Below are 55709 nucleotides of genomic sequence, written 5' to 3'. Positions count from 1 at the left end.
GTGCCGGGCGGCGAGGAAGCGGGCGGCGCCGTAGGCGGCGGTGCCGGCGCCCTGCTCGGGGTGGGCCCGGATGTTGTCCAGCCCGCGCTCCAGGCCGGTCTGGACGAAGGCGGGGGTGTGGCGGCAGCCGGTGGCGACGCTGCGGTCCCACCCGGTCAGGGTGGAAGAGTCCACGGCCCCGCGGGCGGGGGTGGACTCTTCCCTCTCCACCAGGGCGAGGACGGCCGGCGGCAGCGCCGTGATCGGACCGGTGCCGGGGCCCAGCCAGCGGGCGTAGGACATGAGCGACTTGATGTCGACGCCGGGCCGGACCTTGTTCGCGGAGCGCATGGCGCCGGAGTAGATCCAGTGCTCCCCGCGCGTCGTGGCCACGGTCGTGGTGGCCGGGAGCGTGGCCCGGGCCCAGTCGACGGCGTCGGGGTTGTCGAGGTCGACGACGGTGACGTTGGCGCCGCCGGGGTGGTAGCCGATGGCGCGTGCGCGAAGCCAGGCCAGGCCCCACTGACGGGAGGCGAGCACGTGGGGGTTGGTGGTGGCGGCGGCCCAGCCGTGGCACGGCCGGGGGCACACGCACGGCCCCGGGGTCTTCATGTTCGGCCGTCCGCCGCACGCCAGGCCCTTGCAGGCCCGGCAGAGGCCGAAGGGCCGCTTGTCGCCGAGCAGGGGCAGGACCGGGAGTCCCTGCTCGGCGAGGCCGAGGGCGGTGGTGGGGAGGCTGTTCACGCGGCCACCGCCGCGCGGTCTCGCCGGATCTGGTGCGCATGAGTCATGCTGGATGTCTCCAGTTCGTTGGTAGCGGTCTGGAACGAGGGCGGCCCCGGCTTTGGCGAGACGGGGGCCGCCCTTTCCCTGCCACGGAAATGAGGCGGCAGGGTGTCAGAGGGGTTGGTTACAGTCGCGGCATGACGACGACCGTTGATCTTGTGCCGGGCCTGATCACGACACGTGAAGCCATCGCCGCGACCTACGGCTGTGGGACGTTCCAGGGCATCGAGCCCGCTGATGAGGCGGGCAAGGTGTTCGTGTACTCCGACCCGTCCGCGGGCGAGGAATACGGCTACACCTTCGACGGCCGGGCGGAAGACGATGAGTTTGGTCCGCTGTACCTGTACACGGGTGCCGGCGCGAACGGAGACCAGAAGCCTTCCGGCCGCAACGGGTCGCTGCTGAGCCACGTCGAGAAGAACCGCGAGGTGCATCTGTTCGTCGCGCACGGCAAGGTGCCGGGCGGCGGGGCGATGCAGCAGCGCTACATCGGCGAGATGGTGCTGGACCCCATCAAGCCCTATGACGTTCGGCGCGGACCCGGCAAGGACGGCGTGATGCGCAACGTGCTGGTCTTCCGGTTCCGGCCCGCCGAAGGAACGACGCCGGCGTGGAAGGAGGCTGACAACCTGCCGGCCGCCGTGAAGACGACCGTCGAGGTGACCGACCCCGCGGTGACGGTGCCGGCAACTGTCGTGCTGCCGCAGCAGACCGGAGTGAAGGTCAAGAAGACTGAGCAGCACGGCACCCCGGAGACGGTCGCCGACATTCCTGCTGGGCAGCGGAAGGTGCTACGCCGCGAAGGCGAGCTGGTGAAGGCATTCGCGGCGCACTTGGCCGCGAAGGGGCACGAGACCCACAGCTTCCAGATCACCATTGCCGGCGAGCCCGGGGCGCTGACCCCTGACCTGTACGACACTACGGACCACGTGCTGTACGAAGCCAAGGGGCAGACGAGCCGGGCCAACGTCCGGATGGCGATCGGACAGTTGGCCGACTACCGTCGGCACATCCCCGGGCGCAAGACCCTGCGGGTTGCCGTCCTACTGCCCAGCGAACCCACCGCAGACGTGAAGGACCTGCTCGGCGAGGAGTCCGTGGAGCTGGTCTATCAGACTGACGATGGCGGCTTTGCCGGCTGGCCACTCGCCTACAGCCAGCCCTAAGGCGCCGCCGCCATCCCGACAACTACAGGTTGCTGATGGCGGTGATGAGGTCGGTGGTGAGCTGGTTGATGGGTTTGGCGGCGCCGGTCGCGGCGAGGAAGAACCCGAACCCGGCGGCGGTGAACGCGGAGCCGTAGCCGAGTTCCTTGGAGCGCAGGAGGAAGAACAGGACGAGTCCGAAGACGGCGACAAGCGAGACCGTGACGGCCATGGCGGGGTGTCTCCCTGGAGGGTGGGAATGCCCCGGATCCGGGGCTTCGCGGGGTCCCGGGAGGGGGCGCCGGTCCCCCTTTACCGGCCTTACCTTGCAGGTCAGAGGCCCTTACCGCCCCCATGACCGGGGTAAAGGGCCCCCTCTACTTCGAGTCCCCTGCCGGATGCTGCGGAAGCGGTCACACGGGGGTGGGTGATCTTGGGGTGGGTAGAGGGGGACCCCTCTACCGGCCGGCCGACAGGAGGATCTCGGCGGGCACGGCGGCCTCGATGTCGCGGCGCTGGTAGCCCGCGCCGTTGGAGCCGCTGATCTTGACCTGCTTGCTGGTCCGCTTCACCCCGGCGGCCTCCAGCGCGGAGGCGAGGGCCTCGGCGTTGTAGTCGCCGTAGGTGTCCTCGTCGATGTTGACGAGTCCGGCGAGCAGGTCGGTGGTGAACATGCGCGGGGAGTGCCGCATGACTTCCAGGACGTCGGAGACGATCGGCGGGACGGTGATGCCGGCCGCGTCGGCGGCGGCGGTGACGTCTCCGGCGGCGTCGCCGGTGAGTTGTCCGGTTTCCTCGCGCAGGGCCCGGCCCTTGCGACACATCTGCGCGAACGTGGGGCCGTCGAGGTAGTCGGCCCGCACCGTCACGTACGACGCGGGGCCGGTGACCAGGACGCCGACGCCCTTGTGGTCCTCGGACAGGACGGACGCGTCGGCTCCCTGGGCGGCCTTGCCCTTGCCGAGGACCATGTCGGAGCTGGTGCGGTCGACGACCTGGGTGGAGTAGCGGATGGTGATGATCTCCCGCAGCTTGGCGGGGACGGACTCGGCGTCGGGCCGTTGACTCGCGAAGTTGGAGATGAACCCGGCGGCCGGGCCGCGGCGGGCGATGCGGCACAGGTCGTTGATGACCTGCTCGCGGTCCTCGCGTTCCATGGCGGTGAAGTACTCCTGGAGTTCGTCGATGGTGACGAAGATGACCGGGAGGTTGTAGCGGGCGACGATCTCCGGGGTGAGCTTGCCCTCCGGGCACACCGACGTCGGCAGGTCCCGCAGCAGCGCGAAGCGGCGTTCCATCTCCCCGAGTAGCTCGGCGAGCATGGCCTTGAGGGCTTCGATGGCGTCGTCCTCGGCGCCCATGACGAGGCGGTGGGCGACGGCCTTCATGGGCATCCAGTCGGCGCCGCCCTTGCCGTCGGCGACGTAGTGCCGCACGTACGGGTCGAGGAGGCCGGCGGCGGTCAGGAGGCGCTGGGTGAAGGTCTTGCCCCGGCGGGGCAGGCCGCCGAAGAACATCGACTGCCACATGACTGGGACGCTGATGCGGATGCCGCGGGCGTCCTGACCGAAGGGGACCGGCTCCCAGATGGAGAACCGCTCGGCCTTCTCCAGCGGTGACGGGTTGGGGGTGCCGAGGTAGGGGTCGTCGTCGGCGACCCACATGGAGACCCGGCCGGCGTTGCCGCCGTTGGCGGCGCGGACGCGGGACATGATGACCTGGATCTCGTCCACGCCGAGTTCCTGGGCGATGACCTCGCGCTTGGCGAGCACGTCGGAGGCGGTCTTGCCGCCGCCGCGGGGCATGTCGAAGATCACCGACCAGCCGCGGCCGTCGCGGACGGGGCCCATCGTGCACGACACGCGCGGAAGGTCCTTCTCGTCCTTGCCGCCACCGCTTTTGAGGAGGCCGGCGGCCCTAAGCGCGTCGTTGAGCTGCTGCGCGGACATGTCCACCCGGATCGGCGGCGCCGCCTGGTCCAGCAGCCGCGTCTCCTCACCCCGCCCCAGGTGGGCGAGGGGGATGGTGACGGCGGCGCCGATCCCGGTCTGAAGGAGGGGGTCGGCGAGCATGATGCCGGTCGCGGCGGTGGCGACGCCGACGGCGGCGATCCCGAACCGCCACTGGCGGGTGCGGGTCCGCTCGGCGTAGGCGGCCTGGTGACGGGCCGCGAGCTCGATGTCCTCCGGGCGGACCTTGAGCTGGGCCTTGAGCGCTTTGACGGTCGCAGACTGCTCCTGCGCGGAGAGTGTCGGCCAGATGCCGACGACGGCGCGGTAGAAGCCGCGGGCGGCCAGCAGCACGGTCTTGAACAGGTACTTCGGGGTGCGGACGGCGTGGTAGCGGGCGTGCCACCAACCGAGTCGGCACAGGGCGGTGGTGTTCTCGCGCAGCGACTTCACCGACCGCGCCCACACCGGCAGGATCGGCCCGTCGGGCACGGTCAGCCAGTCCGCGAGCGGGTTGCCCGGCAGGTCGATCACGTCCACGCCCGTACCCTCGGCCGACTCGGGGGCGGCCGGTTCGGCGGGGGCGGTGGTGGGCTTGGTGAGGTCTATGGGCGGGGTGTCGGTGCGGGCGGCCCGGTGGTCGTCGAGGCTGACCACCGTCGCCTCCGGCAGAGGCTCGGTCATGATGGGGGTTCTCCTGCTGCTCGTAAGAGTGGGAGGGAGGGCCCGGGGCGGCCGGTGTGCTTGGCGGCTGTCGGCCGCCCCGGGGCGCGGCTACTTCTTGCCGCGGGCGTTCTTCTCGGCGCGGTCGCGGGCGCGGTCGAGGAGGCGGTCGACCTTCTTCTCCAGGTCGGCCTGGTAGACGGTTTCGCCGGCGATGCCGCGCTTGCACATGCGGGCGATGTACCAGGCGAACTGCGCCTTCTCCCCGGTGGTGAGGGGCGGGTGGTCGGGGTCGTAGTCGGTGTTCGGCTTGGCGGCCATGAGGGTTCCCTCCGGGTGGTGGTGGGTCAGCGGCGGGCGAAGGGGTTGAGGCCGAAGCCGCAGCGGGGGGTGGGGCAGATGCGCGGGTTGGGCTTGGGGGCGGGCTTGAAGCACTTCGGGCAGTGGGTGAAGTCGAAGAAGCGACGACGGGTGAACACCACGGACTCCTAGGTGGGTGGTGGGCGCGGGACTGTCCCGGCTCCCCTTCCACCCCCGACCGGTCCGGGCCGGGGGTGGGCGGGCAACCGTCAGTCAATGGCCTTGAGCTCGTGGGTGTGGCACAGGACCGGGGCGATCCAGATGCTGATCCGGTCGACCGTCCACCGGCCCTCGGTCAGCGGCCCCGGGGGGACCTCGTCCAGGACCCGGCCGGTCTTGCCCACGGCCCGCGGGTCGTCCTCGCAGGCGATGATCAGGACTTTCTGTCCGCCTCGGAACATGGCTACTTCCCCTTCCGGGTCCGGCGGGCCTTGCCGATGGCCTTGGCGGCCTGCTGCCCGTCCGGGCCGCCGATCGAGCGGACGACGGTGACAACGCCCCAGGCCAGGACGGCGGCGAGGAACGCGAGCAGCGCCAGGTTCGCCGCGATCGCCGTCAGGGCGCCGACGAGCAGGGGGCCGAAGTAGACGCCGGCGGCGACCGTGCCGGCGCCGATCCCGGAGCCGAGCGCGATCCGCTGAACGGTCCGGTCCGGCGGGGCCTGGTGGATGTGCTGGTGGATGACCTGCGGCGCGGCACCCGACTGGACCGGTGCGGGGAGCTGGTCGGCGTAGGTGTAGGTGCCGTCCGGGAGGCGGACGACGGGGGCGGGCTCGGGAAGGTTGCTCACGGTCGGGGCTCCTTCGGAAGTCAGATGGCCAGCGCGAGGGCGGCGAGGGCGAGGGCGAGGATGTGGGCGGTCTGGTCGACATGCGCGGCACCGCTGTGAGCGGCCCACGCGGTCTGGCGCATCCGGGTCATCCACCAGCGCACCGGCCACCGGCGGTCGATGAACGCATGCGTCGACCCGATCCACACCAGAGCCGCCACGGCGGCCGGGGTGGAGACGGTGACGTCGAGGGCGGTGGCGCCGGCGGTGAGGGCGAGGCCGCAGGCGGCGATGTGGGTGGCGGCGTGGGTCAGGTTCGCCCGCCACCCGCGCCCGCCGGGGTCGGCCTTGTGGGCGGCCTGGTGGTCGGTCTGGAACGGGTAGTCGGCCAGCAGGTGACCGAGGTAGAGCAGCACGAACACGGTCGCGAACACGTGGGTTCTCCCAGGTCAGGAGTGGCCGCTAGAGTCACGGGCCATGGGGGATCAGGGAAGTCGTACGAAGCCGTGCAAGTGGTGCCGACAGCCGGTGGTGTACCGGTCGTGGTGGCGCTCACGCCGGTACTGCAACCGGTGGCACCAGACCCGGAAATGGATCTCCCGGATCCTGGAACTGTTCGGCGAAGCCGCCAGCGCCTGACCCCCGCCGGTCAGGCGGCGAGTCCAGTGGGGGCGTCCGCGCAGGGGACGCACATGCCGAGCGAGAGCGGGATGCGGTATCCGGCGTCCCGCCCGCACTCCGGGCACACCCGCCGCGCGGCGTTCGCCTTGGCCAGGGCCGCCCGCTTCGCGGGGGTCATCGGCCGGACGGGGACAGCGGTGTCGACGCGGTAGAGGTAGGCGACCAACGGGTCACGTCGGCGGCGGGGGCGTTCGAGCTGGGCCACGACCGGGGCACCACCCGGCCGCAGCCCCAACGCCCGCAGCTGCCGGAACGTCGCCAGACCCTCCGGGGCGAGCCGCCACCGGTAGACCGGCAGCGCGCTCACGCCGCCTCACCCCGCTCGGCGCGCAGGGTCTCGCGCAGCCACCGGCCCTTGTCGGCCGACGTCCGCAGCGACCGGCGGATCCGGTCCGCCGTCAAATGCTCCACCGGCCACGACTCCGTCAACCGCCGAGCTTCGGCGAGGAGTTCGTCGCGGGTGCGCCGGGGCTGGGTCGACTTCGCCGCGTCCGGGACCCGGCGGGTGACCCGCGCGGGCCGGACCGTCCGTTCGGCGGCGACGACCCGCATCGCGGCCCGACCGGTCGACTCGACCGATGCGGGCGGGGTGGACTCTTCCTCGTCCGCCGGGCCGGGGTCGGCCGGGGCGGGTTCGAGGGCGGGAAGCGGCTGGTCAGAGGTAGACCGTTCCGTACCGATCCATTCCGATTCCTCCGCATTCGGAGGGTCGACCGGTCGGGTCGACCGGTCGACCTCCAGCTCCACCTGCACCACCGGCTCGGACCCGACCGGTCCAGTGAGGGCCGGGGCGACGGTGGTGGCGCCGAACATGTCGGCGAGGGCGGCGTGGGCGCCGTCGGTGACCTTCTCGCGCTGGGCGTCGACCAGCCGGGTGCCCAGGACGATGTCCCCCGCGCCGACCTTCTTGCCGAGCTTCCAGTAGGCCAGCTCGGCCTTCTTGCGGACCTTGGGGTTGGGGTGTCGCTCGGACATGGCCCGCTGGTAGGCCAGGGCCTGGACGAGGTCGGCGGCGTGGGCTTCGGCTTCGGCGTCGCGGCCGTCGCGGTAGACGACGATGCGCCGGGCGAGGAACGCCGCCCCTTCGGCGGAGGCGGTCATGCCCATGGGGGTGAGGGCGTAGATGACGACTTCGCCGGGGGTGGTGGCGGCGGTGGCGGACATGGCGGCCGCGGCTGCGGGAAGAGCCCACAGCCCCGCCCGAATCACCCGCGGCGAGGACTGCCCCAGCAGGGTCAGTCCGAGGAGGACGATGGCGAGGACGGCGGTGGCGCCCTCGCCGGCCGCGACGGCGCCGACGGCGGTGCCGGAGCCGTAGGCGGCCTTGATGTTGGTGTAGGTGCCGTACCCGCCGGCGCCGCCCGTGACCAGCATCGGCACGAACGCCGCTCCCAACACCACCCGCTGGAGCGTCCCCAGCTCCCTTTCGGCCGTGGCGGTCATCGGTCGGCCTCCGTCCGGTCGGAGCGGAAGGGGGTGTAGGTGACGGGGTGCTGCGCCGTCCGCTCGCGGATGTAGGAGGCGGTGTCCTCCAGGAGCCAGAGGCGGGGACGCTCCAGCAGGACCGACAGCGCGATCCGCACTCCCGCCGCCCGCTCGTCGAGGAGGTCGCGGTGGGCGGCCTCCTCGTCGTTCGACGGCAGCGGGAGGTCGAGGGCCTCCACCACCGCCGTCAGCAAGGTGGTGACCTCCCCGGGGAGACCGGTGAGCCGCCTCATGCCGCACCCCCGACCATGGGGGCGTTGGTCAGGCCGGTCATGGCGGCGATCTGCTCGCCGGTCAGCTTGGTGTTCTCGTTCATGGCGTGCGCCACCGTGCGGATCTCCCACCACAAGTGGTCGACCTTCCGCGCGGCCATGCCCCGCACCTGGCCCCACGACTTGCCGCCGGCCGGGACGCGGTCGCGGCAGAGCGGGAAGCCGTTCTCGGCGAGGATGTCGATGGCCTGCTCGCGGTCGTGGACAGCGGCACAGGCGGCGGCCCGCTCCGGCGTCCACAGCCCGTGGATCATCAGGTAGCGCACATTCGCCAGCGCGCCGGCCGCGCACATCGCGGCGAACCGCCACGCGTGCACCTCACTCGGGCGGGTGGCGGTGTTGCCGGTCAGGCCCCACTCGCCCTCACCCAGGTCCCAGGCGATGACCTCGCTGGAGACGACGTGGAAGCCGTAGGACATGGCGAGCACCGCGTGGCCGGCCTCGTGGAAGGCCGTGCCGAGGCGGGCCTGGGCGTAGGTGAGCGAGGACTCCACACGGGGCTTGGGGTTGCCGCGGTGGTCCGTGAGGAGTTCGGGGGCGGGGGCGGTGGCCATCACGCGGCACCGCCCGCCTGCGCCACGCCGGCGCGGTTCGTCAGGGCGCGGCGCTCGGCCAGGACCCGGTTCCGGGCCCGGCGGATCCGCCGCTCGTCCAGCTCGGTGGCCGGGCGGTCCAGGGTCATGATCTGCGCGTCGAGCAGGTCGACCTCCGCCAGGATCAGCGGGAGTTCCTGCTCGATCGCGTCCAGCTCCGCGTCCGACGGCTCACCGTCGAACGCCACGGCCGTAACGGCCGCCTGAAGTGCAGCGATGGACTTCATTGAGTCGTGCTCCCTTCACACAGGAACGGCTCGAACCGAGGCCCCGGTGTTCCAGCACCGGGGCCTCTCGCCGTTGAAACCAGGGGGACTTCCTCCGGTTCCCCTCGGCCCCGCCCGTACGGCGCCCCGGTGAAGGGGGTCCGGACGGGTGGAGGAGGCAACCGGCCGCAGCCGCCGAGGAGGCGGGTGCGGAGGGGTTGAGCTGCGCTGATCCGTACGCGGGGACAGAACCCGCGTACGCCGCCCGCTTGTCGCTGGAGGGGGGCGGATACCTCAGCACGCTGTTCAGTTCTCAAGGACCAGTCGCTTCCATCGAGACCCTTTCGGGGTCCCTCCGGGCGTCATCGCCCCGCATGGCAAGGGGGGGTTACCACCCGAGCCGCCCGGGGCCCCTCCTGTTAAGGGGGGGTTGCCACAGAGCATGGCGGCCCCTGGCGGCTGATGTCAACCCCCCCTTAACATGTGTCCTGTGAGCACTTCTCTGGGCCGATACGTGAGGCAGGGACATTGATCGAGGAAGTTCGGCGGGTCTCGGCGATGCAGGACCACGCCCTGCGCGTCAAAGCCGCGGCTGAGCTCATGACGGACCTGCAATCCGCCGTCATCGAGACCTCACGCATGCGCAAAGAGAGCATCGCGTGGCTGCGTAAAAACGGTCACTCCATGGCTGACGTCGCCAAACTCATGGGCGTGAGCCGTGCTCGGGTTGCACAGCTCCGGGACGCCGGCCCGCCTCCGGAACGGGCGTTCCTGGGAACCCAGTACGTCCAGGTAGCCGTACCGACGCGACCCGGTGAGCGGGAGTACGTGGCAGTTGAGGACAGCTCGACGGGGCAGCGGATGTTGGCTCTGGCCCAGAGCCTTCAGCTCGAAGGGGAGCTCCAGTACATCCCGGTCTCTGGAGAGATCGATCTCAACCGTGATGACCTCGTCGTTGTCTGCGGGCCGAAGAGTTCGGCCGACGTGGCAGCCGTGTTCCACCAGGATCCTCGGCTGACGTTCGAGACTCTGCCGGATGGGCGCTGGGCCCTTGCCGAGCGTGAGAGCGGCAAGGTCTACACGTCGCCGAGCGACGATCCGGGGGGCACGACGCCGGCGGATGTGGCCTACCTGGGCAGGCTCCCTCGGCCGGATGGGCAAGGGACGTTCCTCCTGATCGCCGGAGTTCACGCTGTCGGGTCGCTGGGCGTGGCCCACTATCTGTCGGAGAACCTTGCTTCCCTCTACGAGGAGGCTGGCACTTCGCCGTTCTCCATGGTCGTGGCCTGCGATTACACGCCCGGGGACAAGTCGGTGACGGCGAGTCGATCCGTGAGCGGTGTGCTGCTTCACGAGGCTGTCTGACGTGCGCGTCGCGGCTTTCAGTAGCGCTTGCCCAGGTCGCGGAAATGAGGACTTCGCGACCTGGGGCGACGGCGTGGCCGTGCTCCTTGACGGCGCCGGCATGCCCAGCACGCTGCGCCCCCCGTGCATTCACGGCACGGCATGGTTCGCCAGGTCCCTCGGCGCGGCGTTGTCCGCTCGGGCGAGCCTGGACCCGAGTCTTCGGGAAGCCTTGGCTTCGGCCATCGCACAGACAGCGGCGCTGCACCGCGATACCTGCGCGGTCGATGACCCGCTCTCCCCGTCGGCGACGCTCGCGGTGGTTCGGGTGCGCGAGGATGTCGTGGAGTGGCTGGTACTGGGAGACTGCACTCTCGTCCTTGAGCGCGGGCGTTCTGTTGAAGCGATCTCGGATGACCGACTGGCGCGTGTCGCCCAGAGCGAGAGGGCCGCGATGGAAGCCGCCCCGCCTGGGTCTGCCGAGCGTCTTCAGCTCCATGCACAACTTGTGCGGGCAGAACGGGCGCTGCGGAACCGTCCGGGTGGCTACTGGGTAGCAGCGGCGGCTCCGCAGGCCGCCGAGGCAGCCGTCTACGGAGCCTGTCCCAGAGAGGAGGTAACTCGGGCCGCTCTGCTGACGGACGGGGCGACTCGACTCGTGACTCCTTTCGCCCTGACCAACTGGGCGGGGTGTCTCGACATCCTCGAAGAACAGGGCCCGGAGCGGATGATCGAGCGGGTGCGTGACGCGGAATTGCGAGACGCCTCACTGAGTCGATGGCCCCGCAGCAAGCTGCACGATGACGCGACGGTGATCTACATCCACCTGTAGCGGGGTGACATCAGCGACTGGCACGAACACCCACGTACGTCGACGGACGTGTGCGCATGAGGCGGCTTCCCTTGCGCTATGCGGCCTCCCCTTTCGAGCAGCTTTTTCGGGACGCTTCCGGGGCGGTACGCACCTACGGGTCAGAAGGTTGCAGGCGCAGCTCCCTGCGAGGCTGGCGAGGTAGAACTTTCCCTACATGATCAAGCACCCGGCTGCGCTCCGCTCTGCCGGGCGGGCTTCCCGGCTCCGCTCGGGGCGCCGCTCCTGCCTTCGGCCCGCTCGGCCCCCGCTGCGCCGACGCCCGCCCCTGCAAGACGGGATAGGCCCGAAGGCATGAGTCCGAGCCCCGACGGCCGCCGGTTCCCCAAGGTCACCGACATGCCTCCGGCGGGGGCGCTCAGGCTCCGGGATGGGAGGGGCCCGCGGGCGGGTGCCGGCCGGTGGGATGTAGCGGTGGGGAACTCCCATCCCGTCTGCCGTCGACCCAGGCAGAGCCGAGCAGACACGGCATCGGGCCTGCTCCACGGTGTGTGAGTCGACGGCAGACGGGATGGGAGTGCGGGGGGATTAAGGCCCTGGTCAGCTTTCAGCCACGTCTCAGTTGTGACCAACAGCCTTCCTCGTAGCACTAGTTATGGGATGATCGACCATTCAACCAAGGAGGTGCCAATTGGCAAAGTACACACTTGCAAGCTATGCGGTCCGAATCCGCAAGAGCCGCGAAAATGACTACCTTCACCTCGATAACTTCGACAACGCCGGAGGTGACCTCCTTAAAGAGTTCTACGGATTTCTCCTCAGCCTCCAAGAAAGGCCATTCGAGGTTCAGAGGACGGAGCGATCCCTGGAGGCTCACACCATCAGGCATGAAAGTCGATCGCTCCGCTTCAAGCTCGGCTCCGGATCTTTCGGGACTCAGTCAAGGATCCGTGAAAGGTCAACCGGGCAGGTCGTCTTCCAGAAGGAAGAAGATCACGTTGACCTGACAGATCTTCGAAACTACTTGATTATTCCCCATGGCTCCACAACTGGCCTGCTGTTCACGGAGCGCCTGCAGGGTAATGGAGTAATCGCAACCCTCTCGGAGGCTTTCCGGAAGGCATTTAATCAGAAATACTCCGGCTATACGCTCGAACTCAACAACATGACATCAGAAGCCGCCTTCGGGATCTATCTCGAAAGAGGGGATCTGAAGAAGATTCGTCTTGTGCGCCAGGCGATTCCTGACGATGTAGCCGACGCGCTTGGAATGGGGGAAACAGAAAAGAACCTGGGCTCTATTGAGTTCGTCCTGAAGCCTCCACGGCTCGGATCATTCGGTAAGCGAAAGATTCAGAAGGTTATCAGCGGCGAAGCCGATGTCGGCAGCATGCTGGAGTGGCGCGGCCTTGAGTACGAGGAGATGAAGATCGAGGTCAAGATCGCCAACTCGACCAGGACGTTGTCAGTGTCCTCTGGTACAACACCTGCAATGCTCTACGACCTCGACAGTGAGCTTCAGAAGGATAATCAGACGACAATTACGGACGACTGGGTCTACGCGAAGGCAAAGGAGTTCGCAGAAGAGGTTGCAGAGAACATGGGCATCAGTGCCGCTGTAATGCGCCGAGAGTTCGCCTGGCCGGAACTCTGGGAGCTCTATCGACTGGAGGCTCCAAATGAGCAGCATGATTGATGTCATTCCCATCGTAAAGGATCACCTCAAGACTCTCCGCAGTCACCGCGACAACCGAATCTTGTGGAAACAGGTCGCGTTCTTCTACGGGACTCCACTAGCGCTCGGAGCTCTCAGCGTGTGGCTTTCCTGGAAGATTTCCGGGGTCGGAAATATCCTTGCCGCTTTTGCGATCCTGGCGGGCTTGCTCTTCAATCTTCTCGTCTTGCTGTTCGACATCGCATCAAAAGCTGCACAAGCCGGCGGCCTCGGCGATGACAACACGAGACTCAAACTCGCAAAACAACTCCAGGCGAACGTCACATACGCCCTACTTCTAGCTCTCCTGTGTTCTGGAATCCTTGGCGTAGCTTCCGGGATGGGGATGGAAAAAGTGAACAGGTGGCTAAGCGGCGTGCTCATGATCTTTCTTGCGCACTTCTCTCTCACCCTCCTGATGATCGTTCGACGCATCAGGTCTGCTTTCCTGAGCTCGCTGAACATTCAGACGTAGAACTCACCTGATCGCGCCAAGTCTTGGCGCACGCGCCACTTCATTTTCGATAGGCAGCGTGGTCTATACGCGGCCGGGGCGACGAGACCCGACCCAAAGAAGGGCTCTGACCTGCGGAAATGGGGCCAGAACGCGCCCCCTCTGGAGCCGTGTGCCTCACTGTGCACCCCTGTGCGCCTTCCTTGGCCGCCGCATGGACTGAATTCTGCCAGAGTCCATACGGGTTCCCGGAAGGGAGAGGAGAGACGGTGACCCAGCCGAGGTGCGGGGCTCCGACGAAGAGGGGAGGCCGGTGTAAGCGGCCGGCTGACCTGGGCAGCGGTCAGTGTTGGAGGCATCAAGGAGAGTGGACCGCTCGGGCACAGGCGGACCGCAAGAAGAAGGAAGCCGCGGCAAAGAAGCAGGAGCTTCGGAACAAGAAGTGGTCTTGGTGGTGACCACTGACTGACATCCACGGCTGACATCAACAGGCTAGGACGCGCGTGGCCGAAGATGGTTTCCAGCGGTAGAGGAGCCCTCGGCCGTTGGCTATGCGCGGTCGGTTCGATCGAACTCTTAAAGCGGTGGTAGCCGATCGGCCAGCATAGGCAAGACAGTGCGTTCCAGCAGGGTGGTTCGTGCCTATCCGCTGAGGGCTGCTGCTGGCGGGGAGGCTTACGCGAAGTGGATAGTTGGTGTCCCTGAGCCGTCCGAGGGCGGCCCAGGGACACCAACATCCGCCAGCAGCCACCAGTCCTCGGTCGCTGCGACCTGGATCAGCAGCAGGAGCCCGAGGCCAGTTAGGGAGGCGCGCCACTTACTACGCAACAAGAAGCGGGTGGCCTCTTGCGACCTCATGAGGGCATCGGGCTGATGTCTCAGGCATGCAGCATGCAGGGCCTGGGGAGGCTCGCCGGCGGGGCAACTGCATCGAGCTCAGGAGGAGCCTTGCTGAAGGATCGTGCGGCTTTGGAGCACGAGGAACGGATCGTCTGGACCGAAGACGTGGGTGACTTCGACTACGTCCGCCAGACCGTGGTGCGTTTGTCCACGACCCGGCAGAAGCCTGTGGGGTGGAACGGGACAGGTAGGAGGGTGGGCTACTCCGTGCTCAGGTCGGATGCCCCGAGCGGAGACACTGGCAGGTTCGTCCGCCGGGTGTTCTGGGTGAAGGACTACGACCGATCCGAGCAGCCAGAAGGTACGTACAAGACGTCCGCGCCCAGTGAGGCCGTCGACCCGCGGACGGTCGCACCGGGAGTCTTGGGCGAGCTGACCGAGCGAGCTTGGGGCGGTCCTCTGCCCAACTGAGCGGGCACCGAGGCCGGCCACCACGATGACGGCTGTCGATGCACTGGAGAAGAGACCACCGCCGCACGCGGTGGTCTCTTCGGCGTTGCAGGCTGAGTCGCGATCTGAGACGCGATGAGTCGCAGTACTCGTCTCATTGGAACCCCCTCTGACCTGCACTGAGACGCGATGAGTCGCTTGAGTCGCGATATTTCAGAAAGTAGATGGAACATGCTCTATCAGCGCTCGGAACCAGGCCCTCCGGTGGATACGCGGGGAAGGTTCCGAGAGAGCACGCTAGAGGGGATCGAAGTACCTGGTCAGCAGCCTAAGGTCGCTGTTGTGCCCCAGTCCCTTCTAAGCACTTGGCCGCAGGTTCGAGTCCTGCCGGGGGCGCACAGGCGGAGACCCTCCTTCGGGAGGGTCTTTTTGCTGTTCGGGGGGTTTTCGGTCATCGGGACAGGTGCGGGGAAGGGCGTTTCCGGGCCGGCTCGCGGGTTTTCTCCCCGGGGCGCCACCGCGTCCGGTCGCCGGCCGGCGGTCCCGGCCCGAACACCCGGTTCATGCCGGAACGGCCGTTGCCCGGGTGGTCGGGACGTCGGCGGGGGCTCCTCGGATCCCCGACGGCGCCAGGCCGTACGGCGCCTTCGAGGAGTGGCGCCGCGCGGCGGTGTCGTGAGCGAAGGGGACAAATCGGCATTCGGGTTGAAGTCGCGATCTCGCCCGGATCATCCTTACCGTCATGCCTCCCGCCGCCTCGCTCGACGTGTCACACCTGCCCGACTACGCGTACGACTGGGCCCTGGTCGACGTCGAGACGTCCGGCCTGATCGCCCGGCGCGACCGGATCCTCTCGATCGCGGTGCTGACCTTCGGACCGGACGGGACCCAGACCGGCGAGTACTCCACCCTGCTGAACCCGGGCTGCGACCCCGGCCCCGTGCACATCCACGGCCTGACCGCCGAGCGGCTGAGCGGCGCCCCGACCTTCGCGCAGGTGGCCGGGCGGATCGGGGCGCTGTTGCAGGACCGCGTCATGGTGGCCCACAACGCGCAGTTCGACTACGACTTCCTGGCCCACGAGTTCGCCCGCGCCCGGCTCCCTCTCCCCGTCGCACAGCGGCTGTGCACCCTGGCGCTGAACCGGCGCGTGGATCCGCCCGCCGCCGACCTCAGCCTGGCGTCGCTGGCCGCCCACTACGGCGTGCCGCAGACCAAGGCCCATGACGCGCTGGACGACACGCGCGTCCTCGCCGGGATCTTCCGGCCCTCCCTGGCCGAAGCCGCACGACTGGACGTCCCGCTGCCGCTGGTGCCCTGCCCTCCCCGGCAGGATCCGCGGTTCGCGCCGAATCCGCCGAAGGCCCCGTGCGCCTACCGGAACCCGGGCCGTCTGGCGCCCGGCGGGCCGCTCGTCCAGGGCATGAAGATCGCCATCACCGGCGAGACGGCGACCTCCCGGGCCGAGCTGGTGGCCCGGTCCGTCGCCGCCGGCCTCAACATCATGTCGTCGGTGAGCCGGCACACCAGCGCTCTCGTCACCGACGACGCGGCCTCGGGCTCGGCGAAGGCGCGGCGCGCGCTCGCCGAAGGCGTCACCGTCATCGACGAGCACACGTTCCTCGAGCTGTTGGGAGAGGTCCGTCCCGGGACGCCGCACGAGGTTCGGGCAGCGGGGAAGGGGCCGGCCGCCGCCACTCCCGCCGCGCCCGCCGCGCCCGCCGCGGAGGCGGCGCCCTCGCCCGTCGCGGCCTCGCCCATCGCGCCCTCCCCCGTCCCGCCGTCCCCCGCCGCGGCTTCGGGCTCCGCGCCGTCCCCGGCCGCACCGTCCCCCGGCGCTCGCTCCGCCAAGCCGTTCGGACGGCGGCGGGTCCTGGTGCTGGGCGGCACCCACGAGGAGGCGGCCGCCGCCCGGGCCAGGGTCGTCGAACTGGGCGGGGCCGCCGCGATCAACCTCTCGGCGAGCGTCACCGACGTCGTCCTCTTCCCCGGGGGCGAGCGCGACCGCCGCATGGCCCGCATCGCCGCGCTGGAGCTCCCGGTCCACGCGCACGACTGGCTCGGAACCCCGGCCCCCGAGCCCGCCGGCGTGCCCGCCCGGGACAGGGCGACGACCGACGTCCTGCCGCGCGGCGGGGTCGTCGACCTCCCCGCGCTTCCCCCCGCCGGCCGCTGGTACGCGAGTGCCTCCTGGGCGCAGCAGACGAACTGCGAGATCGACGTCGTCGCCTTCGTCCTCGACGAGGACGAGCAGGTCTCCTGCGACGGGGACTTCGTCTTCTACAGCGCGCCGGAGAGCCCCGACGGAGCCGTCCGTCTCCTCTGCGACGGCCCGACCGAGCAGACCATCGCCGTCGACCTCGCGGCGCTGCCTCCCGCCGCCCGCAGGATCGCGATCGCCGCCGCCGTCGACGGTGCCGCCACCTTCGGCGACGTCGGCGCGGTCCAGATCACCCTCGCACCGGGCGTCGACGCTCCGGCCGCGGCCCAGGCCACGCTGGACGCGGCCACCAGCGAACGCACCCTGCTCCTCGCCGAGATCTACCGCCGGGGGCCGCTGTGGCGCTTCCGTGCCGTCGGCCAGGGCTACGACCACGGCCTGGAGACCCTCGTGCGCGGATACGGGGTCGACGTGGAGTAGTACCCCCGCCTCGTTGCCCGTTGTCCGTCGTCCGTTCCCCGTTGCCCGTTCCTCCTCCCCCGCCTGTCCGGGGGGCTTGTGCCGCCCGTTTCAGGCGGGGTCGGGGTGGGAGGGGTTCCAGAGGCGGTCGGCTTCGCCCCGGGCCAGGTGGTCCTCGTAGACGCGCACCTTGTGGCTCATCACGTCCAGGGTGTCCTGGAGCTCGCGGATCCGCGCCTCGACGTGGCGCTGGTGCCGGCGGAGGATCTCCAGGCGTTCGCGTTCGTTGCCGGGGCCCTGGCGGGCGAGGTCGATGTACTCGCGGATCATCGCCAGCGGCATGCCGGAGGAGCGCAGCCTGGTGCAGATCGCCAGCCACTCCAGGTCTTCCTCGTGGTAGACCCGGCGGCCGTTCGAGAGGCGGCGCACCGGGTTGGCGAACAGGCCCTCCCGCTCGTAGAAGCGGAGCGCGTGCACGCTCAGTCCGCTGCGCCGCGCCACTTCGCCGATGCTCAGGTCCATGCCCGCGCTCCTCCCCCGTACGGCTGTTGATCTAGACCCGACTCTAGGTTCTAGCTTCGGGGTGTGGGCCGTCGGTCCATCAGGCCGCGGGGCTTCGGAGACCCGGGGTCGCGCGGCCTGGGCTTCGGGCGTGTGGATCGGGGAGAACATGAGCGTGTGGTTCGTCACGGGGGCTTCGCGGGGGCTCGGTGCGGAGATCACCCGGGAGGCGCTGGAGCGGGGGCACGGCGTGATCGCCACGGCGCGGGACGCCTCGGCGGTGCTGCGGGCCTACCCGCGCGTGCCGGAGGGGCTGCTCGCCGTGGACGCGGACGTGACCGAGCCGGAGCAGCCGGCGGCCGCGGTGGAGGCCGGCCTGGCACGGTTCGGCCGGATCGACGTCGTGGTCAACAACGCCGGTCACGGGCTCGTGGGCGCGGTCGAGGAGACCTCCGACCGCGCCGTCCGGGCCCTGTTCGACGTGAACGTCTTCGGCGTGCTCAACACCCTGCGGGCGACCCTGCCGACCTTGCGCGCCCAGCGTTCCGGGCACGTCCTGAACATCGGCTCCGTGGGGGGCTTCGCCACCGCGCCGGCGGTGGGTCTGTACGGCGCCTCGAAGTTCGCCCTGGAGGGCATATCGGAGGCGCTGCACGGAGAGCTGGCCCCGCTCGGTGTGCGCGTCACGATCGTGGAGCCGGGCGGTTTCCGCACCGACTTCCTCAGCGGTCCGAGCCTGCGGGTCGAACCGGCCACCGTCGCCGACTACGCCGTCGCCACCGGTCCGGTGCGCGAGGCACTGGCCGGATTCGACGGCCGTCAGCCGGGCGACCCCGCGAAGGCGGCGAAGGCCGTCGTCGACCTCACGGAGGCCGCCGAGCCGCCGCTGCGCCTGCAGCTCGGCGCGGACGCGGTCGAGCGGGTCGAGGCGAAGCTGGAGCTCGTACGGCGCGAGCTGGAGCAGTGGCGGCACGTGGCGCTGTCCACCGCGCTCTGAGGCCGGACGGCCGGGGCACGCCCCGCAAGGGGCCTGTCGCGAAGGGGAGTCACGCGGCGGGGCGAAGGGAGCCACGCGGGAGGGGGCGTCCGGTGGTTCAGGCGCAGGAGTCGCAGAGGCCCGTCGCGGGGAGCTGGACGTGGCAGCGGTCGCAGATCCGCGGAGGGCGCTCCGGGTGGTCCTGCCGTCGGCGGGCCCGGGCGGCGGCCGCCCGGGGGGCGAGCGCGGGCACTCCGCCGCCGGCCGGGAGGGCCGCGCCGAAGTGGCGGTAGCACGCGAGGCGTGACTCGGCCGCGTGGAGTTCGCGCTCCGTCTCGCCCTCGACCGGCGGCAGTCCGGCGAGGGCGAGGACTTCTTCGTAGCCGCTCCCGACCTTGCCGTCGTCGGTGTGGACGACCAGCGCCGTCAGCGGCGGGTCGCCCCTGCGGTGCGCCTCGCGCACGACCCGTCCCAGGATCGGGCCGATCCATTGGTGCAGCAGGACCTTGGTCCGGAGCCCCGTCCCGCTCTGGATCTGCTCGCCGAGCTCCTTGTTACGTGATCACGGCGTGGTAGGTCCGCGCGACGGTCGTGAGGACGGCGTACGCCTCCGCCGCCCAGAGGTCGCGCGCCTCCGGGCCGGCGTTCCCGTTCGCCTTCCCGGTTGCCTCACCGGTCGCCTTCCCGGTCGTATGCGCGTCCGCGTGCGCGTTCGTGGCCGCGTGCGCGTGCGTGTGCGCGTCCGTGTGCGCGTCCGTGTGCGTCGGTTCCGTCCGGACCATGGCCGCCCCACCCCGGTGTGTTCCGCAGTCTGTCGCCTCCCGCGCATCCTTCCCCATCCGCCGCGGGGGCGCCATGCCCCGTCAGGCGGTACGGAGGTCGCCTTCGTGGTCGCCGATCACCACCCTCGAACGGGCGGCCGGATTCTGCCAGGAGGTCCCCGGCCCGGTGCCGGGGCACGCGCGCGTGGCTCAGTTCCGGACCGTGGGCGCCGCCCCGGGGAGGGCGGGGAGGGTGGGGTCGCCGGGGAGGGCGTGGAGGGTGCGGAAGCGGGCCGGTGCGGCGGGGTCGCGGTCGGCGACCTGGACGGGGGACCAGGCCCACTGGCGGACGGGGGCGTCGCCGGGGCGGGTGAAGCGGATCTCGCCGCGGGTGCCCCGCACGGTCACCCGGGGCCAGGAGGCGGCGACGGCGTCCCGGTCCGTGCCGTGGGCGCGGAGGGCCTCGGCGAGGACGGCGATCGTGTCGTAGCCCTCCAGGGCCACGAAGGAGGGGGGCGCGGCCAGGCGGGCGCGGAGCGTCGCCTCCACCCGCGCGCCCAGGGGGGTGGGGCGTTCGGGGAGGTAGCGGAGGAAGGGGATGCCGGTGCCGTCGCCCCTCAGGAGGGCCTCCCACGCGGGGAACTCCGGCTGGCCGGCGGGGGCGCCGACGAGGAGTCCGGCCAGGCGCGGGTCCCGGCGGACCGCCCTGACGAGCGGAACCGCCGGGTCCGGGAAGCCGGTCAGCAGGAGGAGGGCGGTCGCGCCGTCGGCGGCCAGTTCGCCGGCGAGTTCCCGGGCGGACAGGGCCCGCGCGTCGAGCTCCGTGACGGTGCCGCCGCGCGGGGCCAGGTGGTCGCGGAGGATGCGGGTGCCGGCCGCCCAGTAGACGCCCGGCTCGGTGGCGACCGCGATGCGGGAGTGGCCCTCGGCGAGGAGGAAGTCGGCGTAGACGCGCCAGCCGTGGGACTGCGCCGGGGCCAGCCGGGCGACCCGGTCGCTCGGCCGCTCGGTGAGCGCGTCGAGGACCGCGGAGGAGCAGAGGAAGGGCAGACCGAGCGCGTCGGCCCGGGCGGCGGCGGCGCGCGCGGCGACGCTGTGGTACTCCCCCGCCAGGGCGGCGACTCCGAGGCCGGCCAGTTCCTCCACGGCCGCCTCCGCTCGGCGCGGGTCGGCGGCGGTGTCCCTGACGAGGAGTTCGAGCGGCCTTCCGGCGATCCCGCCGCCGGCGTTGGCCTCCCCGACGGCCAGTTCGAGGCCGGCCAGCAGATGCCGGCCGGCCTCCGTCCAGCCGGGGCGCGTCAGCGGGGCGAGGGCGCCGATCCGGACGGGGGAGGTGGGGGCGGTGCTCATGGGCGGGGGCTCCCGTGGGGTGGTTCGTACGGTTCCATCCCATTCTTCGTACGCGACCGGACGCCCGGCTCCTCGGCGCGCCGCCCCTCGGCCCGCCGCCCCTCGGCCCGCCGCCCCTCGGCGCGCCGCCCTCCGCACACCCGCCCGGACCCCGCGAGCCTTCCGGCCCCCGCGAGCCCTCCGAACCAGCACACCCGCCGGACCCCGCGAGCCCTCCGGCCCCCGCACGCCCGTCAGGCCCCGTGTCCCGTCAGCCGCCCGCGTCCCACCGGGCCCCGCCCCCTCAGGAGGAGGGGCGCGCCCCCGACTCGGCGCCGGTGTCGCGCACCCCCAGGCGGAGGTGTTCCACGTGGTAGAGGGCCTGGTCGAGGAGTTCGGCGACGTGGTTGTCGTAGAGCGCGTAGACGATCGAGCGGCCGTGGCGCTCGCCGGTGACCAGGCCGAGGTTGCGCAGCAGGCGCAACTGGTGGGAGCAGGCGGAGGGTTCCATGCCGACGGCCTCGGCGAGGTCGCCGACCGAGCAGGGGCCTTCCTGGAGCCTGGCGAGGATGTACAGGCGGGAGGGGGTGGCGAGGGCCTGGAGGGTGGCGGCGACGTCGGCGGTGCCGACGGCGTCGAGCCGCTCGCGCGGGGTGGCACCGGTGGCGGCGTCGATTCCGTGACCCATGGGGCCATCATACGGATGACACATGAATAGGTGTTCATGTGTTCCGCTATGGTGAAGGGGCCGATGCCGCCTGCCCGCGAAGGGTCGCCCCGCCATGCCCTCCTCCCTGAACCAGCACGAGCGGAGCGAGCGACCCGAGCCGCCCGGCACCGCCCCCGGCACCGGGGCCCGCACGACCCCCGCGTCCCCCCACGACCGTCCCCGTACGGGAACCCGCACCCGAACCCGCACCCCCGCCCTCGCCCTCGCCGAGGTGCGGTGGGCGCTGGCCGCGCTCGGGCTGTTCCTGCTCGCCCTCCCCGCGTACCTGCTCGGCGGACCCGCCTGGCTGTGGGGCGCGCTCTTCGCCGCCGCCTACGCCACCGGCGGGTGGGAGCCCGGCTGGGAGGGCCTGAAGGCGCTCCGCGGCCGGACGCTCGACGTGGACCTGCTGATGGTCGTCGCGGCGCTCGGCGCCGCCGCGATCGGCCAGGTCCTCGACGGGGCGCTGCTCATCGTCATCTTCGCGACCTCCGGCGCCCTGGAGGCGGTCGCGACCGCGCGGACCGCGGACTCGGTGCGCGGGCTCCTCGACCTCGCACCGGCCACCGCGACCCGGCTGCTCGCCGACGGCGCCGAGGAGACCGTGGAGGCGGGCCTCCTCGCGGTCGGTGACACCGTCCTCGTCCGCCCCGGGGAGCGGATCGGCGCGGACGGGCGGGTCGTCGGCGGGACGAGCGAGGTCGACCAGGCCACCATCACCGGCGAACCGCTGCCCGTGGCCAAGGAGACGGGCGACGAGGTGTTCGCCGGGACCGTCAACGGCACCGGCGCCCTGCGCGTCCGGGTCGGGCGCGACCCGTCGGACTCCGTCATCGCGCGGATCATGCGGATGGTGGAGGAGGCGTCGCGGACCAAGGCCCCCACCCAGCTGTTCATCGAGAAGGTGGAGCAGCGGTACTCGGTCTCCATGGTGGCGGCGACGCTCGCCGTCTTCGGCGTCCCCCTCGCCTTCGGCGACGACCTCGCCTCGGCCCTGCTGCGGGCCATGACCTTCATGATCGTCGCCTCGCCCTGCGCGGTGGTCCTCTCCACCATGCCGCCGCTGCTGTCCGCCATCGCCAACGCCGGCCGGCACGGCGTCCTCGCCAAGTCCGCCGTGGTCATGGAGCGGCTCGGGCAGGTCGACGCCGTCGCCCTCGACAAGACCGGCACCCTCACCGAGGGCACCCCGCGCCTCACCGACGTCCGCCCGCTGCCCGGCAGCGGCCTGGACGCCGACGCCCTGCTCCGCCTCGCGGCCTCGGCCGAGCACCCCAGCGAGCACCCGCTGGCCCGCGCCGTCGTCGACGCCGCCCGGGAGCGCGGTCTCGCCCCGGTCGCCGCGGAGGCCTTCGCCGCCGCCCCCGGGCGGGGCGTCACCGCCACGGTCGACGGCCGGCGGATCGAGGCCGGCTCGCCCGCGCGCCTGCTGCCGTCCGGCGCCCACGCCGACGTGGTGCGGGAGCTGGAGGAGTCGGGCCGGACGGCGGTGGCGGTCCTGCGCGACGGGGAGCCGGTGGGCGTCCTCGGCGTCGCCGACCGGCTGCGGCCCGACGCCGCCGCGACCGTCGCCGCGCTGACCCGGCTGACCGGCCGCGCCCCGACCCTGCTGACCGGGGACAACGAACGCGCCGCGCGGCACGTGGCCGAGCGGGTCGGCATCACCGACGTGCGCGCCGGTCTGCTGCCGGAGGAGAAGGTGGCCGCCGTGCGGGCGTGGGAGGCGGAGGGACGGCGGGTGCTGGTCGTCGGCGACGGCGTCAACGACGCCCCGGCACTGGCCGCCGCCCACTGCGGGGTCGCGATGGGGCGGGCCGGTTCCGACCTCGCCCTGGAGACGGCCGACGCGGTCGTCGTACGCGACGAACTGGCCGCGGTCCCCGCGGTCGTCGCCCTCTCACGCGCCGCACGCCGGCTGGTCGTCCAGAACCTGGCGATCGCGGGCGTCTTCATCGCCGTGCTGGTCGCCTGGGACCTGATCGGCACCCTGCCGCTCCCCCTGGGCGTCGCCGGGCACGAGGGCTCCACGGTCCTCGTCGGCCTCAACGGCCTCCGCCTCCTGCGGACGACCGCCTGGCCGCGCCTCTAGACCGCGCCTCCGGTCCGCGCCTCAGGTCCGCGCCTCCGGTCCACGCCTCCGGACCTGGCCGGACCTGGCCGGATCAGCCGGAGCAGCCGGAGCAGGAAGCCGCGCCCCCGCCCTCGCCCCCGCCTTCGCCCCCGCCCGGGACCACACCCCCCTCCGCCCGCACCCGTGCCAGCGTCGCCGCCGCGCTGTCCAGGAGCATCTCCAGGGCCGTCGGATAGGCGCTGGTGTTCATGCGGGCGACCAGGCGGGGGGCGGTGGCGGCGATGTGGGGGTGGGTGGCGGCGGGGAGGCGGGCGTACGTGGCCTGCCAGACGGCCTCGTCGGCGGCGCGGGCGGTGTGCGGGAGGGCGAGGGCCGCCGCGTCGAGCGCGGCGAAGGCGAGGGCCTGGTCGACGAAGGCGTGGTAGACGCGGGCGGCCTCGGCGTCGGGGAGGCCGGCGGTCCGCAGGACGCCGAGGACCGCCTCGTCGGCGGCGATCTCGTGGGAGCGGCCGCTGACCCGGCTGGCGGTGAGGATCGCGGCCTGCGGGTGGGCCAGGTAGGCCGCGTGGATGCGCAGCCCGAGCTCGCGCAGGTCCTGCCGCCAGTCGCGGGTGGGGGTCCAGCCGCGCAGGGCGCGGCCCGCGAGTTCGTCGCCGACGGCGAGGAGGAGGTCGTCGGTGCCCCGGAAGTAGCGGTAGAGGCTGCTGGGGTCGGCGCCGAGGGCGGCGCCGAGCCGGCGCACGGTCAGCCCGTCCCGGCCGTGCTCCTGGAGCATGCGCAGGGCGGTCTCGATGTAGAGCCGCTCCGAGAGGACCACCCCTCCCGCCTTGGCAGGCTTTCGACGGCGCCTTTCCGCCTCCGGTACCACTTTCTTAGGCATAAGAACCCCTTTTTCCTCGCGTTCCCAGGTTATGCCAACGCCGTTGACCCATGTCGGGACGGACCGCTTTCATGGACGCACTCCCGGGATATGTCTTCTTCATCACGATGAGAGGTGGTTTGTCGATATGCGCGTCCTGCTCGTCGGTGCCGGTGGTGTGGGGACCGCCATCACCCGCATCGCCGCCCGCCGCCCCTTCCTCGGCCACATGGTGGTGGCCGACTACGACCTGTCCCGCGCGCAGGCGGCCGTCGCCGCGCTCGGCGACGCGGCCGGCGGCCGGTTCGCCGCCGCCCGGATCGACGCCTCGGACGGGGCGGCGGTGACCGCCCTCCTGGAGCGCGAGCGCTGCGACGTCCTGCTGAACGCGACCGACCCGCGGTTCGTCCTGCCGCTCTTCGAGGCGGCCCTCGCGGCCGGGGCGCACTACCTGGACATGGCGATGTCGCTGTCCCGTCCGCACCCGGAACGCCCCTACGAGGAGTGCGGGGTGAAGCTGGGCGACGCCCAGTTCGAGCGGGCGGCGGAGTGGGAGAAGGCGGGGCGGCTGGCGCTCGTCGGCCTCGGGGTGGAGCCGGGCCTCTCGGACGTCTTCGCCCGCTACGCCGCCGAGGAACTCTTCGACACCATCGAGGAGATCGGGGTCCGCGACGGCGCGAACCTCACCGTCGACGGCTACGACTTCGCGCCCTCGTTCTCCATCTGGACCACGATCGAGGAGTGCCTGAACCCGCCGGTGGTCTGGGAGAAGGACCGCGGCTGGTTCACCACGCCGCCGTTCAGCGAGCCCGAGGTCTTCGACTTCCCCGAGGGCATCGGCCCGGTGGAGTGCGTGAACGTGGAGCACGAGGAGGTGCTGCTGATCCCCCGCTGGGTCGACGCCCGCCGGGTGACCTTCAAGTACGGCCTCGGCGAGGAGTTCATCCGGACCCTGAAGGAGCTGCACCGGGTCGGCCTCGACCGCACGGAGCCGGTGACGCTGCCGGACGGGACGCGGGTCTCCCCGCGGGACGTCGTCGCGGCCTGCCTGCCCGACCCGGCCACGCTCGGCGACCGGATGCGCGGCAAGACCTGCGCGGGCACCTGGGTGAGGGGCACGAAGGACGGGGCGCCGCGCGAGGTGTACCTGTACCACGTCGTCGACAACGAGTGGTCGATGCGCGAGTACGGCTCCCAGGCCGTCGTCTGGCAGACCGCCGTCAACCCGGTCGTCGCCCTCGAACTGCTCGCCACCGGCGCCTGGACCGGCGCGGGCGTCCTGGGCGCGGAGGCCCTGGACCCGCGCCCCTTCCTGGACCTCCTCACCGCGTACGGGTCCCCCTGGGGGCTGCGCGAGCAGTAGGCCGGAGCCGGGCGGGGCGCACGTGTCACCATCGGGGCCATGACCGCGACCGCGCCGCCCGCCCCCACCGCCCGCGCCCTCAACCGGGCCACCCTCGCCCGCCAGTTGCTGCTGGCCCGGGAGCCGGTCGGCGTCGAGGAGGCGGTGCGGCGGGTGGTGGCGCTCCAGGCGCAGCAGCCGGGGTCGCCGTACGTGGCGCTGTGGAACCGGGTGGCGGACTTCGACCCGGCCGGTCTGGACGCGGCCGTCGAGGGGTTCCGCCTGGTCCGCTCGACCCTGATGCGGATCACCCTGCACCTCGTCCACGCCGACGACTACCGGCCGTTCCGGGAGGCGGTGGAGCCGACGCTGCGCGGGAGCCGGCTGCGCGACCGGAGGTTCACCGGCACCGGCATCACGCCGGACGACGCGGACGCGCTGCTGCCGGATCTCCTGGCGTACGCGGACCGGCCCCGCGGCGGCGACGAGCTGCGGGCGCGGGCCGAGGAGGCGTGGGGCGGCGGGAGCCTCACCCCGGCGGCCGGGCGGCTGCTGCGGCAGTACGCACCGCTGTGGCACGTGCCGAGCGGCCCGCCGTGGCAGTACACCTCCTCCCCCGGCTTCGTCGCCGCGGGTCCCGCGCCCGCCCGGACCGCGCCGGAGGCGGCGGCCGAGGGCCTGGAGGTGCTGGCCCGCCGCTATCTGGCGGGGTTCGGCCCGGCGTCGGCGGCGGACCTGGGCCAGTTCGGCCTGGTGCCGCGCGGGCGGGCCCGCGCCGCGCTCGACGCGCTCGTCCGGGACGGCGCGGCCGAGCTCCTGGCGGGCCCGGACGGCACGGTCCTGTACGACCTGCCGGGGGCGGTCCGCCCGGACGGGGACGCGCCGGCCCCGCCGCGCCTGATGGCGATGTGGGACAGCACGCTGCTCGCGTACGCGGACCGGAGCCGGATCCTGCCGCCCGCGTACCGCCGGCACGTCATACGGATCAACGGCGACGTGCTGCCCACGCTGCTGGTCGACGGGTACGTGGCCGGGGCCTGGCGGCCGGTCGCGGGCGGGATCGAGGCGGCCGCCTTCCACCCGCTGACGGCCGGCGACTGGGACGGACTCGCCTCCGAGGCGGCCTCGTTGGGCGGGATGCTGGCCGACCGCGACCCGCGCGTGTACGGACGGTACGACCACTGGTGGGCGAAGGGGCTGCCCGCGGCCGAGACCCGGGTGCTGCCCTGCTGATCGCGGGCCGGCGGCCGGGGGCGGGGGCCGGCGGCCGGGCGGGCGCCGCGCGCCTCCCCCATTGCCAGCCACTTGGAAGCCACTTATCTTCGAGCCACAACCTACGGACCGGGATGCTCGTCAGTCCCGGGGCGGTCCGCCGTTCACGGGCCGGACGGCGGGGAGCGCGGCACCGCGGGACGCGGGCGCGCTGGACGCCGGGCGTACGGGATATCCGTATCCGCGTACCCGCAGGAGTGAGCTGCATGAGCAAGCACGTTCTGGCCCAGAACCAGTACGGCAAGGCCGAGAACCGCATCGTCAGGATCGCCCGCAGGGGCGGCGAGGACGGCGCCTGGCACGAGATCCGCGACCTGAACGTGTCGGTGGCGCTGCGCGGCGAGTACCGCGACGTCCACCTGACCGGCGACAACGGCAACTGCCTGCCGACCGACACCACCAAGAACACGGTCTACGCCTTCGCCAAGGAGCACGGCGTCACCTCCCCCGAGGCGTTCGCGATCCTCCTCGCGAAGCACTTCGTGACCTCCCAGCCGGTGATCCGCGAGGCGCAGATCCGCGTCGAGGAGTTCGCCTGGGAGCGCATCCCGGTGCCGACCCGCAAGGAGCAGCACTCCTTCGTCCGCCAGGGCCAGGAGGTGCGCACCGCGCAGGTCACGTACAGCGAGACCACCGGTCTCCAGGTGCTGTCCGGCCTGAAGGAGCTGACCGTGATGAACTCGACCAACTCCGAGTTCCACGGCTTCATCAAGGACGAGTACACGACGCTCCAGGAGGCGTACGACCGGATCCTGGCCACCAAGGTCACCGCCCGCTGGGCGAACTCGGCCACGGCGGCGGCGGACCCGGAGCACGACTGGGACGGCTCCTACCGGAAGGCCCGCCGGCACATGCTGGAGGCCTTCGCGGAGACGTACAGCTACTCGCTCCAGCAGACCCTGCACGCGATGGCCTGCCGGGTCCTGGACCACGTGCCGACCGTCAACGAGGTGCGGCTCAACCTGCCGAACAAGCACCACTTCCTGGTGGACCTGGAGCCCTTCGGCCTGAAGAACGACAACGAGGTGTACTTCGCGGCGGACCGCATGTACGGCCTCATCGAGGGCACCGTCCACCGCGACGGCGTCCAGCCGGTGATCGCCACCTCGGACTGGATCACCGCCTGACCGGCGCCGCCTGACGGGGCGTGCCGGAGCGAGGCGCACGGGCGCGGTTCCGGCCTGGGGCATTAACCGGGCGCCCGTGTCGCCTCGCTCTGCGATGGTCCGGCGACGGAGCGCGACGGGTCAAAGCGGGTCCCGCGAGTCTGTCAGCTCCTCGGCGGGTGGTCCGGAAAGCGGTGTGGCCCGACCACCCACCGGACCCTCCGCGGGTGTGCGCGGGAGCCCGGGGGCCCGTCCCGGGGCCCCGCGGCGCCCGTCCTGACGCGATCGAAGCGCAGGTCAGGGGCGGGGAGACGCAGGTCAGGGGTGGGGCGGTGGTCCGGCCACCATCCGGCGGCCGATTCGGGTGCCGGGTCCACCTCGTCGGGAAGGGGGTGCCCGGGCGACGGTGGAGGGGCAGCGGAAGCCGGCTGCGCAACCCTCGGGCAGGACGGGCAGGAGTGTCGTGAGTACATCCGTCGCAATCAAGTACGGGACCGCCTCCGCGGCCGCCCCGCTCACCGTGCCGCGGCCCCGCGTCCGGGCCGTCCCCCGGCCCGCGGCCCCGCGTCCCGGCGACGACGTCTACACCGAGCTGACCTCCGCGCTCTTCTCCGGCTTCGCCCGCCGCGACCAGCGCCTGAAGGCGGAGCAGTACCTGCACGGGCTGCTGACCGCGCAGGGCCGCAAGTCGATCCGGAACATCGCCGCGCAGATCGGCGGCCCGGCCGCCGAGCAGAGCCTGCACCACTTCATCTCCAGCTCCACCTGGGACTGGCAGCCCATGCGGGCCGCGCTCGGGCGGTTCCTGGAGCGCGGCGGGCACCCGCAGGCGTGGGTGGTGCGGCCGATGCCGATCCCGAAGGCGGGCGAGCACTCGGTGGGCGTGGACCGCCGCTTCGACCCGGAGCGCGGGCAGGTCTTCCAGGGGCAGCAGGCCTTCGGCGTGTGGTTCGCCGGCGAGGAGCTCAGCGCGCCGGTCAACTGGCGGCTGTTCCTGCCCGACCCGTGGGTGAAGGACCGCACCCGGCGCGACCGGGCGGAGGTGCCCGACGAGGCGGGCGAGGAGACGATGGAGGAGTGCGCCGTCGCGGCCGCCCTCGACACCGCCCGCTGGACCGACGTCACCCGCAAGCCGGTGCTCCTCGACATCCGGGGCGGGGCGGGCCGGGCGGCGCTGACGCGGCTCGCCGCGGCCGGGGTGCCGGTGGTGGCGCGGATCGGGGCCGGTTCGCGGCTGGCGATCGCGGACCGCTCGCTGCCCGGCTTCGGCGCGGGCCCGCTGCCGGCGGCGCAGATACTGGATTCCCTCAAGGGCCTGCGCAGGCCGGTGAGCTGGGTCGACACCGTCGGCGGCGCGCGGACCTCGCGGACCTCGCTGGCGACGGCCGTCCGGGTCGCGCTGCCCTCCCCGGGCGGGGAGCGGATGCGGCCGCTGATGCTGCTCGGCGAGTGGGACGACCCGCGCCGGGGCCCGGCCCGGGTGTGGATCAGCGACCTGACCCACGCCACGGTCGGTTCGCTGCTGCGGCTGACGAAGCTGACCCAGCGGGTGGAGCGGGACTTCGCCGCGGTCGGCGAGGAAGCGGGGCTCCGGGACTTCGTGGGCCGCTCCTACAAGGGCTGGCACCGACACATCACACTGGCCTCGGCGGCCCACACGGCGACGGTCCTCGGATCGACGTGGGAGTCCACGGGGTACGGCGCTGGCTACGGCGCCCGCCGCGCGGCCGGCTGACCCGGCCGCGGGCCTCCCCCGCCACGGCCGGGTCGCGGCCGGCCGTCCCCCGAGCCCGCCCCGACGGACCACCGGGGCGGGGTGTCCGTCCGCACGCGCGGGGCCCGGGGTCCTGACGAGCGGCGCGAGGACCGGCGCGATCACCCCCGCACGCGCGCGGGGCCGGGGTCTTGCGGTCCGTGTCCGGGGTGCCTCACTCCGCCGGGCCCGCCGCCGGGCCCGCCGGGGGGCGGGCCGGGGCGGTGGCGGCCCGGCGGCGGGCGAGCACCTCGCGGGTGCGCTGGAGCCGCAGGGCGAGCTGGACCTCCAGGACCTGGCCGGGCTTCTGCCATGCGGGGCCGAGGAGTTCGCCGATGCGCTCCAGGCGGCGGGAGACCGTGTTGGGGTGGACGTGCAGGGCCTCGGCCGCGTTGGTGGGGCTGGCGCCGGAGGCGAAGTACGCCTCCAGGGTGCGGGTCAGGTCGGTGAGCCGTTCGGCGTCGTAGTCGAGGACGGGGCCGATCGCGTTCTCCACGAAGCCGTCCACGTCGTGGTCGTCGGAGAGCAGCATGCCGAGGAAGCCGAGGTCGGTGACGGCGGCCGCGGAGCCCGTACCGCCGAGGGCGCTCATCGCGTCCAGGCAGCGCAGCGCCTCCGCGTAGAGCGGCCCGACGGCGTCGGGACTGCCGCCGGGGCCCGCGGCGGCGACCGAGACCGGGTGGCCGAGGAGCGGGGTGAGCTCCTCGGAGACGGCGGCGGCCGCCGCGGAGGCGTCCACGCCGGGGAGCAGCAGCACGATGCAGCCGCCCTGCACGGTCTTGAGGCCGGCGAGGCGGTACGCGTACGAGGACGCCCAGACCACGGCCCGGCCCTGCTCGCCGCCCTCCGGCCGGGCGACCACGAGGACGTGCGGTTTGCGCAGGTCCACGCCGAGGCGCCGGGCACGCTGGGCGCTCTGCTGCGGGGCGTGCGGCGGGTCGGCGATGAGGTCGTCGAGGAGTTCGTCGCGGACGGGGCCCTCGGCGACGGCGGTGGAGCGCTGCATGAGGAGGAGGAGGGCGACGGACTGGGCGACCAGTTCGAGGAGCCGCTCGTCCTCCTCGGTGAGGCCGCCCTCGGCGCGGACGACGAGGCCGCCGAGGTCCTCGGAGCCGGCGATGACGGGGGCGACCCAGACGGCGTCGGCGGCGGGGACGGGCCGGCGCAGCGCGTGGGCGTCGAGGGAGGCCTTGGCGACGGCGTCCTCGTCGAGGCCGGGGAAGTCGCCGCTGACGGCGAGGCGGCGGCCGCCGGGGTCGCGGACCATCACGGTGGCGTCGAGGGCGTCGCCCGCGGCCTTGGCGACGTGCGGGAGGTCGCCGCCGGCGAGGACCAGGTTCATGATCCGGCCGTGTGCCTCGCTGACGTGCCGCATCCGGGCGAGGCTGGTGCGCACGCGGGCGCTGTCCCGTTCCAGTTCGAGGAGTTCGGCGCGGGTGCGGTCGAGGAGCCCGGCCTTCTCGACGGCGAGCGCGGCCAGGTCGGCGAGGGCGCCGAGCAGGGCGACCTCCTGCGGGGTGTGCTCGCGGACGCGGCGGTCGGCGCCGAAGAGGGCGCCGATGACGGAGTCGCCGCTGCGCAGCGGCACGGCGACGATGGCGCGGAGTCCTTCGGCGCGGACCGCCTCGTCGCCGGGGTCGACGACCTCGGCGCCGTCGAGGGCGACGGCCGGATCGGGCGCCTCGCCGCTCGCGAACCGCTCGTCGGCGGGGTAGTCGGGGGTCCAGACGGGCTCGCCGGTGCGCTGGACGATGCCGCCGAGGCAGTTGCCGTTGCCGATCCGCAGCCCGACGCTGAGTCCGGGGCCGGTGGTGTCGCCGGTGTCGCCGCCGGTGCGGGAGCCCTCGGTGACGCGGATGTAGCAGGCGCCCTGGGGGCCGCGCAGGGTCACGTAGGCCATGTCGAGGCCGAGGAGGCGGCGGGCGCGGCGGGTGACGATCCGGAGCAGGCCGTCGAGGTCGTAGCTGAGCGTCAGGTCGCGGGCGGTGTCGGTGAGTACGGCGAGGGAGGCGCCGCTGCGGTCGGCGCGGGCCCGGCCCTCGGCGCGCTCGCCGTGGAGGGAGCGGGCGAGGTCGACGGCCCGCTCCAGGCGGACCAGTCCGGCCTCGTCGAGTCCGGCGAGGCGGGCCTCGTCGAGGAGGGCCGCGAACTGGCCGGGGGCGCCCTGGCCGGCGAGCAGCTCCAGGACCGCGAGGAGCGCGTCGGCGCCCGCGCCCCCGTCCGCGCCGTGCGTCTCCATGGCCCCCACCCCCGTCGTCGAGCTTAAATCGGGCACCTCGGAGGAAACCCGTCCTGGCGGCCGAAACTAATTCGGTCTCGGGAGCGGGTCAACGGTGACGTGCGGCACTTCATTCCCCGGGGTGCCGGATCCCCCGACGGGCGGAACCGACGGAGCGTCAGACCGCCATGGCCACGCCCGTCGCGGCCCCGACGGCGGCGCCGCCCGCGGCGGCGTCGGTGCGGCCGGGCTGGGGCTGGGCGGGGACGCGCGGCAGGGCGGAACCGTACCAGGTGACGGTCGGCGCCCCTTCGCCCCGCGCGGAGCCCGCGGCACCGGGGGCGTATCCGGGCGCGGCGCCGAAGAGGCCGGCGGAGCCGCCCGCGCGGGACGCGCCGCTTCCGGCGCCCACGCGCGTGTGGCGGACGGCGAGGACCGAGTGCTGGAGGCGGCGGAGCCGGGCGGAGGGCTCCATGCCGCTCTCCCGCTGGAGGACGGTGCGGAGCCGCTCGTAGACGGCGAGGGCCTCCTCGTGGCGGCCGCAGCGGAGCAGGGCGACCATGAGGTGGGCCTGGAGCGGTTCGTTGGTGGCGTAGCGGGCGGCGAGGCCGGGGAGCTCGGAGAGGATCTCCTCGTGCCGGCCGAGGCCGAGCTGGGCCTCGACCCACTGGTCGAGGACGCTGAGGCGGGCCGTCTCCAGGCGCTCGATCTCGCGGCGCAGGCAGGGACCGGCGGCGACGCCCGCGTAGGGCTCGCCGCGCCAGAGGGCGAGGGCCTCGCCGAGCCGGAGCGAGGCGCGGCCCAGGTCGCCGGTGTCCATGGCGCGGTAGCCGGCGCCGGCCGCGCGCTCGAACTGGCCGATGTCGTGGACGCCGACGCCGGTGTCGAGCCGGTAGCCGCCGGGGAGCGAGACGAGCACCGCGTCGGCGGTGCGCCGCTCGGTCCAGCCGCCCGTGGCCTCGCCGTCCTCGGACTCGTGCAGGGCGCGGGCGATGAGGGCGCGCAGCTCGGCTATGTGGGTCGCGAGTTCGGTGCGGGCGCCGCGCGGGGCGCCGGAGGGCCAGAGCTCCTCGGTGAGGACGGTGACGGGGACGACCTGGCCGGCGAAGGCGGCGAGCAGGGCGAGGACCTGGCGCGGCGCGGCCGCGGTCGGGGTGATCGACACCCCGCCCTCACGGACCGTCAGTCCCCCCAGGACGTGGACGTCCACTCTGCCCCCTCGGTGTCTGCGCACGCGGATCCTCGCTTGATTAAAAAAAGACCCCCCTGGTCATGTCAATAAGAAACCGGAAGGTATGGAATCCGGATCCCTGAAATCGGGGTGATTCACCCCCTTTGCAGGGATATAAGGACGGCGGCTTCTCGCCAGGGGCCGGAAGTGCGTGCGCACCGACAGCATGTTTCGGACTCGGTAGTTTGGTTTTGAAGGGTCCCTGCGGATGCGAAGGGGGTGATCTTCGACGAGATCGCGCCATCCGGGGGTCCAAGAAGACCCGACGGTCGGTTTCACCGCCCGCCCGGCGGCCCGCCCGGGCGCCCTCCGGAAGCCTCCGGCGGCCTGCGGGATCAGCCGACGGCGGCGGCCGTGAGCAGGCCGAAGGCCACGACGATCAGGGCCGTGCGGATCCGGTGGCAGGCGTTCCAGCGCGCCTCGAAGGCGGCGCGGGTCGCGGCCGGGTCCTCGTCGGACCCCTCCGCGGCGGCGAGCGCGACGTTGAGGGGGACGTTGCCGACGACGGTGACCAGGTGGTTGAGGACCGCGCAGACGAAGCCGGCGAGGACGAGCCAGCGCTGCGCGTCGGTGCGGCCGTCGACCGGCACCAGGTAGGCGGCGAGGGGGAGGACGGCCGAGGCGGCGAAGACGGTCATGAAGACCGCCCTGGGCACCGCCTCGTTCACGCGGCGCATCGCGGTGACGAACGCGGCGTCCGTGAGGCGGCCCAGGGCGGGCATGATCCCGGTGAGGAAGATCAGGAGGAAACCGGCGTAGAGGCCGGTGCTTCCGACGGCGAGGGCGAGCAGCAGGGTGGCCATGGGGTCATGATGCCGCTCCCCCGGCGGAGCCGCCCGTTCCTCTCGGCCCCCCGTCACGCGCGCGCGTGACGGGGGGCCGAAGACTCAGGCGTACGGGTCGGAGGATCCGAACTCCCCCTCCGCGGGCGGACGTTCCCCGAGCAGCCGGTCCGCCTGCCGGACCGCCTCGGCCAGCTCCCCGACGACCGCCGAGCCGGAGCGGCCCCGGATGCCGTCGGCGTACCCGGCCAGCTCGGCGAGGCGCGGGGCGCCGGGCAGGGAGCCGCCGCGCAGCGACTCCGCGAAGTAGGCCGAGATCGCGGAGAGCTGGAGGCTGTCGCGGCCGGAACCCCAGAGTCCGGCCTGCAGGGCGGAGGCTTCGACGGTGCCCGAACGCTCCTGCGGGGAGCGGGAGTCGGGGTCGAGCCAGCGGACGGTGGCGGTGGCGATCCGGCCGCGCGCGCCGGGCCGGGTCTTCACCACGTACAGGGCGGTGACGGTGTGTCCGGCGCCGACCTCGCCGCCGTCGACCCGGTCGTCCCGGAAGTCCTCGTCGGCGACGGCGCGGTTCTCGTAGCCGATCAGCCGGAACCTCTCCACGGTCTCCCGGTCGAAGGCGACCTGCGCCTTGGCGTCCCGGGCGCGCAGTCGCACCTGGGCGGGCAGCTGGTCGACGAAGACCTTGCGGGCCTGCTCCCGGGTGGAGACGTAGGCGGTCTGCCCGTCCCCCTTGTCGGCCAGCCGCTCCATCAGTTCGTCGCCGTACTCGCTGCCGACGCCCACCCCGAAGAGGGTGATGCCGTGCTCCCTGCGCTGCTCGTCGATGTGCCCGAGGAGGGCGTCCGCGCTCGTCTCGCCGCTGTTGGCGAGGGCGTCGGAGAGCAGCACGACCCGGTTGGTGGCCCCCTCGCGGCGCCCCTCGGAGGCGACGTCGTAGCCGGTGCGCAGCCCGGCCTCCAGGTGGGTGGAGGAGCGGACGGCGAGCGAGTCGACGGCCTCGCGGACGCGGTGGCGGGCCTCGCCGAGACGGGTCATCGGCAGCAGGGTCTCGGCCTGGTCGCTGAAGGCGACGAGGGCGACCGAGTCGTCGTCGCGCAGGCCGTCGGCTGCGAGCCGCAGGGAGTGCTGGACGAGGTCGAGGCGGCCGGGCTCGCCCATCGAGCCGGAGACGTCGACGACGAAGGTGAGGGCGGCGGGCGGGCGTTCGCCCGCCCGGTCCGCGCCCCGGGTGGCGAGGCCGACGCGGACCAGCGACCAGCCCTCGGCCCCGGTGCCGGCACCGTCGACGGTGACGCTGAAGCCGTCGTCGGCGGGGCGCGGGTAGTCGGGGCGGAAGCTGTTGACGAACTCCTCGGGCCGCACGGTGGAGGGGTCGGGCAGGCGGCCCTCGGCGAGCGAGCGGCGGGCGTAGCCGTACGAGGCGGTGTCGACGTCGAGGGCGAAGGTGGACAGGTAGTCGGCGGCGGGGACGGGGCCGCGCCGCTCGCCCTCGGGCCCGTCCTCGGCGCGCCCGTCGGCCGGGGCGGAGGGCGCGGCGGTGCGGCCGCCGTCGGGGACGCCGTGGGCGGGCTTCCGGTGGTCGCCCGCCGACCCGTCCGACCGTTGCGACCCGCTCGCGCAGCCTCCGAGGAGGAGCCCGGCGGCGAGCGCCGCGGCGAGGACCCCGCTTCTCCTGTGAGCACGATTCATGGACAACTCCCCGTCTGCGTACGGCATTCGTTCCGGGCGCGGGTCGCCTTCGGGTGCGGCGGGAGCCGCGCCCGGCTCCTGCGACTGTGACGAACGGGAGGCGCGTGCGGACCCCGCGAAGGAGTTGCGGATGGATCTCGATGTGGCAACGGAAGGCGGAACGGGGGGCAGTGGCATGGAGACGCCAGGTTTGTCTCCAGGGGTTGTCACCGTGCGCAGTCACGTGAGTACATTGAGTGGACATCGATCGGGCGGGGGTGGTCAGCGGTGGCGGACAGCGCGGGCGCCGTGATGCTCGCCCGTTCGGCGATGAACCGGGCCGCGACCGAGGGGCAGCGGCCTGCGGGACGACCGGTCCGGGGGGCGCGGCGCATCAGCGCGGCGCTCGCCGGGCTGGCCGCCTCGACCCGGCACGAGCTGCTGACCTTCGACGATCCGGTGGCCTCGGCGGACCGCGCGATCCCCGAGCCGTTCCTGGAGCTGGCGGGAGCGTGCATGCGCGCGGCGGCGGAGCGGGCCGGGGAGGTGCGGCGGATCGTGCCCCGGCACGCGCTGCCCCGGCTGGAGCAGTGGCCTCGGATACCGGGGCGGGCGCGGGTCACCGACGCGATCCCGTTCAAGCTGATCGTGGTGGACCGCACGGTGGCGGCGGTCCCGCTCGACCTGGAGTTGTTGTACAACGGGCTGTTGCTCATCAGGGACCCGGTGGTGGTGCAGGCCCTGGTGCGGACCCATCACCTCTGCTGGGCGGGGGCCGAGGAGCTGGGGCGCGTCCCGCCGCCGAGACCCCCGGGCGGGCTGCCGGAGCAGCTGCGGCCGGTCCTGGAGGCGCTGTTGTCGGGACTGACGGACGAGGCGGCGGCCGCCCGGCTCGGCATGTCGGCGCGGACGTACAGCCGGCGGGTGGGCGAGCTGCTGGCCGCCCTGGGGACGACGAGCCGCTTCCGCGCGGGCGCGGAAGCGGCTCGGAGGGGGTGGCTGTGAGACCGCGTCCCGCGCCGGCTCAGGACACGATGTCCTTGCGGGCGAAGCCCCGGAAGGCGAGGGCGAACAGGACCAGGGCGTAGGTGACGGAGATCGCCGCCCCCTGGGCCATGCCGCCCCACTCCAGCCGGGGCTGGAGGGCGTCGATCCAGGCGAACTGCCAGTGCGCGGGCAGGAAGTCGCGCCAGTCGCCGAGCGCCGTGACCGCGTCCAGGACGTTGCCGACGATGGTCAGGCCGACGGCTCCGCCGACCGCGCCGAGCGGGGCGTCGGTGCGGGTGGAGAGCCAGAAGGCGAGGCCCGCGGTGACCAGCTGGGAGACGAGGACGAAGGCGGTGGCGATCAGCAGCCGGAGGACGGACTCGCCGGCCGGGAGCGAGCCGCCGGTGGGGAGTTGGAGCGGGCCCCAGCCGTAGGCGACCGTGCCGGCGGCGAGGGCGAGCAGCGGAAGGAGGAAGAGCGCCGCCGCGCTGTAGCCGAGCGCGACCGTCAGCTTGGCGGCGAGCAGCCGGGAGCGCGGCACGGGCGCCGCCAGGAGGTAGCGGAGCGAGGACCAGCCCGCCTCGGAGGCGACGGTGTCGCCGCAGAAGAGGGCCACGGGGATCACGAGGAGGAAACCGGCCGAGACGAAGAGGCAGGTCGCGGCGAAGTTGGCGCCCGAGGCGGTCGCCGTGTCCATGAGGGTGATCCGGCCGCCGCCGCGGTCGTCGCCGTCGGGGCCGCCGATGGCGAAGGCCACGATCAGGACGAAGGGCAGGGCGGCCAGCACCCCGGCCATCACCAGGGTGCGGCGGCGCTTCCACTGGCGCAGGGCCTCGACGCGCAGCGGCAGGGTGCGTCCGGGGCGGTAGCCGGGGGCTCCGGCCTCGGGGCCGGGCCGGGTGGCCGTCGCGGTCATGCCGATCCTCCGATCAGAGTCAGGAAGGCGTCCTCCAGGCGTCGGTGCGGGCCGACCCCGGTCAGCGGGACGTCCAGGCGGACGAGGTCGCCGATCAGCGCGGTCGCGTCGGCGGCGGAGCCGTCGGGGGCGTCGAGGCGGACCAGGAGGCCGTCCTCGGCGCGGACCGCGGAGCCGACTCCGGGCAGGGCCGCGACCTTCTCGACGAGCGCGTCGGTGACGGGCGCGCCGAGGGTGACGAGCAGGGTGTCGCCCGCGCCGGTGATCTCGGCGACCGGGCCGGCCTGGACGAGCTGTCCGCGGTCCATGACGACGAGGTGGGTGCAGGACTGCTCGACCTCCGCGAGGAGGTGGCTGGAGACGATGACGGTGCGGCCGGCCGCGGCGTACCGGATCATCACCTCCCGCATCTCGCGGATCTGCGGCGGGTCGAGGCCGTTGGTGGGTTCGTCGAGGATGAGGAGGTCGGGGAGGCCGAGCATCGCCTGGGCGATGGCGAGGCGCTGCCGCATGCCCTGCGAGTAGGTGCGGACGGCCCGCTGGAGGGCGCCGCCCAGGTTGGCGATGCGCAGGGCCTCGTCGAGGTGGGCGTCCTCGGCGGGGCGGCCGGTGGCCTTCCAGTACAGCTCCAGGTTCTCCCGGCCGGTGAGGTGCGGCAGGAAGCCGGAGCCCTCGACGAAGGAGCCGACCCGGGAGAGGACGGGTTCGCCGGGGCGGACGGCCCGGCCGAAGACCCGGATCTCGCCCTCGTCGGGCGTGATCAGGCCCATGAGCATGCGCAGGGTGGTGGTCTTCCCGGCGCCGTTGGGGCCGAGGAGGCCGAGGACCTGGCCCTGTTCGACGCGGAAGGAGAGGTCGCGGACCGAGTACCGCTCGCCGCCCTTGTACTTCTTCGACAGGCCGGTGATCTGGAGCGGGACGGCGGCGAGGGCGGGGTCCGGCGGCGGACCGGCCGCGCGGCGGCGGGCGGTCAGCAGGAGGGCCGCGGCGACGGCGAGGCCGGCCGCCGGCAGGCCCCAGACCCACCAGGGCAGGCCGGCGGCCTGGGTGGTGACGGCGGGCGCGGTGGGCACCGTGAGGGGGCCCTCGACGGCGACGGTGTAGCCGGCGGTGGCGACCGGGGAGGCGTAGCCGAGGTCGGTGGCCGAGACGACGAGGCGCAGCCGGTGCCCGGCCTCCACCTCGTGGTCGATCGCGGGCAGGGTGAGGGTGACGGACCGGCCCTTGCCCGCGTCCTCGACGCGGACCGGGGTGACGAGCTGGGAAGGCAGCACCTGCCCGCGTCCGCCGGGCCCGACGTCGTACACCTTGGCGAAGAGGACGGCGGAGCCGTCGGGGGCGCCGGAGGTGACCTTCACCCGGACGGTCGGGGTGCCGGTGACGCGGAGCGGCGTGGTCCGCGGGGCCGCGTCGAAGCGGGCGTGCTGGCCGGGGAAGTCGAGGGCGAGGCCGACGCCGAGGGAGGAGGAGAGCCCGCCGAGGCCGCCGCCGAGGCCGGGGACGGCGGAGACGGCGGGCGGGGCGCCGCCGGCCGGGTTGGTGAAGCGCTGCGCCGGGCCGGCGAGGGGGAGGGCGCGGGTGTCCGCGCGCAGGCCCGGGTAGCGGTCGGCGGTGGCGGCGCGGAGGGTGGCGCGGCCGTCGGTGGAGTCGACGCCGCCGGTGCGGCTGACGCGGAAGGCGGGACCGGTGTCGGCGGAGGCGTCCCGCTTCAGCCAGCGGTCGAACCAGGCGCCGATCCGGTCCTCGACGCGTCCGGTCTCGCGGTCGCCGCCGTCGTGGCCGCCGGCGGTCCAGTCGACGGCGACGGGGGCGCCGTTGGCGGTGAGCGCGCGGGCCAGGGCGTCGGACTGGTCGAGGGTGAAGAGGGAGTCGGTCTGTCCCTGGACGACGAGGGTGGGGACCTTGATGCGGTCCGCGACGGCGGAGGGGCTGCGGGCCTCCAGGAGGGCCCGGGCGGCGGCGTCGGGCCGGCCGGAGACCGCGACGCGCTCCTTCAGGGCGCAGACCTCGGCGGTGAAGCGTCCGCAGGCGTCCCCGCGGGCGTCGGCGCCCATGGAGAAGAGGATCCCGGCCCACAGCTTCTTGTAGACGCCGCCGGGGAAGAGGGCGTCGGCGAGGTTCCAGTAGGTGATCTGCGGGGCGATGGCGTCGACGCGGGGGTCGTGGCCGGCCGCGAGGAGGGAGATCGCGCCGCCGTAGGAGGCGCCGGTGACGCCGACGCGCGGGTCGCCGGCCTTGTCGAGGAGGACCTCGGGGCGGGCGGCGAGCCAGTCGACGAGCCTGCCGACGTCCTTCACCTCGTGGTCGGGGTCGTTGAGGCCGATCTCGCCGCCGGAGGCGCCGAAGCCGCGGGCGGACCAGGTGAGGACGGCGTAGCCGTCGCGGGCGAGCCGTTCGGCCTGCGGGCGGACGTCGTCCTTGGAGCCGCCGAAGCCGTGCGCGAGCAGGACGGCGGGGCGCCGGCCGGAGCCGGAGCCGGTGAAGTACGAGGTGTCGATCCGCACCCCGCCGAGGTCGAGGGCCCGGTCCTCGCGCTGGACGGGCGGGGGTTCGTCCTGGGCGACGGCGGTCCAGGTGCCCGCGCCCGCGAGGACGGCGAGGACGGAGGTGACCGCGGCCCACCGGGGAAGTCGGAGTCGCATGCCCCCGAGCCTAGGCGGACGTCCTGTGTGCGGGCGGGCGCCCCGGGAGGGAAATCCACGGCCTCCTGAGGTCGTACGCAGTACGGTCCGCGTACAGCGGTCGCGGTACGCCCGCGGCCGGGCGGCCGCGCGGAAGGAGACGTGGGTGGCGGACGGGTTCGGGATCCGGCGGGCCGGGACGGTGGCGGAGCTGCTCGCGGCGGAGCACCTGTACGACGGTCCGGCGCGGGCGGAGTGGGCGGAGCGCTTCCTCGCCTCCTCGGGGCACCTGATGCTGATCGCGTACACGGCGGACGGTTTCCCCGCCGGGTTCGTGACGGGGATCGAGATGGTCCATCCGGACAAGGGCGCCGAGCTGTGCCTGTACGAGCTGGGGGTCGACGAGGCGTACCGGCGGCGGGGGCTCGGCCGGGCGCTGACGGAGGCGCTGGTGGCGGCGGCCCGGGAGCGGGGCTGCGCGGGCGCGTGGGTGCCGGTGGACACGGACAACGGGCCGGCACTCGCCACGTACCGCTCGGCGGGCGCGACCGACGAGGGGGTGTGCGCGATCCGCGGCTGGTCCTTCGACGGGACGGACGCGGCCGGGGACGGGGAAGAGCACGAGGGCGGGGGCGTCACCGGCACCGGCACCGGCACCGGCAGCGACAACGGCGCCGGCTGACGTCCCGGGGGACGGGTCCCGCCGCACGGCCGACGGCCCCCGGGGTGCGGTGGCGCGCACTCCGGGGGCCGTCGTCCGACCCGGGGGTCAGTGGTTGCGCGGGAAGCCCAGGTCCACGCCGGAGGGGGCGTCGGCCGGGTCGGGCCAGCGGGTGGTGACGACCTTGCCGCGGGTGTAGAAGTGCACGCCGTCGTTGCCGTAGATGTGGTGGTCGCCGAAGAGCGAGTCCTTCCAGCCGCCGAAGGAGTGGTAGCCGACGGGCACCGGGATCGGCACGTTGACGCCGACCATGCCAGCCTCGACCTCCAGCTGGAAGCGGCGGGCGGCGCCGCCGTCGCGGGTGAAGATCGCGGTGCCGTTGCCGAACTTCGAGGCGTTGATGAGGGCGAGGCCCTCCTCGTAGGTCTCGGCGCGCAGCACGCAGAGGACCGGGCCGAAGATCTCGTCCTGGTAGGCCTTGGCGGAGGTCGGCACGTGGTCGAGGAGGGAGAGGCCGATCCAGTGGCCGTTCTCGTGGCCCTCGACGGTGTAGCCGGTGCCGTCGAGGACGACCCGGCAGCCCTCGGCCGCGGCGCCGTGCACGTAGGAGGCGACCTTGTCGCGGTGGACGGCCGTGATGAGCGGGCCCATCTCGGAGGTCGGGTCGGTGCCGGGGCCGATCTTGATCTTCTCGGCGCGCTCGCGGATCTTCTCGACGAGCTCGTCGCCGATGGAGCCGACGGCCACGACCGCGGAGATCGCCATGCAGCGCTCGCCGGCGGAGCCGTACGCGGCGGAGACGGCCGCGTCGGCGGCGGCGTCGAGGTCGGCGTCCGGGAGGACCAGCATGTGGTTCTTGGCGCCGCCGAGCGCCTGGACGCGCTTGCCGTTGGCGGAGGCGGTGGTGTGGATGTGCCGGGCGATCGGGGTCGAGCCGACGAAGGAGATCGCGGCGACGTCCGGGTGCTCCAGGAGGCGGTCGACGGCGACCTTGTCGCCGTGCAGGACGTTGAAGACGCCGTCCGGCAGGCCGGCCTCGGCGAGCAGCTCGGCGATCTTGAGGGAGGCGGAGGGGTCCTTCTCGCTCGGCTTGAGGACGAAGGTGTTGCCGGTCGCGATGGCGATCGGGAACATCCACATCGGGACCATGGCCGGGAAGTTGAAGGGCGTGATGCCGGCGACGACGCCGACGGGCTGGCGGATCGAGGCCACGTCCACGCGGTTCGAGACCTGGGTGGAGAGCTCGCCCTTGAGCTGGGTGGTGATGCCGCAGGCCAGGTCGACGATCTCCAGGCCGCGGGCGACCTCGCCGAGGGCGTCGGAGTGGACCTTGCCGTGCTCGGCGACGATCAGCTCGGCGATCGCGTCGCGGTTGGCGTCGAGCAGCGCGCGGAACGCGAAGAGGACCGTGGTGCGCTGGGCCAGCGAGGAGGTGCCCCAGGTGGCGAAGGCGTCCTTCGCGGCGGCGACGGCCGCGTCGACCTCCTCCACCGAGGCGAGGGCGACCTGCGTGGTGACGGCGCCGGTGGCCGGGTCGGTGACGGGACCCCAGTTGCCCGACGTGCCCTCGACGGTCTTGCCACCGATCCAGTGGTGGACGCTCTTCGTCATGACGAGTTACTCCTTCAGAGATGGCGGCGTCGGGCGGTGACGTGCCGGTCGTACTCCTCGCGGGCCTTGACCGCCGACGGGCGGGTCGAGATCTCGGCCACGGGCACATCCCACCACGCCTGGGCCGGAGGCGGGCCCGACACACTGTCTGCCGTTTCGGTCTCGATGTAGACACATGTGGGATCCGTGGCCGCCCGGGCGTCGGCGAGGGCTTCTCGCAGGTCACCGACGGTGCGGGGGCGCAGCACCCGCATCCCGAGGGAGGCCGCGTTGGCTCCGAGGTCGACGGGGAGCGGGGGGCCGGTGAAGCGTCCGTCGGCGGCCCGCAGGCGGTAGTCGGTGCCGTACCGCTCGGCGCCGACCGCCTCGGAGAGGCCCCCGATGGAGGCGTAGCCGTGGTTCTGGAGGATGACCAGCTTCAGCGGGAGCCGTTCCTGGACGGCGGTGACGATCTCGGTGGGATTCATCAGGTACGTCCCGTCCCCGACGAGCGCCCAGACGGGCCGGCCGGGGGCGGCGAGGAGGACGCCGACGGCGGCGGGGATCTCGTAGCCCATGCAGGAGTAGCCGTATTCGACGTGGTACTGGTCGCGGGAGCGGGTCCGCCAGAGCTTGTGGAGGTCGCCGGGGAGCGAGCCGGCGGCGTTGATCAGGATGTCGGTGGCGTCGACCAGGGTGTCGAGTACGCCGAGGACCTGGGTCTGGGTGGGGCGGGCGGTCTCGTCGGTGACGGCGTGGGCGGCGTCGACCCGGGCCTCCCACTCCGCCTTCGCCGCCGTCCAGGTCACCGGTCGCGCCGGGTGTTCGGCGAGGGCGTCGGCGAGGGCGGTGAGGCCCTCGCGGGCGTCCGCGACGAGCGGCAGGCGCGCGCCCTGCTTGTGGGCGTCGAAGCCGGTGACGTTGAGGTTGAGGAAGCGGGCGTCCGGGGCGAAGAGGGTGCCGGAGGCGGTGGTGAAGTCGGTGTAGCGGGTGCCGACGCCGATGACCAGGTCGGCGGCGCGGGCCAGGCCGTTCGCCGTGGCGGTGCCGGTGTGTCCGAGGCCGCCGACCTCGCACGGGTGGTCGTACGGCAGGGCACCCTTGCCGGCCTGGGTGGTGGCGACGGGCAGCCCGGCCCGCTCGGCGAGGTCCCGCAGGGCGTCCTCGGCGGCGCTGTGGCGGACTCCGCCGCCCGCGACGACCAGCGGGCGCGCGGCCTCCCGCACCGCCCGTACGGCGGCGTCGAGCTCGGTCCGGTCGGGGCGGGGCCGGCGGATCCGCCAGACCCGCTCGGCGAGGAAGCCGTCCGGCCAGTCGTACGCCTCCGCCTGCACGTCCTGCGGGAGGGCGAGGGTGACGGCGCCGGTGGCCGCGGGGTCGGCGAGGGTCCGCATCGCCTCCAGGGCGGCCGGGATCAGCGCCTCGGGGCGGCCGATCCGGTCGAAGTACCGGGAGACCGGCCGCAGGCAGTCGTTGACGGAGACGTCGCCGGCGTGCGGCGTCTGGAGCTGCTGGAGGACGGGGTCGGCGGGGCGGGTGGCGAAGGTGTCGCCCGGCAGGAGCAGGACCGGGAGGTGGTTGATCGTGGCGAGGGCGGCGCCGGTGACGAGGTTGGTGGCGCCGGGGCCGATGGAGGTGGTGACGGCGTGGGCGGAGAGCCGGCCGGTCTGGCGGGCGTGGCCGACGGCGGCGTGGACCATGGCCTGCTCGTTGCGGCCCTGGTGGAAGGGCATGGCGTCGGCGTGCTCGACGAGCGCCTGGCCGATCCCGGCGACGTTGCCGTGGCCGAAGACGCCCCAGGTGGCGGCGATCAGCCGGTGCCGGACGCCGTCGCGCTCGGTGTACTGGGCGGCGAGGAAGCGCACCAGCGCCTGGGCCACGGTGAGCCTCACGCGGGTCCCTCCGGATGGGCGAGCCTCACGCGTATCCCTCCGTGTGGTCGGGGTGGAAGCTGATCCGCCACTCCCGCTCGGGGCCGGGGCCGGCCATGACGTTGAGGTAGTACAGGTCGTGGCCGGGCCGGGCGATCGTGGGGCCGTGCCAGCCGTCGGGCACGAGGACGGCGTCGCCGTGCCGGACCTCGGCGAGGAGGTCGGCGCCGCCGGGCCGGGAGGGCGAGATGCGCTGGTAGGCGTAGCCGCGCGGGTCCTCGGTCTCGTAGTAGTAGATCTCCTCCAGGACGGACTCGGTCCCGGGGCGGTGCTCGTCGTGCTTGTGCGGCGGGTAGGAGGACCAGTGGCCGCCGGGGGTGACGACCTCGACGGCGATCAGCCGGTCGCAGGGGAAGGCGTCGGCGGAGGCGAAGTTCCGGACCCGGCGGGCGGTGTCGCCGCTGCCCCGGTCCTCGACGGGAACCTCCGGCGCGGGGCCGTAGCGGGCGGGGAGTCGTCGCTCGCAGTTCGCTCCTGCCAAAGCGAAGCGGCCTCCCGCGCCGGAGGCGATCTGGGCGTGGGCGTCGCGCGGTACGTAGACGAAGTCGCTCACGGAGGCGAACACGCTCTCGCGTCCCCCGAGTTCGAAAAGATCCCCGTCGACGCGCACGGTACAGCCCCCGGCGAGGGGAAGCACCACCCATTCGGCATCCGCGCTGTCGAAGGTGTGCGTCCCGCCGGGCGGCAGGTCGAGGACGCGGAGCGCGGAACGGCTCCATCCGGCCGTCGCGGGGTCGATGTCCAGGTCGTACGGGCCCCGGGCGGCGGTCCCGGCGGGCAGGTGGAGGCGGGAGGTCACGGATGGTCGTCCTCGGTCGGGAGGGTGCCCGAGCCGGTGGCGAGGGCGCGGTCGATCTCGGCGGCGCCGGGCATGGCGGGGGCGCAGCCCAGGCGTCCGGCGACGATGGAGCCGGCGGCTCCGGCGCGGCGCAGGGTGTCCGCGAGCGGGAGGCCGGCGAGGAGGCCGTGGACGAGGGCTCCGCCGAAGGCGTCCCCGGCGCCGAGGCCGTTGACGACCTCGACCGGCAGGGGCGGGACGGCGGCGCGGCTCCCGTCGGAGGCGTGGGCGAGGACGCCCTCGGGGCCGAGTTTGACGACGGCGAGGCGGGGGGCTCCGGGGCGGTCCTCGGGGGCGAGGAGGCCGAGGAGGGCGCGGGCGGCGGCCTCCGGGTCGCGCGTGCCGGTGGCGACCTCGCACTCCTCGGCGTTGCCGACGGCGACGGTGGCGTGCCGCAGGGCCTCGGCGTAGTGGGGTCGGGCGGTGGCCGGGTCGGGCCAGAAGGCGGGCCGCCAGTCGAGGTCGAGGACGGTGTGGGCGCGGCCCGCGCGGGCCCGCAGGGCGGTGAGGGTGGCGGCGCGGCTGGGTTCCTCGCTGAGGCCGGTGCCGGTGGTCCACAGGACGCGGGCGGCGCGGATCGCGTCGAGGTCCAGTTCGTGCGGGTGGATCTCCAGGTCGGGGGCCTTGGGGCGGCGGTAGAAGGTGAGGGGGAAGTCGTCGGGCGGGAAGAGGGCGCAGAAGGTGACGGGGGTGGGGTACGCGGCGACCTCGCCGACCCAGCGGGCGTCGACGCCGAACTCCTCGATCTCGCGCCGCAGGTAGGTGCCGAAGGGGTCGGCGCCGGTGCGGCTGATCAGGGCGGTGCGGCGGCCGAGGCGGGCGGCGGCGACGGCCACGTTGGCCGGGGAGCCGCCGAGGAAGCGGCGGAAGGTGTCGACCCGGTCGAGCCCCACCCCGCTGCGGAGCGGATAGAGGTCCACGCCGAGCCGCCCCATGGTGATCAGGTCGTACGGCTCCGACTCCACCCGTGCCACCTCTCGACTCCGGTGTCCGCCCTCAGGTCTAGTCGTCCGCCCGGAGGCGTGTCAACGACATGTCCGGACATTCGGATGGATGTGCCGCGCGTCCGGCGGGTGTCTTGACGCTGGTCCGGGGCGCGGTCAAGGTGGCTGGCATGACGAAGTCGTCGCCGCCGTCGCCGTCGCCCGCCCGCATCCGGATCGGTTCCGCCCCGGACTCCTGGGGGGTGTGGTTCCCGGACGATCCCCGGCAGGTGCCGTGGCAGCGGTTCCTCGACGAGGTGGCGGGGGCCGGCTACGAGTGGATCGAGCTCGGGCCGTACGGCTACCTGCCCACCGATCCGGCGCTGCTCGCCGAGGAGACCTCGCGGCGCGGGCTGCGGGTGTCGGCGGGCACGGTCTTCACCGGGCTGCACCACGGCCCCGCCGTGTGGGAGCGGACCTGGGCGCACGTCGCGGAGAACGCGGCCCTGGCGCAGGCCGTGGGGGCCCGCCACCTGGTGGTGATCCCCTCCTTCTGGCGGGACGACAGGACCGGTGAGGTGCTGGAGGACCGGGTGCTGACGGCGGAGCAGTGGCGGCAGCTGACCGGGCTGACCGAGCGGCTCGGGCGGGAGGTGCGGGAGCGGTACGGGCTGCGGATCGTGGTCCATCCGCACGCCGACACGCATCTGGACGACGAGGAGAGCGTGACGCGCTTCCTGGACGCCACCGATCCGGAGGCGGTGGCGCTCTGCCTGGACACCGGGCACTACGCGTACGCGGGCGGGGACAGCGTCAAGCTGATCGAGACCTACGGGGAGCGCATCGGCTACCTCCATCTGAAGCAGGTGGATCCGGCGGTGCTGGCCGCGGTGCGGGCCGAGGGCGTGCCGTTCGGCCCGGCGGTGGCGCGGGGCGTGATGTGCGAGCCGCCGGCGGGGGTGCCGGCCCTGGAGCCGGTGCTGGCGGCCGCGGCGGCGCTGGACGCGGAGCTCTTCGCGATCGTGGAGCAGGACATGTACCCGTGCGAGCCGGACGCGCCCTACCCGATCGCCCTGCGCACCCGCGCGTACCTCCGCTCCTGCGGGGTGTGAGGGGAGGTTCCGCGCACGGAGGCGCGCCGCTGTGACCGTTCGTCACTTCCGTCACGGTGATCACGCTTCTGTCACGGGTGTCACGGTGACGCGGGTTTCGCGCCACAGGCGTTCGACAGCCGCTCCCCCGCCGTCCGGGCGGGTCGTTCTCCGGGCACAGGACCGGTGATCACCGACGCCACCGCCCGCAGCGCCCCCGAACGGCACCCCCGCCACCGCTGCGCGGCACGGGGCGTGAGGGAGGTACAGGCATGACGGACAGGAACCTCTGGTCGTACAAGGACATCGCCGCGCACATCCGGGTCCAGCCCGACACGGTCCGCTCCTACCGGAAGCACGGACTGCTGCCGCCGCCCGACCACGTCGAGTCGGGCAAGCCCTTCTGGTACGCGGACACCGTCCGGGCCTGGGTCGCGAGCCGTCCCGGCAACCGGGCGCGCCGCGACTGATCCCCGTCCGTCCGGCCGTGCGGCGCCGTCCTCCGGTGGAGTCCGGGGGCGGCGCCGCGGTGCGTCTCAGCCCCGCGAGCCGACGGGCTCGGGCAGCTCCCGCGTCTCGCCGGGCGCGCCGGCCGGGGCGGTGGGCGGCTCGGACTCGCTGATGCCGAAGCGGGCGTGGAAGCGGCGCAGGGGTGCGGGGGCCCACCAGGTGAGGCGGCCGGTCAGCTTCATCACGGAGGGGACGAGGAGGCTGCGGACCACCATGGCGTCCATGAGGACGGCGAGGGCGACGCCGAGGCCGAGCATCTTGGTGTTGGTGACCCGGGAGGTGCCGATGGCGACCATGACGACGGCGAGGATGACGGCGGCGGCGGTGATGAGTCCGCCGGTGCGGGCGAGGCCGAAGCGGACGGCGCCCTCGTGGTCGCCGGTGGTGTCGTACTCCTCCTTGATGCGGGAGAGCAGGAAGACGCCGTAGTCCATGGAGAGGCCGAAGGCCACGCAGAACATGAGGACCGGCAGGGTGGTCTCGATGTCCCCGGTGGCGGTGAAGCCGAGGAGGCCGGAGAGGTGTCCGTCCTGGAAGACCCAGACGACGGCGCCGAACATCGCGGTGAGGCTGAGGGCGTTGAGGACCACGGCCTGGACGGGGATGAGGACGCTGCCGGTGAGCAGGAAGACCAGCACCAGGGTGACGAGGACGATGATGCCCGCGGCCCAGGGCAGCCGCTCGGCGAGGGCGTCCTTGGAGTCGGCGAGGACGGCGGCCTGGCCGGTGACGGAGGTGGCGAAGGGGGCGTCGGCGGCGCGCAGCTCGCCGACCGCGCGCTGTGCGGCGGAGCCGGCGGCGGGGCCGTCGGGGACGACGCTGTAGTAGGCGTGGGCGTCCGCGCCGGTGCCGGAGACGACGGGGCCGTCGACCCGGACGACGCCGTCGAGGGCGGCGATGCGCTCGCGGTAGGCGCCGTACTCGGCGGGGGTGGCGGGGCCCTCGGCGAGGACGGTGAGGCTGCCGCCGGGGTCGCCGGGGAAGCCGGTGCGCAGTTCCTCCTGGACGATCCGCGAGGTGGCGGTGGCGGGCAGCTGCCGGTCGTCGGCGGTGCCGAACTCGACGCCGAGGAAGGGCAGTCCGAGCAGGACGAGGGCGGCGGTGGTCAGGACGGCGAAGACGGGGGCCCGGCGCATCACCAGGCCGGCGGTGCGGGACCAGCCGGTGCCCTCCCGGCCGGGCGCCGCGGGGGCGGCGCGACGGCGCCGGAGGAGGCGGCGCAGGTCGAGGGCGTCGACCCGGTGGCCGAGGAGGACCAGGGCGGCCGGGAGCAGGGTGAGGGCGGCGGCCGCGGCGAGCAGGACGACGGCGATGCCCGCGTAGGCGAAGGAGCGCAGGAAGTACTGCGGGAAGACCAGCATGGCGGCGAGCGAGACGGCGACGGTGAGGGCGGAGAAGAGGACGGTCCGGCCGGCGGTGCGCAGGGTGGTGCGGACGGCGGCGGCCGGTTCGGCGCCGGCGGCCAGCTCCTCGCGGTAGCGGCGGACGACGAAGAGCGCGTAGTCGATGGCGAGGCCGAGGCCGAGCGCGGTGGTGAGGTTCTGCGCGAAGACGGAGACGTCGGTGAACTCGGTGATGCCGCGCAGCACCGCGTTGGTGCCGAGGATGGCGACGATGCCGACGCCGAGGGGCAGCAGGGCGGCGACGGCGCTGCCGAAGACCATGACGAGCAGGACCAGGGTGACGGGCAGGGCGATCAGCTCGGCCCGCAGCAGGTCCTCCTGGATGATCGTCTGCATCTCGTGGCGGACGGCGAGGCCGCCGCCGAGGCGGACCTCGACGGGGCCGTGGGTGCCGCGGTACTCCGGCGCGATGCGGTCGAGGAGCTCGCCGGCCGCCTTCTCCTCGCCGGCGACGCGGGCGGCGACGACGGCCTGGGTGCCGTCCTCGGAGCGGAGGGCGGGCGAGCCGGTGGTCCAGTAGGAGCCGACGCCCTCGACGCCGGGCTCGGCGGCGAGCCGCTCGGTCAGCCGCCGGGCCTCGGCGGCCACCGCGGGGTCGTCGACGCCGGCCTTCCCGGCGTCGACGAGGAGCAGCAGGTTGGGCTGGGAGCCGGGGAACTCCCGCTCCAGCGCCTTCGTGGCGTAGCTGGACTCGGCGGCGGGGTCCTCCCAGCCGCCGCTGCCCATCCGGTCGGCGACGCCGCCGCCGGCGAGGACCGCGAGGGCGGTGAGGACGAGGGCGACGAGCAGGGTGAGCCGGGGCCGCGCGGTGACGAACCGCGTCCAGCCCCCGCCCCGGCCCGGGCTTCCGCCCCGTGCGGAGGGCGTCTTCTTGACTTCGGACAGCACGCGGTGTCCCCTTCACCGTGGTCCCCGCTCTCGCTTCCCGGCAGGTCGCGGGGACCGTCCATTGCCATAGACTGGCAAACACGAGTGATCGCTCGCGTTATCCAAGAATGCGAGCGACCTCTCGTGTTTGTCAACGCGTACCGAGAAGGGCTGGGGACGGACATGCCCGAGCACCCCGCACCGCGCCGCCGCCAGGCACGCGGCGAACGCCGCATCTCCCAGCTGCTCCAGGCGGCCGCGGACGTCTTCTGCGCCAACGGCTACACGGCCACCAGCACCAACGCCATCGCCCGCGAGGCCCGGGTCTCGCCGGGCACGCTCTACCAGTACTTCCCGAACAAGGAAGCCATCGCCATCGAGCTCGGCGGGCGGCTCATCCACCAGATGCGCGAGGCCCACGGCCAGGTCTTCACCCCCGCCAACATGGCCCTGCCGCTGCCGGAGCTGGTCGACGCGGTGCTCGACCCGATGATCGAGTTCAACTGCTCCAACCCGGCCTTCCTCGCCCTGATGCACGGCTCCGACGTGCCCGGCAGGATCGCCGAGGAGCACGACGAGCTGCACGCCTCGCTGCTCGGCCAGGTCCGCGCGCTCATCGGCGCGCGGGCGGTCCCGGCGCCGTCCGCGGAGGAGCTGGACCGCATCGCGGACATGGCCTTCGCCGTCTTCAAGGGCGGCCTCGCGCTGATCGTCGCCGCCCCCGAGGGACCCACCCGGGGCGCGGCCGTCGCCGAGCTGAAGAAGGTCATGCTCCGCTATCTGGCGCCGGTCTTCGGCGAGCCGGAGGCCGCCGTCACCACGACTCCGACCCGCTGACGGCCTCCTCCGGCATCCGGTCGCGGCCCGCCCGCATCCGCATCGCGAGGAGCGGGAAGACCAGGACGGAGGCCATCCCGGCGCCCACCAGCGCCGCCGCCTCGCCCGGCGACAGGGCCTCGTCGTCCAGGCCGATGGTGGTGATGGCGACGACGAGCGGCAGCGCGGTGGAGCCGTACAGGACCAGCGCGCCGCGGTCCGTCCGGTCGAGGTCGCGCGGGGCCAGGAACCACATCGGCGCGCCGCGCACCACCAGGAAGAGCAGCAGGAAGACCGGCAGGAGCAGCAGCGCCCGGCCGCCGGAGAGCAGCGCGTCCAGGTCGAACTCGATGCCGGTGACGACGAAGAAGACCGGCACCAGGAAGCCGAAGCCGACCCCCTCCACCTTCTCCAGGATCTCCGGCCCGGCCTCGGGCGCCGCCCCGGTGAGCACCAGCCGGGTGATGAGGCCGGCGGCGAAGGCGCCGAGGAGGACGTCGAGGCCGAGCGCGGTCGAGGCGCCGAGCATCAGCGCGAGCAGCAGGAAGACGAAGCGGACCGCGAACTGGCCGCTGGTGTGCAGGGTCCTGGCGATGACGGCGGCGAACCACGGCGGGCGGGGCCGCAGCGCCCAGTGGACGGCGGCCGCGGTGAGCGCGGCGAAGACCGCGAGCAGCACCGTGGACTCGGCGGCGCTGCGCCCGCTGAGCAGCAGGGCCATGGCGATGATCGGCCCGAACTCGCCGACCGCCCCGAAGGCCATGACGACCGAGCCGAAGCGGCCGCGCAGCCCGCCGGAGTCCCTCAGCACGGGCAGCACCGTGCCGAGGGCGGTGCTGGTGAGGGCCACCCCGATGAAGACGCCGGTGGAGTAGCCGCCGCCGAGGAGGATGCCGGCGGTGAGCCCGAGGGCGAGGGCGGCCAGCCACGCCCACACCGAGCGCCTGAGGGTGTCGCCGCGCACCTTGCCGAACTCGATCTCGTACCCGGCCAGGAAGATCAGCATGGTGAGGCCGAGCTCGGAGAGGCCGTCGATCAGCTCGCCGGAGCGGGCCCAGCCGAGGACGTCGGGGCCGACGAGGATGCCGAGGAGGATCTCGAAGACGGCGAGGGGCACGGGGACGCGGCGGCCCGCCCAGTAGGCGAGCAGCGGCGCCAGGACGGCGATCACCATGATCAGGACGAGCGTGGTCCCCGAATGCGACATATCGGGTATCTACCATAAGCTCCGGTCAGATGCCCTGTCGGCGGAGGGACTTGGAGGTCCGCGGATGCACGAGTACCGGCCCACCCCCCAGGCCCCTCCCCCACCCCCTCCACCGGTCCCGCCCCGGGAGCCGGGGCCGCGCCCCGGCCTGTGGAGGCGCTGCCTGTGGGGCGGCCTGGCGCTGTGGGGGCTGACCGCGGTGGTCACCTACGCCACCGCCAACACGACCCTGCTGCCGACCCTGATCCTGCTGGGCAGCTTCCTGGTGCCGGGCGTCTTCGTGCTCTGGGCGTACGAGCGGCACGGCCGCGACCTCGGCCTCCCGGTGATCCTCGGCTGCTTCGTCACCGGCGGCATCCTGGGCGTCCTCGGCGCCTCGGTCATGGAGTACTACCTGCTCCACCCCTCGCTGTGGATGTTCCTCGGGGTGGGACTGATCGAGGAGGCGGTGAAGCTCGCCGCCCTGATGTTCGTCGTCCGGCACCGCCCGTACCTGCGCGGCCGGCGGGCCGGCCTGGTGCTCGGCGGGACGGTCGGCTTCGGCTTCGCCGCCTTCGAGAGCGCGGGCTACGCCTTCAACGCGGCCGTCACCATGGACGGGATCGACCTCCGCTCCCTGCTGGAGACGGAGATCCTCCGCGGACTGCTGGCCCCCTTCGGGCACGGCCTGTGGACGGCGATCGCGGGCGCGGTGCTCTTCTCCTTCCGCCGCCCCGACGGCCGCTTCCGCCTCGCCGGACCGGTGATCGGCACCTACCTGGGGGTGGCGGCGCTGCACGCGCTCTGGGACTCGATGCACGGGATCGCGCTCTGGCTGGTGCTCCGGCTGACCACCACGGACCTCGACCGCTCGCTCTTCGCCCAGGGGTACCTCCCGGAGCCCACGTCCCGGCAGGAGCACCTCTTCACCCTCTTCTCGGTGGGCGGCCTGGTCCTGGTGACACTGGTGGGACTGGCGTGGCTGAGATCGCTGACACGGCGCACCACGGACGAGAGTGGATTTTATACCCCCTAGGGGTATAGGATCGTCTGTTGTAAGGCCCGACCCGGAAGAGGAGAACCCCATGGCCGCCGAGACGCAGACCGAACTCACCACCGTCTACCAGGTCACGGGCATGACCTGCGGCCACTGCGAGGGCGCCGTCTCCGGCGAGATCTCCGCGATCCCCGGCGTCTCCTCGGTCACCGCCGTCGCCAAGACCGGCGAGGTCACCGTGGTCTCCGCCGGTCCCCTCGACCGCGAGGCCGTCGCCGCCGCCGTCGACGAGGCCGGCTACGAGCTGGTCTGAGCACCGCCTCGACGTCAACGATCCGCAGGGCCGTACCGTTACCGGGTACGGCCCTGCTCCCCTTTTCCGGCCCGTTCCCAGGAACCGCACATGACCAGCACCGCTCCCGGCGCGACCGCCCCCTCCGGCGCCGTCGCCGTCACCGAGCTCACCATCGGCGGGATGACCTGCGCCTCCTGCGCGGCCCGCATCGAGAAGAAGCTCAACCGGATGGACGGCGTCACCGCGACCGTCAACTACGCCACCGAGAAGGCGCGCGTCGAGCACGCCCCCGGGGTCGGCGTCGACGCGCTCATCGCCACCGTGGTGAAGACCGGCTACACCGCCGAGGAACCCGCGCCGCCGGAGCCCGACGCCCCCGGGGAGGCGGACGCCGACCCCGAGCTCGACGCGCTGCGCCGGCGGCTGACCGTCTCCGCCGTCCTCTCCGCCCCCGTCGTCCTGCTCGCCATGGTCCCCGCCCTCCAGTTCGACTCCTGGCAGTGGCTCTCCCTCGTCCTCGCCTCCCCCGTCGTCGTCTGGGGCGGCCTCCCCTTCCACCGGGCCGCCTGGACCAACCTGCGGCACGGCGCCGCCACCATGGACACCCTCGTCTCGGTCGGCACCCTCGCCGCCTACGGCTGGTCCCTGTGGGCGCTCTTCCTCGGCGACGCCGGCGCGCCCGGCATGCGCCACGGCTTCGACCTCACCGTCGACCGCTCCGACGCCTCCGGCACGATCTACCTGGAGGTCGCCGCCGGCGTCGTCACCTTCATCCTCCTCGGCCGCTACCTGGAGGCCCGCGCCAAGCGGAAGGCCGGGGCCGCCCTGCGGGCGCTGATGGAGCTCGGCGCCAAGGACGTCGCCGTCCTCCGGGACGGCGCCGAGGTACGGGTGCCGGTCGCCGACCTGCGCACCGGCGAGCTCTTCGTCGTGCGCCCCGGGGAGAAGATCGCCACCGACGGCACCGTCGACGAGGGCTCCTCCGCCGTCGACGCCTCCCTGCTCACCGGCGAGTCCCTGCCCGTGGACGTCACCGCCGGCGACCCCGTCACCGGCGGCTGCGTCAACGTCTCCGGCCGGCTCGTCGTCCGCGCCGGACGGGTCGGCGCCGAGACCCGGCTCGCCCGGATGGCGAAGCTCGTCGAGGAGGCGCAGAGCGGCAAGGCCGAGGTGCAGCGGCTGGCCGACCGGGTCTCCGCCGTCTTCGTCCCCGTCGTCCTGCTGATCGCCCTCGCCACCCTCGGCTTCTGGCTCGGCTCCGGCGCCGGCGCGACCGCCGCCTTCACCGCCGCCGTCGCCGTCCTGATCATCGCCTGCCCCTGCGCCCTCGGCCTCGCCACCCCGACCGCGCTCCTCGTCGGCACCGGGCGGGGCGCCCAGCTCGGCATCCTCATCAAGGGCCCCGAGGTCCTGGAGTCCACCCGGCGCGTCGACACCGTCGTCCTGGACAAGACCGGCACCGTCACCACCGGCCGGATGACCCTCACCGGCGTCCGTCCCGCCGAGGGCACCGACGAGGAGGAGCTGCTGCGGCTCGCCGGGGCCCTGGAGCACTCCTCCGAGCACCCCGTCGCCCGGGCCGTCGCCGCGGGCGCCGCCGAGCGGCTCGGGATCCCCGTCGGCGAGCTGCCGGCCCCCAAGGGCTTCGAGAACGTGCCCGGCCTCGGCGTCCGCGGCTCCGTCGACGGCCGCCTCGTCCTCGCCGGCCGGGCCGCGCTGCTCGCCGCCGAGGACGTGCCCGTGCCCTCCGGGACGGAGCCCGGCACCGTCCTGGTCGCCTGGGACGGGGTCCTCCGCGGCTCCCTCACCGTCGCCGACGCGGTCAAGGACACCAGCGCCGAGGCCGTCGCCCGGCTCCGCGCCCTCGGGCTGCGGCCGGTGCTGCTCACCGGCGACCACCGGACCGTCGCGGAGGCCGTCGCGGCCGAGGTCGGCATCGACGAGGTGATCGCCGGGGTGCTGCCGGAGGAGAAGGCCGGGGTGGTGGCGCGGCTCCGGGCCGAGGGCCGCACGGTCGCCATGGTGGGCGACGGCGTCAACGACGCGGCCGCCCTCGCCACCGCCGACCTGGGGCTCGCGATGGGCACCGGGACGGACGCGGCCATCGAGGCGAGCGACCTCACCCTCGTCCGCGGCGACCTGCGGGTGGCCGCCGACGCGATCCGGCTCTCCCGCCGGACGCTGGCGACGATCAAGTCCAATCTGGCGTGGGCCTTCGGCTACAACGTCGCCGCGCTGCCGCTCGCCGCGGCCGGTCTGCTCAACCCGATGATCGCCGGTCTGGCCATGGCGTTTTCATCCGTTTTCGTGGTGAGCAACAGCCTTCGCCTGCGGCGGTTCCGTTGATTTCACCTACACGTGACGCACAAGTCCTTCAC

52 protein-coding genes (1 of these 52 running past the window's edge) are annotated in these 55709 nt (G+C 73.3%); 21 read left to right on the top strand and 31 right to left on the bottom strand.

Annotation, left to right across the window (positions count from 1 at the left end; all coding sequences use genetic code 11):
• Nucleotides 1-723 carry the 5' portion of a bifunctional DNA primase/polymerase gene (locus IE287_RS04475; protein WP_189847549.1) on the bottom strand. Its footprint begins 141 nt before the window's first position, so 723 of the gene's 864 nt are visible here — the first part of the coding sequence; it begins with the start codon at nucleotides 721-723; the stop codon falls past the left edge of the window.
• A 179-nt stretch (nucleotides 724-902) separates the two neighbouring features.
• Between IE287_RS04475 and IE287_RS04470 the strand changes: the two genes are divergently transcribed.
• Nucleotides 903-1931: an SRA domain-containing endonuclease gene (locus IE287_RS04470; protein ID WP_189847548.1), complete on the top strand. Its 1029-nt coding sequence runs from the start codon at nucleotides 903-905 to the stop codon at nucleotides 1929-1931.
• Between the two features lie 22 nt (nucleotides 1932-1953).
• Here the strand turns inward: IE287_RS04470 and IE287_RS04465 are convergent, their stop codons facing one another.
• The 12 genes from IE287_RS04465 to IE287_RS04415 form a co-directional block, all read right to left on the bottom strand.
• Nucleotides 1954-2142: a hypothetical protein gene (locus IE287_RS04465; protein WP_189847547.1), complete on the bottom strand. Its 189-nt coding sequence runs from the start codon at nucleotides 2140-2142 to the stop codon at nucleotides 1954-1956.
• A 226-nt stretch (nucleotides 2143-2368) separates the two neighbouring features.
• Nucleotides 2369-4543: an FtsK/SpoIIIE domain-containing protein gene (locus IE287_RS04460; RefSeq protein WP_189847546.1), complete on the bottom strand. Its 2175-nt coding sequence runs from the start codon at nucleotides 4541-4543 to the stop codon at nucleotides 2369-2371.
• Between the two features lie 90 nt (nucleotides 4544-4633).
• Nucleotides 4634-4843, bottom strand: coding sequence for a DUF6257 family protein (locus IE287_RS04455; RefSeq protein WP_189847545.1), 210 nt, complete (start codon nucleotides 4841-4843; stop codon nucleotides 4634-4636).
• Between the two features lie 26 nt (nucleotides 4844-4869).
• The gene (locus tag IE287_RS39055; protein WP_268254963.1) at nucleotides 4870-5001 is read right to left on the bottom strand and encodes a hypothetical protein; all 132 of its coding nucleotides are present in this window, start codon (nucleotides 4999-5001) and stop codon (nucleotides 4870-4872) included.
• A 90-nt stretch (nucleotides 5002-5091) separates the two neighbouring features.
• A complete protein-coding gene (locus IE287_RS04450; protein ID WP_189847544.1) occupies nucleotides 5092-5283 on the bottom strand; it encodes a hypothetical protein in 192 nt (63 codons plus the stop codon).
• 2 nt (nucleotides 5284-5285) lie between these two features.
• Nucleotides 5286-5672: a DUF6251 family protein gene (locus IE287_RS04445; protein ID WP_189847543.1), complete on the bottom strand. Its 387-nt coding sequence runs from the start codon at nucleotides 5670-5672 to the stop codon at nucleotides 5286-5288.
• 20 nt (nucleotides 5673-5692) lie between these two features.
• The gene (locus tag IE287_RS04440; RefSeq protein ID WP_189847542.1) at nucleotides 5693-6085 is read right to left on the bottom strand and encodes a DUF3307 domain-containing protein; all 393 of its coding nucleotides are present in this window, start codon (nucleotides 6083-6085) and stop codon (nucleotides 5693-5695) included.
• Between the two features lie 215 nt (nucleotides 6086-6300).
• Nucleotides 6301-6639, bottom strand: a complete 339-nt coding sequence (locus IE287_RS04435) for an RRQRL motif-containing zinc-binding protein (protein WP_189847541.1) — start codon at nucleotides 6637-6639, stop codon at nucleotides 6301-6303.
• Nucleotides 6636-7775: a conjugal transfer protein gene (locus tag IE287_RS04430; protein ID WP_189847540.1), complete on the bottom strand. Its 1140-nt coding sequence runs from the start codon at nucleotides 7773-7775 to the stop codon at nucleotides 6636-6638. The genes IE287_RS04435 and IE287_RS04430 overlap by 4 nt, the downstream gene beginning before the upstream one ends.
• Entirely contained in the window at nucleotides 7772-8050 is a 279-nt protein-coding gene (locus IE287_RS04425) for a hypothetical protein (protein WP_189847539.1), read from the bottom strand. The genes IE287_RS04430 and IE287_RS04425 overlap by 4 nt, the downstream gene beginning before the upstream one ends.
• Entirely contained in the window at nucleotides 8047-8643 is a 597-nt protein-coding gene (locus IE287_RS04420; protein ID WP_189847538.1) for a hypothetical protein, read from the bottom strand. Before IE287_RS04420 ends, IE287_RS04425 begins: the two co-directional genes overlap by 4 nt.
• Nucleotides 8643-8909 (bottom strand): DUF6284 family protein, encoded by a 267-nt coding sequence (locus IE287_RS04415; RefSeq protein WP_189847537.1) that lies wholly within the window; start codon nucleotides 8907-8909, stop codon nucleotides 8643-8645. The genes IE287_RS04420 and IE287_RS04415 overlap by 1 nt, the downstream gene beginning before the upstream one ends.
• 507 nt (nucleotides 8910-9416) lie before the next feature.
• Between IE287_RS04415 and IE287_RS04410 the strand changes: the two genes are divergently transcribed.
• The 6 genes from IE287_RS04410 (at nucleotide 9417) to IE287_RS04385 (ending at nucleotide 17142) form a co-directional block, all read left to right on the top strand.
• Nucleotides 9417-10253: a sigma-70 family RNA polymerase sigma factor gene (locus IE287_RS04410; protein WP_189847536.1), complete on the top strand. Its 837-nt coding sequence runs from the start codon at nucleotides 9417-9419 to the stop codon at nucleotides 10251-10253.
• Entirely contained in the window at nucleotides 10228-11064 is an 837-nt protein-coding gene (locus IE287_RS04405) for a protein phosphatase 2C domain-containing protein (protein WP_308436848.1), read from the top strand. The genes IE287_RS04410 and IE287_RS04405 overlap by 26 nt, the downstream gene beginning before the upstream one ends.
• A gap of 670 nt (nucleotides 11065-11734) precedes the next feature.
• Complete coding sequence (locus tag IE287_RS04400; protein ID WP_189847534.1) at nucleotides 11735-12739, top strand: hypothetical protein; 1005 nt, start codon at nucleotides 11735-11737, stop codon at nucleotides 12737-12739.
• Nucleotides 12723-13232, top strand: a complete 510-nt coding sequence (locus IE287_RS04395) for a hypothetical protein (RefSeq protein WP_189847533.1) — start codon at nucleotides 12723-12725, stop codon at nucleotides 13230-13232. Before IE287_RS04400 ends, IE287_RS04395 begins: the two co-directional genes overlap by 17 nt.
• Before the next feature lie 927 nt (nucleotides 13233-14159).
• Nucleotides 14160-14522 (top strand): DUF6009 family protein, encoded by a 363-nt coding sequence (locus IE287_RS04390; protein WP_189847532.1) that lies wholly within the window; start codon nucleotides 14160-14162, stop codon nucleotides 14520-14522.
• Between the two features lie 721 nt (nucleotides 14523-15243).
• A complete protein-coding gene (locus IE287_RS04385) occupies nucleotides 15244-17142 on the top strand; it encodes a TerD family protein (RefSeq protein ID WP_189847531.1) in 1899 nt (632 codons plus the stop codon).
• 90 nt (nucleotides 17143-17232) lie between these two features.
• Here IE287_RS04385 and IE287_RS04380 read toward each other — a convergent pair whose 3' ends face one another.
• On the bottom strand, nucleotides 17233-17643 hold the full coding sequence (locus IE287_RS04380; RefSeq protein ID WP_189847530.1) for a MerR family transcriptional regulator: 411 nt from the start codon (nucleotides 17641-17643) through the stop codon (nucleotides 17233-17235).
• Between the two features lie 148 nt (nucleotides 17644-17791).
• On the opposite strand from IE287_RS04380, the gene IE287_RS04375 reads away from it, so the two are divergent.
• Nucleotides 17792-18619: an oxidoreductase gene (locus IE287_RS04375; RefSeq protein ID WP_189847529.1), complete on the top strand. Its 828-nt coding sequence runs from the start codon at nucleotides 17792-17794 to the stop codon at nucleotides 18617-18619.
• A gap of 97 nt (nucleotides 18620-18716) precedes the next feature.
• On the opposite strand, the gene IE287_RS04370 is transcribed toward IE287_RS04375, so the two are convergent.
• The 4 genes from IE287_RS04370 to IE287_RS04360 all read right to left on the bottom strand — a co-directional run bounded on the left by IE287_RS04370 (nucleotide 18717) and on the right by IE287_RS04360 (nucleotide 21376).
• On the bottom strand, nucleotides 18717-19061 hold the full coding sequence (locus IE287_RS04370; protein ID WP_229883271.1) for a hypothetical protein: 345 nt from the start codon (nucleotides 19059-19061) through the stop codon (nucleotides 18717-18719).
• Between the two features lie 91 nt (nucleotides 19062-19152).
• Nucleotides 19153-19380, bottom strand: a complete 228-nt coding sequence (locus IE287_RS38305) for a hypothetical protein (RefSeq protein WP_229883270.1) — start codon at nucleotides 19378-19380, stop codon at nucleotides 19153-19155.
• A gap of 189 nt (nucleotides 19381-19569) precedes the next feature.
• The gene (locus tag IE287_RS04365; RefSeq protein ID WP_189847528.1) at nucleotides 19570-20709 is read right to left on the bottom strand and encodes an ABC transporter substrate-binding protein; all 1140 of its coding nucleotides are present in this window, start codon (nucleotides 20707-20709) and stop codon (nucleotides 19570-19572) included.
• Nucleotides 20710-20992: 283 nt separating this feature from the next.
• Nucleotides 20993-21376: an ArsR/SmtB family transcription factor gene (locus tag IE287_RS04360; RefSeq protein WP_189847527.1), complete on the bottom strand. Its 384-nt coding sequence runs from the start codon at nucleotides 21374-21376 to the stop codon at nucleotides 20993-20995.
• A 94-nt stretch (nucleotides 21377-21470) separates the two neighbouring features.
• Between IE287_RS04360 and IE287_RS04355 the strand changes: the two genes are divergently transcribed.
• Nucleotides 21471-23486, top strand: a complete 2016-nt coding sequence (locus IE287_RS04355; protein ID WP_189847526.1) for a heavy metal translocating P-type ATPase — start codon at nucleotides 21471-21473, stop codon at nucleotides 23484-23486.
• Between the two features lie 73 nt (nucleotides 23487-23559).
• On the opposite strand, the gene IE287_RS04350 is transcribed toward IE287_RS04355, so the two are convergent.
• Nucleotides 23560-24348, bottom strand: a complete 789-nt coding sequence (locus IE287_RS04350; RefSeq protein WP_189847525.1) for a TetR/AcrR family transcriptional regulator — start codon at nucleotides 24346-24348, stop codon at nucleotides 23560-23562.
• Between the two features lie 127 nt (nucleotides 24349-24475).
• Here IE287_RS04350 and IE287_RS04345 point away from each other — a divergent pair, with 127 nt between their 5' ends.
• The 4 genes from IE287_RS04345 to IE287_RS04330 all read left to right on the top strand — a co-directional run bounded on the left by IE287_RS04345 (nucleotide 24476) and on the right by IE287_RS04330 (nucleotide 29782).
• Nucleotides 24476-25690, top strand: a complete 1215-nt coding sequence (locus IE287_RS04345) for a saccharopine dehydrogenase family protein (RefSeq protein ID WP_189847524.1) — start codon at nucleotides 24476-24478, stop codon at nucleotides 25688-25690.
• Between the two features lie 39 nt (nucleotides 25691-25729).
• Nucleotides 25730-26902 (top strand): winged helix DNA-binding domain-containing protein, encoded by a 1173-nt coding sequence (locus tag IE287_RS04340; RefSeq protein WP_189847523.1) that lies wholly within the window; start codon nucleotides 25730-25732, stop codon nucleotides 26900-26902.
• Nucleotides 26903-27147: 245 nt separating this feature from the next.
• Nucleotides 27148-28068: a factor-independent urate hydroxylase gene (gene pucL, locus IE287_RS04335; RefSeq protein ID WP_189847522.1), complete on the top strand. Its 921-nt coding sequence runs from the start codon at nucleotides 27148-27150 to the stop codon at nucleotides 28066-28068.
• Nucleotides 28069-28567: 499 nt separating this feature from the next.
• Nucleotides 28568-29782, top strand: coding sequence for an IS701 family transposase (locus IE287_RS04330; protein ID WP_189847758.1), 1215 nt, complete (start codon nucleotides 28568-28570; stop codon nucleotides 29780-29782).
• A 193-nt stretch (nucleotides 29783-29975) separates the two neighbouring features.
• Here IE287_RS04330 and IE287_RS04325 read toward each other — a convergent pair whose 3' ends face one another.
• The 4 genes from IE287_RS04325 to IE287_RS04310 form a co-directional block, all read right to left on the bottom strand.
• Nucleotides 29976-32039 (bottom strand): helix-turn-helix domain-containing protein, encoded by a 2064-nt coding sequence (locus IE287_RS04325; RefSeq protein ID WP_189847521.1) that lies wholly within the window; start codon nucleotides 32037-32039, stop codon nucleotides 29976-29978.
• A 157-nt stretch (nucleotides 32040-32196) separates the two neighbouring features.
• A complete protein-coding gene (locus IE287_RS04320) occupies nucleotides 32197-33228 on the bottom strand; it encodes an AfsR/SARP family transcriptional regulator (protein WP_189847520.1) in 1032 nt (343 codons plus the stop codon).
• A gap of 356 nt (nucleotides 33229-33584) precedes the next feature.
• Nucleotides 33585-34052, bottom strand: a complete 468-nt coding sequence (locus IE287_RS04315; RefSeq protein ID WP_189847519.1) for an anthrone oxygenase family protein — start codon at nucleotides 34050-34052, stop codon at nucleotides 33585-33587.
• Between the two features lie 84 nt (nucleotides 34053-34136).
• Nucleotides 34137-35720: a vWA domain-containing protein gene (locus tag IE287_RS04310; protein WP_189847518.1), complete on the bottom strand. Its 1584-nt coding sequence runs from the start codon at nucleotides 35718-35720 to the stop codon at nucleotides 34137-34139.
• A gap of 267 nt (nucleotides 35721-35987) precedes the next feature.
• On the opposite strand from IE287_RS04310, the gene IE287_RS04305 reads away from it, so the two are divergent.
• Nucleotides 35988-36704 (top strand): helix-turn-helix domain-containing protein, encoded by a 717-nt coding sequence (locus IE287_RS04305; RefSeq protein WP_189847517.1) that lies wholly within the window; start codon nucleotides 35988-35990, stop codon nucleotides 36702-36704.
• A 19-nt stretch (nucleotides 36705-36723) separates the two neighbouring features.
• On the opposite strand, the gene IE287_RS04300 is transcribed toward IE287_RS04305, so the two are convergent.
• Both IE287_RS04300 and IE287_RS04295 read right to left on the bottom strand, forming a co-directional pair.
• Nucleotides 36724-37602, bottom strand: coding sequence for an ABC transporter permease (locus tag IE287_RS04300; RefSeq protein WP_189847516.1), 879 nt, complete (start codon nucleotides 37600-37602; stop codon nucleotides 36724-36726).
• The gene (locus IE287_RS04295; protein WP_189847515.1) at nucleotides 37599-40244 is read right to left on the bottom strand and encodes an alpha/beta fold hydrolase; all 2646 of its coding nucleotides are present in this window, start codon (nucleotides 40242-40244) and stop codon (nucleotides 37599-37601) included. Before IE287_RS04295 ends, IE287_RS04300 begins: the two co-directional genes overlap by 4 nt.
• Nucleotides 40245-40389: 145 nt before the next feature.
• Here IE287_RS04295 and IE287_RS04290 point away from each other — a divergent pair, with 145 nt between their 5' ends.
• A complete protein-coding gene (locus tag IE287_RS04290) occupies nucleotides 40390-40905 on the top strand; it encodes a GNAT family N-acetyltransferase (protein WP_229883269.1) in 516 nt (171 codons plus the stop codon).
• Nucleotides 40906-40992: 87 nt separating this feature from the next.
• Here IE287_RS04290 and mmsA read toward each other — a convergent pair whose 3' ends face one another.
• Genes mmsA through iolC form a run of 4 tightly spaced genes read right to left on the bottom strand, consistent with a single transcriptional unit; the run spans nucleotide 40993 to nucleotide 46178 of the window.
• Nucleotides 40993-42495, bottom strand: coding sequence for a CoA-acylating methylmalonate-semialdehyde dehydrogenase (gene mmsA / locus IE287_RS04285; RefSeq protein WP_189847513.1), 1503 nt, complete (start codon nucleotides 42493-42495; stop codon nucleotides 40993-40995).
• 14 nt (nucleotides 42496-42509) lie between these two features.
• Nucleotides 42510-44366 carry a 3D-(3,5/4)-trihydroxycyclohexane-1,2-dione acylhydrolase (decyclizing) gene (iolD, locus tag IE287_RS04280; protein ID WP_189847512.1) on the bottom strand — a complete coding sequence of 619 codons (1857 nt, stop codon included), beginning with the start codon at nucleotides 44364-44366 and terminating at the stop codon, nucleotides 42510-42512.
• Nucleotides 44367-44391: 25 nt separating this feature from the next.
• A complete protein-coding gene (iolB, locus tag IE287_RS04275; RefSeq protein WP_189847511.1) occupies nucleotides 44392-45204 on the bottom strand; it encodes a 5-deoxy-glucuronate isomerase in 813 nt (270 codons plus the stop codon).
• A complete protein-coding gene (gene iolC / locus IE287_RS04270) occupies nucleotides 45201-46178 on the bottom strand; it encodes a 5-dehydro-2-deoxygluconokinase (protein ID WP_189847757.1) in 978 nt (325 codons plus the stop codon). The genes iolB and iolC overlap by 4 nt, the downstream gene beginning before the upstream one ends.
• A gap of 179 nt (nucleotides 46179-46357) precedes the next feature.
• Here iolC and IE287_RS04265 point away from each other — a divergent pair, with 179 nt between their 5' ends.
• The gene (locus tag IE287_RS04265) at nucleotides 46358-47278 is read left to right on the top strand and encodes a sugar phosphate isomerase/epimerase family protein (protein WP_189847510.1); all 921 of its coding nucleotides are present in this window, start codon (nucleotides 46358-46360) and stop codon (nucleotides 47276-47278) included.
• A 251-nt stretch (nucleotides 47279-47529) separates the two neighbouring features.
• Nucleotides 47530-47727 carry a helix-turn-helix transcriptional regulator gene (locus IE287_RS04260; protein WP_189847509.1) on the top strand — a complete coding sequence of 66 codons (198 nt, stop codon included), beginning with the start codon at nucleotides 47530-47532 and terminating at the stop codon, nucleotides 47725-47727.
• A gap of 66 nt (nucleotides 47728-47793) precedes the next feature.
• Here IE287_RS04260 and IE287_RS04255 read toward each other — a convergent pair whose 3' ends face one another.
• Complete coding sequence (locus IE287_RS04255) at nucleotides 47794-50055, bottom strand: MMPL family transporter (RefSeq protein ID WP_189847756.1); 2262 nt, start codon at nucleotides 50053-50055, stop codon at nucleotides 47794-47796.
• 165 nt (nucleotides 50056-50220) lie between these two features.
• On the opposite strand from IE287_RS04255, the gene IE287_RS04250 reads away from it, so the two are divergent.
• On the top strand, nucleotides 50221-50874 hold the full coding sequence (locus IE287_RS04250) for a TetR/AcrR family transcriptional regulator (RefSeq protein ID WP_189847508.1): 654 nt from the start codon (nucleotides 50221-50223) through the stop codon (nucleotides 50872-50874).
• Here IE287_RS04250 and IE287_RS04245 read toward each other — a convergent pair.
• Entirely contained in the window at nucleotides 50852-52060 is a 1209-nt protein-coding gene (locus tag IE287_RS04245) for a cation:proton antiporter (protein ID WP_189847507.1), read from the bottom strand. The two genes, IE287_RS04250 and IE287_RS04245, sit on opposite strands and share 23 nt — an antisense overlap.
• A 64-nt stretch (nucleotides 52061-52124) precedes the next feature.
• On the opposite strand from IE287_RS04245, the gene IE287_RS04240 reads away from it, so the two are divergent.
• From IE287_RS04240 to IE287_RS04230, 3 genes are all read left to right on the top strand, one after another.
• Nucleotides 52125-53075: a PrsW family intramembrane metalloprotease gene (locus IE287_RS04240; RefSeq protein WP_189847506.1), complete on the top strand. Its 951-nt coding sequence runs from the start codon at nucleotides 52125-52127 to the stop codon at nucleotides 53073-53075.
• 49 nt (nucleotides 53076-53124) lie between these two features.
• Nucleotides 53125-53349 carry a heavy-metal-associated domain-containing protein gene (locus tag IE287_RS04235; protein ID WP_189847505.1) on the top strand — a complete coding sequence of 75 codons (225 nt, stop codon included), beginning with the start codon at nucleotides 53125-53127 and terminating at the stop codon, nucleotides 53347-53349.
• A gap of 90 nt (nucleotides 53350-53439) precedes the next feature.
• Nucleotides 53440-55677 carry a heavy metal translocating P-type ATPase gene (locus IE287_RS04230; RefSeq protein WP_189847504.1) on the top strand — a complete coding sequence of 746 codons (2238 nt, stop codon included), beginning with the start codon at nucleotides 53440-53442 and terminating at the stop codon, nucleotides 55675-55677.
• The last annotated feature ends 32 nt before the right edge of the window (nucleotides 55678-55709 follow it).

It is taken from the genome of Streptomyces omiyaensis (assembly GCF_014650895.1).
Taxonomy (GTDB): domain Bacteria; phylum Actinomycetota; class Actinomycetes; order Streptomycetales; family Streptomycetaceae; genus Streptomyces; species Streptomyces omiyaensis.
Note: the sequence above shows the minus strand (reverse complement) of the source record. Positions and strands in the feature narration are given on the sequence as shown.

Excerpts from the sequence above, each read along its gene's own strand:
- IE287_RS04460 (WP_189847546.1), bottom strand. The coding sequence starts at position 4,543 with ATGACCGAGCCTCTGCCGGAGGCGACGGTGGTCAGCCTCGACGACCAC.
- IE287_RS04315 (WP_189847519.1), bottom strand. The coding sequence starts at position 34,052 with ATGGCCACCCTGCTGCTCGCCCTCGCCGTCGGAAGCACCGGCCTCTAC.
- IE287_RS04430 (WP_189847540.1), bottom strand. The coding sequence starts at position 7,775 with ATGACCGCCACGGCCGAAAGGGAGCTGGGGACGCTCCAGCGGGTGGTG.
- IE287_RS04340 (WP_189847523.1), top strand. The coding sequence starts at position 25,730 with ATGACCGCGACCGCGCCGCCCGCCCCCACCGCCCGCGCCCTCAACCGG.
- IE287_RS04450 (WP_189847544.1), bottom strand. The coding sequence starts at position 5,283 with ATGTTCCGAGGCGGACAGAAAGTCCTGATCATCGCCTGCGAGGACGAC.
- IE287_RS04420 (WP_189847538.1), bottom strand. The coding sequence starts at position 8,643 with ATGGCCACCGCCCCCGCCCCCGAACTCCTCACGGACCACCGCGGCAAC.
- IE287_RS04345 (WP_189847524.1), top strand. The coding sequence starts at position 24,476 with ATGCGCGTCCTGCTCGTCGGTGCCGGTGGTGTGGGGACCGCCATCACC.
- IE287_RS38305 (WP_229883270.1), bottom strand. The coding sequence starts at position 19,380 with ATGGTCCGGACGGAACCGACGCACACGGACGCGCACACGGACGCGCAC.
- IE287_RS04375 (WP_189847529.1), top strand. The coding sequence starts at position 17,792 with ATGAGCGTGTGGTTCGTCACGGGGGCTTCGCGGGGGCTCGGTGCGGAG.
- IE287_RS04240 (WP_189847506.1), top strand. The coding sequence starts at position 52,125 with ATGCACGAGTACCGGCCCACCCCCCAGGCCCCTCCCCCACCCCCTCCA.
- IE287_RS04230 (WP_189847504.1), top strand. The coding sequence starts at position 53,440 with ATGACCAGCACCGCTCCCGGCGCGACCGCCCCCTCCGGCGCCGTCGCC.
- IE287_RS04250 (WP_189847508.1), top strand. The coding sequence starts at position 50,221 with ATGCCCGAGCACCCCGCACCGCGCCGCCGCCAGGCACGCGGCGAACGC.
- IE287_RS04300 (WP_189847516.1), bottom strand. The coding sequence starts at position 37,602 with ATGACCGCGACGGCCACCCGGCCCGGCCCCGAGGCCGGAGCCCCCGGC.
- IE287_RS04245 (WP_189847507.1), bottom strand. The coding sequence starts at position 52,060 with ATGTCGCATTCGGGGACCACGCTCGTCCTGATCATGGTGATCGCCGTC.
- IE287_RS04470 (WP_189847548.1), top strand. The coding sequence starts at position 903 with ATGACGACGACCGTTGATCTTGTGCCGGGCCTGATCACGACACGTGAA.
- IE287_RS04295 (WP_189847515.1), bottom strand. The coding sequence starts at position 40,244 with ATGCGACTCCGACTTCCCCGGTGGGCCGCGGTCACCTCCGTCCTCGCC.
- IE287_RS04425 (WP_189847539.1), bottom strand. The coding sequence starts at position 8,050 with ATGAGGCGGCTCACCGGTCTCCCCGGGGAGGTCACCACCTTGCTGACG.
- pucL (WP_189847522.1), top strand. The coding sequence starts at position 27,148 with ATGAGCAAGCACGTTCTGGCCCAGAACCAGTACGGCAAGGCCGAGAAC.
- IE287_RS04265 (WP_189847510.1), top strand. The coding sequence starts at position 46,358 with ATGACGAAGTCGTCGCCGCCGTCGCCGTCGCCCGCCCGCATCCGGATC.
- IE287_RS04455 (WP_189847545.1), bottom strand. The coding sequence starts at position 4,843 with ATGGCCGCCAAGCCGAACACCGACTACGACCCCGACCACCCGCCCCTC.
- mmsA (WP_189847513.1), bottom strand. The coding sequence starts at position 42,495 with ATGACGAAGAGCGTCCACCACTGGATCGGTGGCAAGACCGTCGAGGGC.
- IE287_RS04235 (WP_189847505.1), top strand. The coding sequence starts at position 53,125 with ATGGCCGCCGAGACGCAGACCGAACTCACCACCGTCTACCAGGTCACG.
- IE287_RS04260 (WP_189847509.1), top strand. The coding sequence starts at position 47,530 with ATGACGGACAGGAACCTCTGGTCGTACAAGGACATCGCCGCGCACATC.
- iolC (WP_189847757.1), bottom strand. The coding sequence starts at position 46,178 with ATGGGGCGGCTCGGCGTGGACCTCTATCCGCTCCGCAGCGGGGTGGGG.
- IE287_RS04355 (WP_189847526.1), top strand. The coding sequence starts at position 21,471 with ATGCCCTCCTCCCTGAACCAGCACGAGCGGAGCGAGCGACCCGAGCCG.
- IE287_RS04365 (WP_189847528.1), bottom strand. The coding sequence starts at position 20,709 with ATGAGCACCGCCCCCACCTCCCCCGTCCGGATCGGCGCCCTCGCCCCG.
- IE287_RS04415 (WP_189847537.1), bottom strand. The coding sequence starts at position 8,909 with ATGAAGTCCATCGCTGCACTTCAGGCGGCCGTTACGGCCGTGGCGTTC.
- IE287_RS04385 (WP_189847531.1), top strand. The coding sequence starts at position 15,244 with ATGCCTCCCGCCGCCTCGCTCGACGTGTCACACCTGCCCGACTACGCG.
- IE287_RS04395 (WP_189847533.1), top strand. The coding sequence starts at position 12,723 with ATGAGCAGCATGATTGATGTCATTCCCATCGTAAAGGATCACCTCAAG.
- IE287_RS04325 (WP_189847521.1), bottom strand. The coding sequence starts at position 32,039 with ATGGAGACGCACGGCGCGGACGGGGGCGCGGGCGCCGACGCGCTCCTC.
- IE287_RS04310 (WP_189847518.1), bottom strand. The coding sequence starts at position 35,720 with ATGAATCGTGCTCACAGGAGAAGCGGGGTCCTCGCCGCGGCGCTCGCC.
- IE287_RS04350 (WP_189847525.1), bottom strand. The coding sequence starts at position 24,348 with ATGCCTAAGAAAGTGGTACCGGAGGCGGAAAGGCGCCGTCGAAAGCCT.
- IE287_RS04465 (WP_189847547.1), bottom strand. The coding sequence starts at position 2,142 with ATGGCCGTCACGGTCTCGCTTGTCGCCGTCTTCGGACTCGTCCTGTTC.
- IE287_RS04380 (WP_189847530.1), bottom strand. The coding sequence starts at position 17,643 with ATGGACCTGAGCATCGGCGAAGTGGCGCGGCGCAGCGGACTGAGCGTG.
- IE287_RS04360 (WP_189847527.1), bottom strand. The coding sequence starts at position 21,376 with ATGGGTCACGGAATCGACGCCGCCACCGGTGCCACCCCGCGCGAGCGG.